Raw genomic sequence first — 53954 nt, forward strand, 5'->3', positions numbered from 1 at the left:
GAGCTTATATCCACGCTGGAAACAAAATCGCTGCTATCACAGCTCTTTCTGCTAGAGTAGATGGTGCTGATGAGGCTGCTAAAGCTGTTTCTATGCAGGTTGCTGCTATGAACCCAATTGCTCTTGATGAAACTGCTGTTTCTCAGGAAACTATCGATAAAGAATTAGAAATCGAAAGAGAACTTTTAACTAAAGAAGGAAAACCTGCTAACATCATCGAGAACATCTTGAAAGGTAAAATGCAGAAATTCTACAAAGAGAACACTTTGGTACACCAGGCTTTCATCAAAGACGGAAACCAATCTGTTGCTGACTACGTAAAATCTGTAAACGGAGATCTTAAAGTTACAGGATTTATCAGAGTAAGCTTAGCTTAATCAAATAATTATCCAATATATAAAAATCCCGGCGAATATTTTTCCCGGGATTTTTTGCGTTCAACAATCACCCATTTCATAATTCACATATATATAAATATCAAGATTTTTGAATATTAATTTTATGTGAATAAACTTTAGGGATATCACAATGTAAGTGTTTCATAATTATCTTCTCAATTTTTATATAAAAGTTTGATTATTAATGCTTAAATTTGCTCCCCTTTATAAGAACGCATGAAAAAAATTCTATCAATTGTTTTTACAGTTTTTTATTTATTCGTTAATGCTCAATTAGATACAGACCATTGGTTTGCACCGATGGCCGCAAGATCAGGAACCAATGGGCTTGAAAGTTATCTATATCTATCTACTAATGAAACGACACCATTTTCGGTGCAGATTTATAACAATAATACTTTATTTACAACGGTACAGGTTTCTAAAGGAAATCCTGCTCAGGTAAGCATTCCGAGTGATTTCATGCTGGCTACGATACAGTCCGATCTGTTTACACCCAACACTATGGGGCTATATGTAAAAGGTCCGAAAAAGTTTTTTGCCAATTACAGATTTTCAGTTACCAATCATGCCGAAATCATTACTTCTAAAGGGTTAGCCGGGCTTGGAACCACTTTTTATGCAGCAATGGCACCTATTACTGGCACTGCACTTTATGTGAATTCAATGATCGGAATTACAGCTACTGAAGATAATACCTCCGTTGTTGTTTCAGACTATAATCCGAACGTTATTTTCTCTGACGGGACCTCCTCTCCTACTAAAACATTTACCCTAAATAAGGGACAATCATACATCATAGATGCGATAAGTACAGATAGCTTTAATAATCTTGACGGATTAGTCGGTGCTAAGATCGTAGCAACAAAACCTATTTCGGTAACTAATGGAAACTTCAATGGAATTTATACCAATCTGAATCTTACCAACAATGATATCCTGATGGATCAGGCTGTTCCCGTAGAAAGATTAGGGAAAGACTTCGTCGTAGTAAAAGGAAAAGGATCTGTTTCTTCAGAAATGGAGCGGGCGCTTATTATTGCAACAGAAGACAATACTCCTATTACCATTAATGGTGTAGCTACAGGAACCACTCTCAATGCGGGAGAATATTATATGGTGCCGAGTTCCAGCTATATCAATCAAGGAAACGGGCATTATAATATGAGCATTTCTTCCACTAAAAATATTTATGTTTATCAGTTATTAGCTGGAGTTTCCGGAGGAAATGAATATCCGACAGGTGGATTTAATTTTATTCCGCCTTTAAGTTGTTTCATGCCTAATAAAATTGATGAAATAGGATATATCAATACCATCGGATCCCAGACATTCAATACAAAACTGAATATCATTACTCAAACCGGAGCAGCGGTCACATTAAACGGAACCCCTATTTCGGCAACCGACGGACCTTATCCCGTAACGGGGAATCCGAATTGGGTTAGTTATTCTGTTGCGAATGTTTCCGGAAATATCACGGTAAATTCTACTAAATCCGTTACAGCAGGGATTGCAGCAGGAAGCGGTGCAGTAGGTTATGGAGGCTATTTTGCAGGATTCTCTTCTGTTCCGGCTATTTCCAAAACCGGAGACTGTTACACAGGAGTATTGCTTCAGGTAGATAATACATATGATGCCTATCAATGGTATTTAAATGGGAACCCAATTCCGGGAGCAACTTCATATTCTATCAATCCAGAATTATATGGAACTGGAACTTATACTTGTTTAATTACCAAAAACAATTGTGAATCCAAGCTTACCAATCCTTATAATTATACATTATGTCCTCCTATTACAACCACTACTTTTAATATTGGTTCATGTAATACCAAAGTGATTTCTCCGGTTTTCACTGCATCAGCACAAACCATTGTTCCCTCTCATACTAGCATTATCGCACCTCCTTCTTCAGGAACAGCCACTGTAAATCCAACAACAGGACAAATTACCTATACTCCGAATACAGGACTTACTGCAGATACTACAGATTCTTTTGTATACTATGTGGAAGGAAATGGTAATCCTGCTGATTTTGAATATTTTAAAATCATTGTCAATATTGATGTTTTACAGGTAAACAATGCCTCTTTAACATCTTGTACTGATGCTAACGGTAATGGAACATTTAACTTGACCAACGCAGTTGTTACTTCTGATACCGGAACTACTGTAACTTATTTTACCAATTCCAATCTAACCGGACAGATTACTGCTCCGGCTACTTATACTGGTCCGGCAGGAACCGTATATGCGAATGTAACCTCGTCGCTCGGGTGTTCTAAAATAGCTCAGATAACATTAACGACCAATCCGGCACCTAACATTAACATCAATAATTTTAATGCTAATCTTTGTGATGATAATTTTGATGGAATTATTAACGTTAATTTTGCAAGCATTACTCCACAGATCGTAAATAACTCTACGAGCTTTAACGTAAGATATTATCTTGTGCAAGCAGATGCCAATGCAGGAAATAATAATACATTACCTGTTAACTGGACTTATACAGCCAATACTACGGTTTATGTAAGAGTAGATCCGGCTGTTCCTAATGAATGTCCTACTGTTTTTGGCCAGATCAATTTCAAAATCGGAAACAAAATTACTTTATTGAGCAGCAATGTAAGTGTAAATGTCTGTGATAATGATATTAACGGTTCAGAAAATATCAACCTTAATGATTATAAAGGTCTTTTCACTGCCGATCCTAATGTAACATTAACTTTTTATACCACATTGGCCAATGCACAGACCACAACCAATGCAATCCCCGCTACACAAATTTTACAGACAACCAACACTTATTATGTAAGATTTGTGAGTCCTACGGAATGTCCAAATACCGGAGTTTTAACATTAACTTTAAAATCTCCTAAAAAATCTGATATTCTGCATGATCAGGTGGTATGTCCGGGTGAAAAAGTAACACTTGACCCTGGAGCAGGGTTTACTTCATATTTATGGAGTACAGGAGCTACAACACAAACCATATTAGTGGGAGCAGGAAGTTATTATGTAGATTTAGGATTCAACGGATGTGTGTACCGTCAGCATGTGAATGTAACTGTTGCCCAAAGTCCTACCATTACCAGTATTGAAACATCGGGCGCCAATGCTACCATTCATGTTTCCGGAGGAACTCCTCCTCATCAATATTCTTTGAATGGAATTGATTATCAACCTTCTAACCTCTTTATAGGTCTTCCAAGAGGAATTCATAAAGTATATGTCTTGGGAGCTGATGGGTGCATACCTGTTACTAAAGAATTTTTGATTTTAAATCTTATCAATGCCATCACCCCTAATGGCGACGGCATCAATGATGTTTTAAATTATTCTGATTTAAGAATTAAACAGAATGTCAGTATAGAGGTCGTTGACCGATACGGAGCTCCCGTTTACAGGTCTTCTGATAAAAACTATACATGGGATGGAAAGTCAGGAGGAAGAAGTCTTCCTACTGGAACTTACTGGTATCTTTTGAAGTGGACAGAGCCTGACACCAAATTACCAGTTTCATATTCCGGCTGGCTTTTAATTAAGAATAGAGAGTGATTTTTTAATTTTCTTTATAATTTATTAAGAATATTTCAAATATTATTTTAATTTTGTAGAAATCCTAATTCCACACTTATGAAAAGATTTCTACTTAGTTTAGTATTAGTTTTTTTAACAATTAATACGCTCTTTGCTCAAAGGGATACAGAACATTGGATAGCGCCGTACTATACGACCGCAGGTTCATATACCAATACCATCTATCTGTCTACAGATTCTACTGTTCCGTTTGATGTAAAGATTTATACCAACAACAATCCAACCCCTCTTACTACGCTTACTATTAGTAAAGGAGACCCGAAGACTTATACAGTTACCGCTACTGATATTGCAGGAACTGCAACTGCAGATGCATTCCAAGTAATCGGTAAAGGTTTATATCTTAAAGCAGATAAGCCTTTTTACTGCAGCTTAAGAATGGCTAATGGCTCTCACGGTGAGATTGTAACAAGTAAAGGAAAAGCTGGTATTGGTAAGACTTTTCACGTTGCAGCAAGCCCTAACTCTCCAGGAACAGGTTATAATTTTACAGCAGGGGTTCTGGCAACAGAAGATAATACTACTGTAACCGTATCATGGGCAACTCCGGGAATAGTATTCGTTGGAGGAACTCCTACAGGAAACACCCACACCTTTGTATTAAATAAAGGTAAATCATTTCTTTTAACAGGAAGTACTGCTACAGCAGCTAACTCTACAGGGTTTATCGGAGCAAAAATTGTATCGGACAAACCCATAACCTTAACAAACGGAAGCGTTAATGGTAACTTTGGAGCCGGAGGTTCTTCAGGTTCGGATGCCATTCTGGATCAGGCGGTTCCGGTTGACCGACTTGGAAATACTTTTGCTATGGTAAAAACCAAGTCGACCGATCCAAGTGAAAACATGGAAGGAGGTCTTATTATTGCAACCGAAGACAACACTCAGATATTTGTAAATGGTTCTACTACCCCTTTAGCTACAATCAATGCCGGACAATGGTACAGAATCAACGAAACCAATTATGTTGAGCAGACGGCAGGAAGCGGCCACTTCAACATGTTTATTTCTACTTCAAAGAATGTATACTTATACCAATTAGTAGGTGTAGGAACTGAAAATAACACTGGAGGATTCAACTATATTCCACCATTGAACTGTTTCTTACCTAGAAAAATTGATGAGATAGGAAAGATTAATGAAATGCCTGGTTCTACCGGAGCCATTAATTTAAAATTAAATGTCGTTACCGAAACCGGTGCTACCGTTTTGGTAAATGGTATCCCTCCGACAGCAGCTCAGGGACCTTATCCATTAACAGGTAATACCCTATGGCAAACCTATGAAATTCCAATACCAGCAGCACCGATCGCCAATCTTACCATTACTTCTACAAAAGCAGTAACAGCGGGGATCAACGGAGGATATAGTACTGCCGGTTACGGAGGTTATTTTGCAGGTTTCTCTTCCATTCCTGTAATTGCTAAGAAAACAGGAGAATGTGTTCCTGGAATTATATTAGAAGTAGACGATGGTTATGATACATATCAATGGCAATTGAATGGCGCTGCTATTCCTGGTGCTACATCTTCTACCTATTCTCCTACACAAGCCGGTAACTATACGGTGAAGGTGACTATGGGATCATGTCAGGCTGCAGTAACACCAATTTACAAAGTGTATACTTGTTTAAAAAAGACAACTACTGCATTGAACATTTGTGCTACTAAAGTTATCACACCGACATTCTCATCTTCTACACAAACTCCGGTAGCAAGTACTGTAACAATACTTACACCACCAGCACATGGTACTGCAACTTTAAATCCGGTAACAGGTGCTATTACTTACGTTCCTAATGCCAACTATTTAGGTTCTGATCAAATCGTTTATCAGTTCTGTGGTAATGCTGCCGAGTTTATTGACTGCGAACAGGTCACTTTAAATCTTACAGTAGTTCCTTTTGTGGTAAAAGATGCGGTAATAAAAGCTTGTCAATATGACAATGATCCTGCTGCTCTGTTTGATCTTACATCAGCAAATATTATTACCCCTGTACCAGGAGTAACTATTATCAAAAAATATTACCCTAGCATGATTGACCTGAACGCAGGAAGCAATCAGATTATGGATCCGGAACATTATGCTTCAGCAGGTGGTTTCGTATATGTAAAAGTAACAACCAATGAAGGATGTTCTGCTATATCAAAAATTGAATTGATAGCACTTCCTATCAAAAAGTCTCCTCTTCTTGTTGATCAGTATATCTGTATTGAAGACAGAACAACTCTGAATGCAGGACCTGGCTATAACTCATATGAATGGAACACAGGGGCTACAACACCTTCTATCCAGGGAGTTGGAGTTGGAGAATATTGGGTTATTCTTGAAAACAACGGATGTTCTATTAAACAATTTGTACGTGTAAGAAAATCTCAGGATCCTGTGATCACAGAAATCCAGATTACAAATAACTCAGCAACTGTTATCGTAAGTGGAGGCAAAGCTCCATACAAATATGCCGTAGACGGAACAACCAATTGGCAAGATTCCAATATATTCAATAATCTTTCCAGAGGTCAGCATACATTCTATGTAAAAGATGCTTACGATTGTACCCCTATCTCAGTTGAAATCACTGTACCAAATCTTATTAACGCCATCACTCCAAACGGAGACAATGTAAATGATTATATTGATTACAGCGAACTATCTTATAAGAATGATCTTAGCTTTATGATCTATGACAGATACGGGAATAAGGTATTTACCGGTGACAAATTCAACAATTATAAATGGGATGGAAGACATTCTAACAAAAAGATTTTAACTGGAACGTATTGGTACCATATTAACTGGACTGAGCCAAATGCAGAAAAGACCCCAATCAAGTACACTGGTTGGATACTGGTTAAGAACAGAGAATAAACTTTTTTAAAAAAATTACAAACCACGATAATAAAAATCGTGGTTTTTTGTTTTATTAATACTTTTCAATGTTTTTTTTGAGAATTATTTTTAACGTTATATTAAATATTCTAGTATTTTTGCATAAATCCTAAATTCCACGCTTATGAAAAAATTTCTACTCTCTTTTGTATTAATTTTATTATCATGCAGCACATTATTCGCCCAAAGAGATACAGATCACTGGTTTGCACCATATTTTGCATCTACCACAGGCTATAATCATGCGTTGTATTTTTCTACAGATTCCACGACACCTTTTGAGGTGAAGATTTACAGCAACAATACTCAAATCGGAGCTGTAACGATTAGTAAAGGAGCGCCACAATCATTCACTTTGGGAGGAGCCTTTATTCAAACTACCGCCGCTTCAAGTGCAGCAGTTCCTGCCAATATAGGAGTTTACACTAAAGGGGATAAACCTTATTTCTGTAGTTTGAGGATCGCTCAAAGTGCGCATGGTGAGATTGTGACAAGTAAAGGAAAGGCCGGAATCGGAACTAAGTTCTACGCTGCCGCTACTCCTTTGATGTATAGTTCAACTGCCAATAACTTCACTACCGGAATTATGGCAACTGAAGATAATACGACTGTTACGGTTTCAGGATATGATCCGAACGTACAGTTCATCAATGTATCTACTCCAACTCCATTAACTCTTACTGTAAATTTAAATAAAGGGCAGTCCTATATTTTAGCAGGTTTAGCAAACATTGTGGCCAACCAGACAGGGTTCATAGGGGCTAAGATTGAATCTAATAAACCGATTTCCGTTACCAATGGTAATGCTAACGGATTTTATGCGACGGGTACTAATGATGGTTCCGACCTTATCATGGACCAATCCGTACCTACCGATCGTCTTGGGAATGAGTTTGCTATGGTAAAGAGTATTTCCACCAGTACAGCTAATATGGAAGGAGGAATTATTGTAGCAACAGATAATAATACTGAAATTTATATTAATAATGGTACCACTCCTGTTGCAACCATCAATGAAGGAGATTATTACAGAATTTTAGCAAATGCTTATGCTACACAAACAGGGGGACATTCCAACATGTATATCCGTACGACTAAGAATGTATATTTATATCAATTAATTGGCGCAGGATCTGCTAATAACACAGGAGGCTATAACTATATACCACCATTGAACTGTTTCTTACCAAGAAAAATTGATGAAATCGGTAAGATCAATGAAATGCCTACCATTACATCAGCTATAACATTAAAACTTAATATTTTAACAGAAGCAGGTGCTGCTGTAACCGTGAATGGTGTAACGCCTACTGCTGCACAGGGACCTTTCCCACTTACCGGAAACAACCAATGGGTAACTTATGCTATCCAGGGAATTACCGGGAATGTTGCCGTTACATCCACTAAAGCTGTAACAGCAGGTGTAAATGGAGGATATAGTACAGCCGGTTATGGTGGTTATTTTGCAGGTTTCTCATCTATCCCATTAATTTCTAAGCAAACAGGAGATTGCATTCCTGGTATCGTATTAGAAGTGGATGATAGTTATGATACATACCAATGGTTCTTGAATGGTAACCCTATTCCTGGAGCTACAAGTAACTCTTATACTCCTACTCAGGCAGGTAATTATACGGCAAGAATTACAGTAGGAAGCTGTCCTCCAGCCATAACACCTGTATATAAAGTGTTCACTTGCTTATTTGAAAGTACAAAATCACTTACAGTTTGTGAAGGCTACCAGACAATTGTTCCTGAGTTTAGCAGCTCTACTCAAACTTATGTTCCGGGAACTGTAACTATTGTAACGCCTCCAACCAATGGTACAGCAACATTAGATCCGGTAACCGGAGCGATCAACTATACTCCAAACTTTGGATATTTTGGTCCGGATTCAATGGTGTATAAATTCTGCGGCAATGCCCCTGAATTTATCGACTGTGAAAAAGTCACTTTAAATTTAACAGTTTCTAAAAGTCCTGTTGTTAATAATGCAAATTTAAGATCTTGTTTTATTGAATCTAATCCTGCAACAGCGTTATTTAATCTTACGGTAGCTACAGTAACTTCAGAAACCGGAGTTACCAAAGAATATTATCCGTCTCCTACCGATGCGGTAAATGGAACAAACCAGATAACAAACCCTAATAATTATATTGCTCCTACAGGTGTTGCGTATGTAAAAGTTATCAACGCTAACGGATGTTATAAAGTAGCAGAAATTACCCTTACCGTTTTGCCTCCTGTGAAATCTGCTGTATTGGAGGATAAAATCATCTGTATGGAAGATAAAACGACATTAGATGCAGGACCAGGATTTGTATCTTACTTATGGAGTACTGGAGCAACCACACAGTCTATTAACAACGTAGGTGTTGGAACTTATTGGGTTAAATTAAAAACAGGAGAGTGTTTCACTACTCAGACTGTAAAAGTTTATCCTGCAGAACAACCTGTTATTTCAAACATTGATATTTCAAATACTACTGTAACGGTAACTGTGGTTGGAGGAACTGCTCCTTATAAATATTCAATTGATAATATCAACTGGCAAGACTCCAATGTGTTTACAGATGTAGCGAGAGGTGATGTCAAAGTATATGTAAAAGATGCTTATGACTGTGAGCCAATAGATGTGGCAATTACAATTCCTAACTTGATCAACGTAATCACTCCAAACGAAGACGGAATTAATGATTTTGTGGATTATTCCGCATTAGCAACTAAGAATAATTTAGTATTCAATATCTTCGACAGATACGGAAGCAAAATTTACCAGGCTGATAAATCCAACGGCTATAAGTGGAACGGAACTTCAAACGGAACCAAGAGAGTACAAACAGGTAACTATTGGTTTGAAATCGGATGGAATGAACCGAACAGCAAACAAACGCCAATTAAATTCACTGGTTGGATATTAGTGAAAAACAGAGAATAATCCTCTTATTAATATTTTATAAAAAACCACGATTTCCCAATCGTGGTTTTTTTATTATTTTTTCAAGCAATTAATACTTTTTATTATTAAATTTGTGATAAAAGCCAGTCCTAAATGAAGAAAATTCTATCTTTTCTATTTATACTTTTTATTTTCACCTCCACTTTTGCACAATTGGACCGTGAGCACTGGTTTGCCCCGATGGTAGACAGAACCAATAACCCCAATCCTTATCAGAGACTTTATTTATCGACTAACAGGACAACTCCTTTTGCAGTAAGCATTTATAATAATAACACCCTGATTGGAAACATAATCATCAGTAAGAATAATCCCCAGAAATTTGATGTATTAAGAGACTATATCATTACCACACAACAAGCGGATTTATTTACCCCAACATCCAAGGGACTTTATCTGAAGGCGGAATTCCCATTTTATGCCAATTTAAGATTTTCGGTATTCAACCACGCAGAAATTATTACCTCGAAAGGGATTCCATCCACCGGAAAAAATTTCTATGCTGCTCATGCCCCAATTACAGTTAGCAACGGCATCCTCAATTTTATGTCAAGTATTTTGGCAACAGAAGACAATACCACGATAACCGTTTCAGGATATAAACCTACCGTTCAGTTTTCTAATGGAACAACCGGGGCAACCAACCCAACAATGACCTTTACTTTAAATAAAGGCCAATCTTATATTATTGATGGAATAGGAAATATCACAGGAAATTTTGACGGTTTTATCGGAGCTAAAATCACGGCAAATAAACCCGTTAATATCACCAACGGAAATTTCAATGGCCAATATGCGGGAAATTTTGCTACAAGCTCTGATATCCTGATGGATCAGGCTGTTCCCGTTGAAAGGTTGGGAACTGAATTTGCTCTGGTAAAAGGAAATGGCAATATAGGCTCCAATATGGAAGGAGCATTAGTAATTGCCACAGAAGATAATACTCAGATTTTTGTCAATAATGAAATCCCACCCATTGCTACTTTAAATACAGGCCAATATTTTGTAGTTCCTGATACCAAATTTATTCTGCAGGGAACTACAGGACATTATAATCTGTACATGAAGACCTCTAAAAATGCATATGTGTACCAGATGCTTGCAGGGGCTGCAACAACAGGAAATGAAGTGGCCACTGGAGGATTCAATTTTATACCTGCCCTTAACTGTTATTTACCTAAACAAATCAATGAACTCGGATTTATTGATGAAAATTTCGTTCATTCTAATAACAACCCTTCCGGGATCTTAAATATTCCTACAAAACTCAATCTTATTACTGAAAAAGGAGCTATTGTTACCGTAAATGGTGCTGTTCCTCCAGCAGCTACTGGACCTTTCAATATGACCGGAACCAACAATTGGGTGACCTATGGAATTCCAAACGTATCCGGAAACATCACCGTTGTTTCAAGTAAGGCTATTACCGCGGGAATCAATGCAGGAAGTGACGCGGTGGGATATGGAGGTTTTTTTGCCGGCTTCCCCACTCAGCCGGTTATCCTGAAATCAGGTGGAGATTGTGTTCCCGGAATCATACTTACAGTAGATCCCGTGATTTATGATACCTATCAATGGTATGTCAATGGTAACCTAATCCCAGGAGCTACAGGAGCATCATACTCTCCTACTCAGTCAGGTTATTATACTTGTTCAGTAACAATGGGAAGCTGTGCTCCTTTGGTAACGGAACAGTTCAAAGTTTTAAATTGTACAAAACTAAGCACGGCAACTTATAATGTCTGTACTTCACAAACTATTACTCCGACTTTCAGTAGTTCTACTCAGACTCCGGTTCCTTCAACTGTAGCAATTACCACACAACCTACCTTAGGAACCGCTGTTGTAAATCCTACAACCGGAGTAATCACCTATACCGTTACCAATCCCGGAACTACAGGAACAGATACTTTCGTGTATTCGTTCTGTGGAAATAATCCTGATTTCCCGGATTGTGAAACAGTAACAGTAACAATCAATATTCAGTCTATTCCTGTCCAGAATACAACAATCAATGCCTGTAATATTAATGGTCAGGGAACTTTCAATCTGACTACAGCAACTGTTACTACCAGTTCACCTGTTACGATTACTTACTACCCCACCTTAGCAGATGCTCAAACGGAAAATCCGGGTGCATTGATCACTACTCCTACAACATATACTGCTCCGAACGGGACGATTGTTTACGCAGTGGTAAAAAATTCCCTCGGCTGTAAAAGTATTGCCCAGATTACACTTAACTTATATAACCTGGCAATAGTAGTGGATAATTATAATGGTGTTTTCTGTGATGATAATTTAGATGGCACAGTTAATATAGTTTTATCAAGCATTACTCCTATTGTTCTCAACAACCCAACCTATTTTACCAATGTAAGATATTATGCCAACCTAACGGATGCTAATGCAGGAAATGCCAATACACTTCCTAATAACTGGAGCTATACTGCTCCAACAACAATTTATATCCGGGTAGATTCTCCCGACGGATGTGCTGCTGTAATTAAGCCTTTAAATTTTAGCATTGGTGCTAAGATTCCTCTCATTACGAGTTCGGTAACTCAAACTATCTGTGACAATGATCTTGATGGTATCCTTCTAGTTGATTTACTGCAATTCATGAACCAATTTACTACGGATCCTAACGTAACGTTTAGCTTTCATGCCAGTTTAGCTGATGCACAGAATGATATCAACCCTTTAACTAATCCTGTAAGTATTAATACCGCTCAGACTATTTTTGTGAGATTTGAAAAACCGGGGGTCTGTCCGGAAGTAGGCACACTTGGTATTAATATTAAAACACCCAAGAAATCGGATATTCTTACAGACAAGATTATCTGTGCTAAGACCACAACCACTTTAGATGCAGGACCAGGATTCCAAAGTTATTTATGGAGCACGGGAGCTACAACGCCTTCCATTACCAATGTGAGCATTGGAAATTATTGGGTAGACCTTACATTCAACGGTTGCGTTTACAGACAAAATGTAAATGTAACTGAATCTCCTCTTCCTGAGATTATTTCTATCGACATCAATGATTCTACTGTTACTATTGGGGTAAGCGGTGGAACTCCACCATATCAATACTCCTTAGACGGGGTTACATGGCAAAGCTCAGCAGTTTTTTATAATGTTCCAAGAGGAAACCATACTGCTTATGTAAGAGATTCCCAAAACTGTGCTGTTATTGAAAAACGCTTTGTTCTTATCAATTTGATCAATACTATTACGCCTAATGATGACGGACATAATGATGACATTGATTACTCTTCCCTAATGGAAAACACTAACCTGGAATTCCGAATCTTTGACAGATATGGAGCCGAAATTTTCAGAGGTGCTCCATCAAACAGATATACATGGGACGGAAGAGTTGGCGGAAGACATGTTTACACGGCAACTTATTGGTATTTTATAAGCTGGACTGAGTTCGGGACTAATACTACTGTAAAATATACCAGCTGGCTATTGGTGAAAAACAGAAATAATTAGATGATGGGTATACAGATCCATGGAATTATAACATTCATTAACAATTCCGGAAAAAGTTTAATATAACTTTAACCACTTCCAAATATTGTAAATAAGCATAAATTGGGGTATTCTGTGTAATTTTGCCCTATTATATGAAGAAACTTATTACTCTTTTGCTATTGGTTTTTTTGGCAAAGATCAATGCACAATTATACTCCGGCGAAGTATTTCTAAGGGATAATTCCATTTTATACCTAAACCAGGTATATGTAACCAATCTTAATACTCAGAAAACTGTTTTAACGGATTATAACGGGAGCTTTAATATTCAGGCTAATCCGGGGGACATTATCCGCTTTACCTCTATCGTCACCGAAAGGAAAGATATCAAGCTTTCTCCTCAAATGTTCGGAACCCGAAATTTAATTGAATTAAAAATTGCCTATCAGGAAATTCAGGAAATTGTGCTCAGCAGATTTAAACCTACCGGTAACTTGAGATATGATGTTAATTCCTTGAAAAAAGAAGATAAAGGTTTAGCCATTAAAAAAGCAATTGGCTTACCTGAACCTAAAGGCGACGGAACCCCACCTGAGCTTCCTGTTGCAGGCTTAAGAGACGGCGGACTTACCATAAGTATTGAAAGCATCTACGATATTTTATCCGGGGAACGAAAGAAGAAACAGCGTTATGTTGCTTACGAAAGAATGAATAGTTCCATTGCTCAAATTAAAAATTATTTGGGAAAAGATTATTTTCTGAGATTTAAAATTCCGGAAAACCTGATTGATAACTTCCTTCAGTTTGTGTATACCTCAGAAAATATACAACCATATATTCTTTCCGGAAATTTTGAAGCTGTGAAAATTCCGATTGAAAAATATTTGCCAATTTACCAGAAACGACTTAAAAACTCTCATCTTCAGGAAGTTATAAATCAATAATATAAATATAGTGTTTAAAAAAAAGATGTTGTAATTTTTTGCAGTATAATTTCTTTAAAAAAAGTGAAAAATATGTTTTATTTTTATCTCACCTGTGAGTGTTTAAAATAAAAATAAAATAATCTCGTTTAGAGATAAACACTAATAACAAAAAACACAAGTTAGAGAAAAAAACGCTACTTTTTAACTTAGATATTAGTGAATGAAAAAATTAGTTTTACTCTTTAGTGCCGTCTTATTCTTTAATGTTTCTGCCCAGAAAAAGGATAAGGATTACAGTAATATTTTAAAAAGCAAAAACATCTACGAGATCAATGCTTTTTTAAGAGATGCTCATCCCGATGATCCTCGCAGATCTGTGCTTAAGCCAAGAGTGATGGAAATGATGAAAGAATACATTAAAACGGCTCACCCGGCAGATCAAAAGGTAAAACAGATGCAGGAAATGCTGGCTTTGTTAAAAAGAAGACCTTCAACCAAAATCTCTTTTGATGAGATGAATGCCATTATCAAACAAAAGCAGATTGCCAAGTATAAAGCTGAGTTAGCAGCCAAACAATCTACTGTACAGTATACTCCAAGTAATGCACAAAATGTTTTTGTAGCCAATACAGCTGCCACTTCCAATGTTGCCGCTATTCCTGATGCTGAAGCTGAAGAGTTCAATATGCTAATGAGTGTTTCTCCTGTGGAGCACAAAAATAAAACAGTTAAAATTCTAAACTCTTTATTTGATAACGATCCGAACAGTAAAGAATGTATCGTTCTTATTGAGAATAAGTCTGATTGCAATATTATTGTAAGAATGGAAGGAGTAGGAAATACAAAATACAGGCTGGCTGTTCCCGCCCATAATGATAATTCCATTGTAGTGGAAAAAGGAGATTATCTTTTCACAAGCCTTGTTTGCGGTGCTCAGTACGCTTCTCAGAAGACTATCCAAAAACCTCTTATGGTGGCTCTGGGATCTTCCGGGAAATAATTCCCTTCTTGTTGTCGTACGAATAAAAGCAGGAGATTATAGGTAATTTTTTCCTATTTTTGCAGCGTTTTATATCTTACTCATGGGGAAAAATAAATTAGCGAGATTCGCAGAAAATAAATTACTGCCAAACGTTATCCAGCCTACAAGAGAAGAGGCGTTAAGCGGCTTTGAACTTAAAGGAAAATGGAGATCGGAATTCTTTAAAAACGACAATCCTATCGTTCTTGAATTGGGATGTGGAAAAGGAGAATATTCTGTAGGACTTGCTAAAACATTTCCTGAAAAAAACTTTATCGGGATCGATATAAAGGGAGCAAGATTTTGGTTCGGAGCAAAGGAAGCGGTGGAAAATAACATGAACAATGTTGCATTCTTAAGAACACAGATCGAATTGGTTGACTGCTTTTTTGACGAAAATGAAGTGGATGAAATCTGGATTACTTTCCCTGACCCTCAAATCAAATACAAGCGTACCAAACACAGACTGACACACCCTGACTTTTTAAACCGATATAAAAAATTCCTTAAGCCAGGAGGAATCATTCATCTAAAAACAGACTCTGAATTCCTTCATGGATATACGTTGGGTTATCTGCAAGGTGCCGGTTATGAAATTATTACAGCACATCATGATATTTACGGTGCTCCGGAATATGATCCGAATACACCGCATTTAAGAGATATAAAGACCTATTACGAAGAGTTATTCTCTGCAAAAGGGAAAACCATCACTTATATTAAATTTCGAATCAAATAAATAAAAAAACAACAAAAACAATGATGATAAAAGTCCTCTCAACTTCTAAAAACTTTACTAGTTAACAAATAAATTAAGTGAAAGCTTCACTTAAAACAGCATACGGGTTGTAAAATTTTACAACCTGTTTTTTGCATATATTATAAAAACACAAATAAAAATGATTCTTTATTTATTAAAAAACATTATTCATGAAAAAAAGTTCCCTTATTATTTCATTAGTATTCATATTAAATTCATGCAATACCAACACCAATATTTCAAAAAACTCCAAAAACATTCTTGAAAGCAAAGATATTCAAGAAATCGAAAGATTCCTGAAAACCTCCCATCCGGAAGATCCCAGAAGAACGGTTTTAAAACCTAAATTAATCGCGTTGAAAAACCTGGAGTGGACAAAAGGTAAAAAAGATGCCAAGCCAATGGAGGCAAGGCCTGTTATTTCGGAGATTCCCATCAATACTATGAGAAATTCAAATTCAGCAGAAGCGGAAGAATTTAAACATCTTATCACTGCCACATCAAAAGAGCATAAGGAAAAAACAGTAAAACTTCTGAATGCCATGTTTAATGAAGACATCAGCAGCAAAGAAGTGATTATTTTATTTAAAAATCATTCTGATTGTAATTTAGTAGTGAGAATTCATGGAAAAGACTTTTACAATATGGCGGTTCCTGCCAAAGGTGAAAATTTCATGGTGATTAATAAAGGAGCATATGTTTTAACCAGCAATGTTTGTGATGTTTTATACTCTTCGAAAAAAGATATTAAAAAAAGTATTATCTTAACAATTAGCAATCCTGCTCCAATAGGAAACAAAACTATTCTGGGAAAAAAATAAAAAGATCGTATTCCCGTTTAACAAAGTATGAATATGAAAAAGCTACTTCCTTTTTCCTTAGCTATTATTGCATTACTAATGGATAGTTGTGGAAGCATAAACTATAATAAAAAGTATCCGGAGAGAAAGCCCTCTCCCCCATCGGCGAATACAGGGAGCAGAAATACTTCCGCATCACAGGTGGAAAGAGAATATCAGGCTTTAATAAAGACCTATAAGCCGGAAACAGCGGAAGTCCTGACAGATCTGTTGAATGATTCTTCAGACAGCCCAAAAACATCGATTACGGTTGAAAATAATTCCCGTTGTAATATGGTTCTAACTATAAGTGGTACTAATTATTTCAAAAAAATCCCCATTGGGGCCAATAAAATCGGAAGTGCCATGGTTTTGAAAAACCAAAACTACAACTTCTCCGGGATGGTTTGTAATTCGGTGTATCAAAAAACAAAATTCATTACAAGCTCTTATCACATAACACTTTCTAATTAAAAAACTCAGAGAAAAATTTCATAGTCAATACATTTATCAAAGATGTGTGATATAACGAATATTTTGTTACTTTTGAATAACAATCATTAATTACAAAATTAAATACTATGAAAAATTTAAAGAAAGTCTCAAGAAATGAGCTAAGAACAATTAAAGGAGGATATAGAAGCTGCCTAGACGGCTGCAATTTAGAAACCGGAGAAATATGCTGCGGTGGTGTTTGCAGAATCGGGGTAGTATATCAGGATCCGGGTAATCCGGATATTACTTTTGTAAAATGTCCCTAAAATAAGTAAAAACAAAAAACCGCTAAATAAATTTAGCGGTTTTTTTATTTAAAAGAAAATCATTGATTATTCAGCATCGAAATCAGCATCTGTATCAGCAGATACTTTTTCTCCTTCTTCTTTAGATTTTTCTTTATCAGCTTTTCTTTGAGACTGTCCTTCTTTGATAGATTCAGCAACAACGCTTAAAATCATATCGATAGACTTAGAAGCATCATCGTTTCCTGGGATAACGAAGTCTACTTTTCTAGGATCAGAGTTCGTATCAACGATACCAAAAACTGGAATACCTAATTTCTTAGCTTCAGTTACTGCGATGTGTTCTCTTAAGATATCAACTACAAATACAGCAGATGGAAGCCTAACCATGTCAGCGATAGAACCTAAGTTCTTCTCAAGGTTAGCTCTTTGTCTGTCTACCTGAAGTCTTTCTTTTTTAGATAAAGTCTCGAACGTACCATCTTTTTTCATTTTATCGATGGAGTTCATTTTTTTAACAGCCTTTCTGATCGTAACGAAGTTCGTTAACATACCACCTGGCCATCTTTCTGTAATATAAGGCATATTAAGTTCAGAAGCGTGTTTTGCCACTACTTCTTTCGCCTGCTTCTTAGTAGCTACGAAAAGAACTTTTTTACCTGCAGAAGTTAATTTTTCTAAAGCGTTACAAGCTTCATCCAATTTAACTGCTGTTTTATGTAAGTCTACAATGTGAATACCGTTTTTCTCCATAAAAATGTATGGAGCCATATTTGGATTCCACTTTCTCGTCATGTGACCGAAGTGTACACCAGCCTCTAAAAGGTCTTTTACATTTGCTTTTGCCATGTTTTCTGTTTTTGTTAGTTTACTTTCCGTCTTTTAAACAATCAACAACTTCTTTAGATGGGAGAAGCGTTTGGATGCTAAACGTAACGGGCAATTTTTTGCTTTAGGCTCTAGGCATTAAGCTGAAAGCTTCAAGCGGGTTAAAAATTTTAATAAGTTTTTCAAATAGCTTATCGCATATTGCTTTAAGCTTACCGCTATTCTTAACGTTTAGAGAACTGGAATCTCTTTCTTGCTTTCTTCTGACCTGGTTTCTTTCTTTCAACCATTCTAGCGTCTCTTGTAAGTAAACCAGCAGGCTTCAATGCTAATCTGAACTCAGCGTTGATTTCGCATAAAGCTCTTGAAATACCTAATCTGATAGCTTCTGCCTGACCTGTATTTCCACCACCGAATACGTTTACGGTAACGTCATACTGACCAACAGTTTCAGAAAGGATAAACGGTTGGTTCAATTTGTAAACCATAACGTCTGTAGAGAAATATTCCTTAGCATCTTTACCGTTTACTGTAATGTTACCAGTTCCTGGCTTTACATAAACTCTTGCTACAGAAGTTTTTCTTCTTCCGATTTTGTGAACTATAGACATATTAATTATTTAAATTCGTTAACATTAATTGTTTTAGGCTGTTGAGCTTCATGCTTGTGCTCAGTTCCTTCATATAAATAAAGGTTTTTAAGCAATGCAGATCCTAATCTGTTTTTTGGAAGCATTCCTTTTACAGATTTTTCCAATACTTTTAAAGAATCTTTCTTTTGAAGTTCAGCAGCAGTCATAGACTTTTGACCTCCAGGATATCCTGTATGCCAGATGTAAGTCTTGTCAGCCCACTTGTTTCCGGAAAGAGTAACTTTCCCAGCGTTCAAAACGATAACGTTATCACCACAATCTACGTGAGGTGTAAAGTTCGTCTTGTGCTTACCTCTCAAAATCTTTGCAACCGTAGAAGCCAGTCTTCCCAACGGTTGTCCTTCAGCGTCTACCACAACCCATTCTTTATTAGCAGTAGCTTTGTTCGCTGAAACAGTTTTGTAACTTAATGTATTCACACGTTTTAGTTAAAGATTAAACATAATTTTCCCCTAAAAGGGTGTGCAAAGGTATAAATAATTTTTGGAATAGGAAAACATATTTTATTTTATCTCTTGAATCCAGGCTATCTTGCTTGTTTTTAATAGTCTTCATCTATATAACCGCCCTCACGACCCCATTTTATTCATATGATAATGTAATGATAAAATTTAAATTAATTTAATCTCAAAAATCCCATTTTTTTCATGAAATAATTATATTTGCTTCAAATCTTTATAAAACTATGAGCCACGGAAAAATACGAGAAGATAAGACATGTCTTAACTGCGGACATGTCGTAGAGGAAAGATTCTGCCCTCATTGCGGTCAGGAAAACGTAGAGCCTAAACAGCCGTTCCACTATCTTTTCACTCATTTCATTGAAGATTTTACGCATTACGACGGACAGTTCTGGAAAACCATCAAATACTTATTATTCCGTCCGGGAAAATTAACCAAAGAATATCTTGCAGGAAAAAGACAGCTGTATGTGGCTCCCGTAAAATTATATATTTTCATAAGTTTCATCACTTTTTTCCTTCCTTCCCTGTTTTCAGGCTCCGAAGAGGAAATGAATAATGACAGCAAAAAAACACATGCTTCCCAGGAAATTGAAAAAGAAAAGAAGAAAGAACAGATTGCCCAGTTTACAGACAGTTTAACGCAGGGACTTAAGGAAGCGCAATTAAAAGCAAAGAAACCCAAAACCAGCAAAGACCTGAAACTCACACAGGTCAATGGAAATGATATTGAAACCGATGTAATAGACGAAACAGCAGATGGAAAAATAGGCGTCCTCGGAGCGAAAACCATGAAGCAATTTGATTCCATTTCTCATAAAAACAACAACAAGGCCGTTTATAGCTATTTCAGACCATTTGCTAAAAAAATATTCTACTTACAGGAAAAAGGACTCAGTCAGGATGAAATCTTTGACCGGTTCACCAATACTTTTTTACATACCCTTCCAAAGGCTTTATTCATATACCTTCCTGTATTCGCCTTTTTCTTATGGCTGTTCCACAACAAGAAAAGATGGTGGTATTTTGATCATGGCATCTTTACCCTGCATTACTTCTCATTCCTTCTATTAGGAACATTGATCTTTATTTTACTATCGGAACTGATGGCCTTATTACCTGATTTTGGAATGTTTACTCTACTTTCTATATTTATATATTTCGTAGCAACAATATATATGTGCATCTATTTCTTTATTGCCCATCATAGCGTATACGAAACAAGAAAAAGAACAAGTATTTTCAAAGGCTCGATTCTTTTCCTTATCAATACTTTTGGAGTATTGATTATGTTCCTGATATTGCTCTATGTAAGCTTTATGACAATGCATTAATCACGAAGCGTTTTATTCGCTCTGAAACTCGCAATTAAATAATATGCCACAAAAACCGTTGAAAATTTCAGAACGGAAGGAATCGCTAATTCAAGATTGAAAATCAACGTTCCAATGAGAACTAAAATTCCCATGGCTACAAATGACAATCCTAATTTTTGAGGTAATGTGAAATTGGGAGTATCTAAATAATAAGCCATTCCCCAGGCAAAACCAAAAGCGATCGCGTAATAAATATCAAGTCCGATATTTTTTGAACTGTAAAAAAAATAATTAATCAAAAAACTAACAACTGTTCCCAACGCAAAATAGAGCAATGCCTTTTTCATACCTTATATATTGTGATGCAAAAGTAGAAATTTTAATTTGAGAATTTGAAATCTGAACCAACTCAAACAACTCAACTCTTCAACCCTCCAACTCAAAAAAGACAAACATTGATTTAATTCAATCCATGTAAATATTTAAAAACCATTGATTTAAATACAAACCAAAGGTTACTATTTTATTGTTATATTTGGGAATTCAGAAATTTTCTAGATTTTTTATGGAAACCCAAAAATATACTCCTAAAAACAAAGTAAGAATTGTAACAGCGGCATCGTTATTTGACGGTCATGATGCTGCCATCAATATCATGCGTCGTGTAATCCAGGGAACAGGATGCGAAGTGATCCATCTTGGGCACGATAAATCAGCAGAGGAAGTTGTAAACACAGCTATTCAGGAAGACGCCAATGCCATTGCCTTAACTTCATATCAAGGTGGACACAATGAATATTTCAAATACATTTATGATCTTCTGAGAGAAAAAAACTCCCCACAGATTAAAATCTTTGGTGGCGGAGGTGGTGTAATCCTGCCTGAAGAGATCAAAGACCTGATGTCTTATGGTATCGACAGAATTTATTCTCCGGATGATGGAAGAGAATTAGGTCTTCAGGGAATGATTGATGACCTAGTTCAAAGATCAGATTTTGCAACAGGACAAGATGTTACTGCAAAAGATCTGGATTCAATTCAATTTGAAAACCCTACAAGCATTGCTCAAATCATTTCAGCTGTAGAAAACTTCTCAGACGAAAAGCCTGAGTTGGTAAAAGCTATTGATGAAAAATCGAAAGATTTGAATATCCCGATCATCGGTATCACCGGTACGGGTGGAGCGGGAAAATCTTCATTAACCGATGAATTGGTAAGACGTTTTTTACGTTCTAACACTGATAAAAAAATTGCCATTATTTCTATTGACCCTTCCAAAAAGAAAACAGGAGGTGCATTATTAGGAGACAGAATCCGTATGAACGCGATCAATGATCCAAGGGTTTATATGCGTTCGATGGCTACAAGAGAAAATAATGTCTCTGTATCCCCTTTCATTCATTCCGCGCTGAATGTTTTGAAACTGGCTCACCCGGATGTGATCATTCTTGAAACTTCAGGGATCGGGCAATCCGGTTCAGAGGTTTCTGATTTTGCGGATGTTTCCATGTATGTGATGACTCCTGAATATGGAGCTTCCACTCAGCTGGAAAAAATCGACATGCTTGATTATGCAGACTTGGTTGCTTTAAACAAATCTGATAAACGTGGCGCTTTAGATGCCCTACAGGCTGTAAGAAAACAATTCCAGAGAAATCATCTTTTATGGGAAAGTCAATTGGAGGACATGCCGGTGTATGCAACAAAAGCTTCTCAGTTCAATGATCACGGAACTACTGAACTTTACAACAGATTGGTTTCAAAAGTTAACGAGAAGTTCCCGGAATTACATCTGCAAAACTTTGTTGAACAGGAAATCAATGAGGAAGTAACTATCATTCCTCCCAAAAGAGTTCGTTACCTGTCAGAAATTGTTGAAAACAACAAACAGTATGATGCAAACGTTGAAAAACAGGCCGAATTAGCAAGAAAAATGTATCATATTCAGGGAGTAAAAAATATTATTTCGGGAGAAATTCTGGAGGCTGAATATCAAAAAGCAGAAAAAGAGCTTCAACAGGAAAATATCGACTTCCTTACCAACTGGGAGGATACTAAAAAAGCATTCCATTCTGAGTTTTATTCTTATTTCGTTCGTGGAAAAGAAATCAAAGTGGAAACCTCAACGGAATCTTTATCTCATTTAAGAATTCCTAAAATTGCTTTACCTAAATATAATGATTGGGGAGACCTGATTAAATGGAAAGGCCAGGAAAACCTACCGGGAAGCTTCCCATATACAGCTGGAATTTATCCTTTCAAAAGAACAGGGGAAGATCCGACAAGGATGTTTGCCGGAGAAGGAGGCCCTGAAAGAACCAACAGAAGGTTCCACTATGTTTCTGCCGAGATGCCTGCAAAACGTTTATCCACGGCGTTCGACTCTGTAACATTATACGGACAGGATCCTGCTTTACCACCAGATATTTATGGAAAAATTGGGAATGCGGGTGTTTCTATTGCCACTTTAGATGATGCTAAAAAATTGTATTCAGGATTTGATCTGGTAAACGCTCTGACTTCCGTTTCCATGACAATTAACGGACCAGCTCCGATGTTATTGGCCTTCTTCATGAATGCAGCCATTGATCAAAACGTTGAAAAATATATTGCCGAAAATAATCTTGAGGCTAAGGTTGAAGCTAAGCTTAAGGAAAAGTTTGACGATAAGGGACTGGAAAGACCAAGATATAACGGAGAACTTCCACCTTCCAATAATGGTTTAGGACTGAAATTATTGGGAATTACAGGAGATGAAATCATTCCTGCGGATGTCTATGCTGAAATTAAAGCTAAAACCATTGCAACAGTTCGCGGTACCGTTCAGGCAGATATTTTAAAAGAAGACCAGGCTCAGAATACCTGTATCTTCTCTACTGAATTTGCCCTTCGTTTGATGGGTGACGTTCAGGAATATTTCATCAAGGAAAAAGTAAGAAACTTCTACTCTGTTTCTATTTCCGGATATCATATTGCTGAAGCCGGAGCCAATCCTGTTTCTCAGTTGGCATTCACTTTGGCAAACGGTTTCACCTATGTGGAATATTACCTAAGCAGAGGAATGGATATCAATGATTTTGCTCCTAACTTATCATTCTTTTTCTCCAATGGTATCGACCCTGAATATTCAGTAATTGGACGTGTGGCAAGAAGAATCTGGGCAAAAGCAATGAAGCATAAATACGGAGCAGACGAAAGAAGCCAGATGTTGAAATACCACATCCAGACTTCCGGACGTTCTCTTCATGCTCAGGAAATTGATTTCAATGATATCAGAACCACGCTTCAGGCATTGTATGCCATTTATGACAACTGTAACTCGCTTCACACCAATGCTTATGATGAAGCGATCACTACACCTACAGAAGAATCTGTAAGAAGAGCAATGGCGATCCAGCTGATCATCAACAAAGAATTAGGATTGGCTAAAAATGAAAATCCGCTTCAAGGTTCTTTTATCATTGAAGAATTAACGGATCTTGTGGAAGAAGCAGTGTATGCGGAATTCGACAGAATTACAGAAAGAGGCGGTGTTCTTGGAGCGATGGAAACCATGTATCAACGTTCTAAAATCCAGGAAGAATCCATGCATTATGAATGGTTGAAGCACACTGGAGAATACCCGATTATTGGGGTGAATACATTCTTAGGAAAAGATGGTTCACCAACTGTACTTCCAGGAGAAGTTATCCGTTCTACGGAGGAAGAAAAACAGGCCCAGATCGATACCCTCCACAACTTCCAAAAAGCGAATGAAGGAAAATCTGAACAGGCTCTAAAAAAACTTCAGCATGCAGCCATTAACCAGCAAAACTTATTTGAAGTAATGATGGATGCCGTGAAATATTGTTCTTTAGGACAAATTACCAATGCTTTATTTGAAGTAGGCGGTAAGTACCGAAGAAATATGTAATCTATACTAAAACATTATAAATTAACCTCAAAGAAATTCCTTTGAGGTTTTTATTTTAAATATTTATGTTTGTCACATGAAACCAAAAGCGATATTTAACTGGAGTAGCGGAAAAGATTCGGCACTGGCTCTTTATAAAATAATGCAAGAAAACAATCTTGAGATCACTTCCCTGCTTACGAGTATCAATAAAGAATATCAGCGAATTTCCATGCATGGTGTTCACGTTTCGCTTTTGGAGCAGCAAGCAGCAAGTTTGGGAATTCCTTTGATTAAAATGGCGCTTCCAAAAGAACCATCCATGGAAGAATATCGTAAAATCATGGGTAATACAATGACTTCAATACAATCTCAGGGAATCACTCATTCCGTTTTTGGAGATATTTTTCTGGAAGATTTGCGTGCTTACCGTGAAGAACAATTACAATCCATTGGAATGAAAGCTGTTTTCCCGCTTTGGAAGCAAGATACAACAGGGCTCATCCATGAATTTTTAGACCTTGGATTTAAAACCATTGTTACCTGCGTGAATGAAACATATCTTGATAAAAGCTTCGCGGGAAGAATCATTGATAAAGATTTCATTACCGATTTACCTTCAACTGTTGATCCTTGCGGAGAAAACGGAGAATTTCACACCTTTACTTTTGATGGTCCTATTTTTAAGAAACCTGTTCAGTTTGAAATAGGAGAAATTGTAAAGAAAACATACCCAAAACCAAAAACAGACAATAATACAGAGGAGGAAGAATATGTTTTCTGGTTTTGCGACCTAATTTCAAAATAGACTTTCACAAAAGATGAAAACCAATATTTAGCTTTTGTAAAACAGCATTAATTTTTTTCTTTATATTATGAAACCTCTTAAGTAAAATTAAGAGGTTTTTTATATTTTTGATATAACAAATGAATCTGATTAAAAATTTCCAGCTCCCAATGGCAAACAAAACACTCTCTTTTTTTCTTCTATTTTTTCTCTTCGTTGGAGTATTATCATGTAAAAATGAAGTTAAACCTAATCCTGTTGACAAAAAAGCAATCATAGACTCTACTATCACCGCTTTTGAAAAAAAACTGCTAGAACAGCAGATCGATTCTGTTTTCAAAAAGTATGACTTCAATGGGAGTGTTACTGTTTTTAAAGACTCTGTTGAATTATACCGGAAATCAAACGGCTATTCCGATTTTAATAAAAAGACTAAAATTGATGAGAATACCATTTTTGCCATCGGTTCTGTAAGCAAACAATTTACAGCCGTTCTTATTCTTCTTCAGATGGAACAGGGAAAATTGAAACCGGATGATAAAGTTTCAACCTATATCAAAGAATTTCAGACCAAAGAATATGAAAACATTACCATCCATCAGCTTCTCAATCATACTTCCGGGCTCAATACTCTTGGCGGAAAGCTTATGTTTAAAAGTGGATCAGAATTTTTTTACTCCAATGACGGATTTAATACTTTAGGTAAAATCGTAGAAAAAACTTCTGGGAAGAGCTATGATGAAAATGTAATGGAACTTTTCAAAAAAGCAGGCATGGATCATTCATATACAGGTACTACTTTTGAAGGAGCCGATTTTGCAGGCGCCTATATCGGGAACGCAAAAAAGTTTGAAAAAATACAGAATATGCCTAAAAGATTAGGTAATAAAGAGATTGGAATTCCCGCAGGAGGCATTCTTTCAGGGATTCAGGATCTATATAGATGGAATCATGCTCTTTACGGCGGAAAAATACTAAAGCCGGAAACCTTTCAAAAATTTGTTTCTAAAAGTGCTGAAAGACGCCACCCGATATTTGGTAAAATGGGATACGGCTACGGAATCATGATGAATATGGGACAGCCAACTGCTTATTTTCACAGCGGATATGTAAAAGGTTCGCCTTCCCTGAATATCTATTATCCTGAAGAAAAAACCTCAGTGATCATCTTATCCAATATTGCGGATGAAGAAAAAGGAAATGCCTTCAAGCCGTATGTGGAAATAAAGAAAATTACGGATGCTGTCGAAAACACGGTAATCAGTTTGAGAAAAGATTTGAAGGTTGATAAAAAACAATCTTTGTAACTTTATCTCATGACAAAATTATATTTCATTGCCATCTATCCTCCGCAATCTATTATTGACGAAGTAAAAGTTTTTAAAACAGATTTAGCGGTGAATTATAATAATTCCAAAGCGTTAAAAAACGAAGCGCACATCACATTATTTCCTCCTTTTTCAAGGGAGATCGAACTGGAGAATGATATTCTTGTAGCTTTCCAGAAAATCGATACTCATATTCCTCCATTTGAAATCACTCTTGATGGTTTTGGCGGATTTCCCAATAAAAATCCTGTACTGTATATCAAACCTGAAACCAGTGAACCGCTGAAAGATCTTTACAACAGAGTGAAGCAGCAGTTCAAATTTGGAACATATTCTTTCAATCCACATATGACGATAGGTTACAGAGACCTGACCTTTGAAAATTATGTAAAGGCGATGGAAAATTACCAAAGCAAAGAGTATAAAACTAAATTTTTAGTTGATAGAATATTACTGCTCCGCCATGAAGGAAAGTGGATGCCGATTGCTGAGAAAAAATTAACGGGGCACTCATTTACCCCATAAAAGAAAATCGGCTTAAAGCCGATTTTCTTTTTACATTATTCTTTAACAATTTTATGAGAAATAATGAGTTCTTTATTTTCCGTTACACCTACTGTATAAGTTCCCGGTGCTAAATGATGAATATCTATAAATAACGTTGATGAATCTTTCACATCAAATTTTATAGGGATTAGCTTTCCTGATCCGTCATACAGGTTCACTTTCACATTCTTTGCAAAATCCTGTTTTCCTTTGATGTAAAACTCCCCGTCACTCGGATTCGGGTAAATACTGAATCTTCTTTCTTCTGCTTTGATCTCGGAAGTCCCAAGACTGGATTTATTCAATGTCCAGGTTACATTGGTAAAATGGACTGTACTGTGATTATTTACCAACAATAAGGGATTATTATCCGTTACTGAAAAAAGCAGTGTATTATTTCCAGTATTCAACTGAGCCGGGGTAATTGTGATTGAATTTCCAGTTCCTGCAAGAGTGGTCCCATTGAGAGTCCAGGTGTTCACTAAAGTATTTGGAATTGGTAATATTTCATTCACTGTAAAGGTAACATTAGCATTAGCATTCACAGTACTGCTGTTGGCCGGAGTAAAAGAATCCACAGGAGATACCAACGCATGTATTTTTTCAATAATAGCTTCCTTACATACGGAGCAGAACTGTTGATTAAGATACCTCATCTCACAACTCTGATGCGGGCGGAACCATGTTGGGCTTTCTGCATGCGGATAAATTCCCACATTATTGGCTCCTAACCAATTCTTCCATTTGATAGTCGCCGGATTTGAATTCTGGGTTTTATTAGCTGATTCTCCAGACCCGGAGAACCAATATTCGTCCGCAAGTTTCCCGAAAGAGTGTCCCAATTCATGGACCACAATTTCATTAGAAGACGCATTTAAAGAGGCAAAAGCATATGTTCCTCCACATCCTCCATACTCTGTGGAATTTCCAAGAATATAGGTAATATCATAATCGGGGACATTAGCTGCAAGCACTTGTGCCACTGTATTAGTTGTATTGCTATAAATACATCTGTGAACTCCGAAATCAAAACTTGACCCTAAATAATTATTCGGATTGGTAACCGGAATTACAGGTTCTGCAACATCCGTAGCAGTTCCTGGATGTTTTACGCCCGTTTCATTAGAGATCACCTTGATGGCATATGCATTAAAGTAATTTTTATATTCCGTATAAGGGCTTTTGGTAAAGAGATAATTGACAGTATTTTGTGCGGACGTGACAAAATTTGGTAATTGTGCGGCTGTAAATCCATCTCCTAACACCGCAATATTAATCCTCTTATCATTCGTCCCGTTTTGTAAAAGAGCTACCGTCTCAAAAGTTTGAGAGAAGCAAAGGCTGCTGATCAGTAAACAAAATATAGTTTTTCTCATGATTATAGTTTTTGTGTGAATAGTAATTGGGTTCCTTCTTTGGTTAATTTTTCAATTTTTACCACTGCAACATTTCCGTGCGAATATCTGATACTGAATTCGGCATTTTGGAGAACAACTTTATTTCTGCTGATTCCATCTTCATAAATCTCCATTTCAGGATTCAAAGGATTTTTCACCAATTGCTTTCCGATTTCTTTCCCTCCTGAATCATTCAAAGAAATAATATAATCTCCTATACTCGCTGAACCTCTGTCAAAAGTGGATTCAAGCTTGAGTTTTCCGGGTGACATTTTTTTACCCTGAAACGTTATTTTTTCCATTCCGGAATTATCTTTTTCCACCTTAAAAAAAAGATACACAATCTGGTTATCTTTTTCAAGCCGGTTTTCGGTTCCCATTCCACGGCTTCCACTTAAATGATTAAATGGCAGCAAATTACCTAACACAAAAACAGGAAGAATAAAAAAGCTTAATAAATTTTTCATGTTATTTTTTTCTTGAAGTTAAGAAGTTTTTTCTAAAAATAAGATTCATTTTATCATTTTTTTCACTCTCAAATGAATCGGGAAAGTCATATCTTTGAACCAATGATTTCAGAGAAGATAATATTAGGAATAGATCCGGGAACCACAGTAATGGGTTTTGGTATTATTTCCATTAAAAAAGGGAAAATGGAGATGGTTTCCATTCATGAGCTTTTGCTAAAAAAATATCCTAATCATGAAACCAAACTTAAATATATTTTTGATAAAACCCTGGCTTTAATTGATGAGTTCCATCCTGATGAAGTAGCACTGGAAGCTCCGTTTTATGGAAAAAATGTACAAAGTATGTTGAAATTAGGACGGGCACAAGGAGTTGCAATGGCGGCAAGCTTATATAGAAATATTCCTATCACCGAATATTCTCCGAAAAAAATAAAAATGGCGATCACAGGAAATGGGAACGCAAGTAAAGAACAAGTTGCTGGAATGCTTCAGAATCTTTTGAACCTAAAGGAATTTCCTACAAAATATTTGGATGCATCCGATGGTTTAGCCGTGGCTGTATGTCACCATTTCAATTCAGGAGTAATTGCCGGGTCTAAATCTTTTTCCGGTTGGGAAAGCTTCTTAAAACAAAATCCGGATCGAATAAAATAACGGATCCGGACTTCTCTAATTATTTAGTTTTATATTCTGAAGGGACAACGGAAAAATCAGCGGTAAGCTTACCGTTTTTATCATAATAGATATATTTCAGCGTTACATCGTTGTCTCTGAACTCCTGCATATCAGCAGATGTTTTAATAGCGTTGATAGCCTCCTGCTTAGCTTCTTTTTTAAAATCATTGATCTGTTCTTCAGACACATTCTCTTTTACATCTCCCAATAAGGTATAATTATATTTAAAAATTTTATCAGGTTCTGAAGAAACACTGTCTAAGCGGATCATATCATTAAGAGTCTGCGGTGTAAGTTTATTCATACTTGCAGCTGCTTCTTTAAGTTCCATATCTATTGTTTTTTCTTTTTTACAAGAAAAGAAAAATAACAAAGCAGCAACCATGGAAAGTCTTATTATATTTCTCATAACTCAAATATTTTATTATTGGATATTTAAAGATAAGATTATTTAAATAAATGATAAGAAACTGAATTACAACAGCATATAAACTCCATAAATTTACGATTTAGGGTTATTGAATAAAAATTATATCAAATGTATGAATCAAAACATTAACAGGAAAACTGTACTGATTGGTCGTCTCAAATTACAAATCATAAAAATATTGGAAAATTGAAATTCCATTTTTAAATCAAAATTAAAATCATTGATTATCAATTATTTAAACAAATACGCCCACTTACTTGGCAAAACATAATACTATCTTTAACAATGGTACGATTTTTAGTACTACTTTTGTATAAATTTTCAGGTATGAAAAGTAATCAACAAACTATAAATCAGGTAAATCATTCTATGAATTGGTTTCAGAAGTTTCTGCTGGTTTGCTCCGGAGGAAACATCCATATTTTAAGGAAAACACCGAGTGAATGGAACAAGTTTGCGGGAATCGGAGGAATTGTTCTTTTTACGGCTGTTTTTGCTACACTTTCCGCAGGCTATGCGATGTATACCGTATTCGATAATATTTGGGCATCAGTCGGTTTCGGGATTTTATGGGGATTAATGATTTTTAATCTTGACCGTTATATTGTTTCTTCAATAAAAAAAACCGGGACCTGGTGGAATCAGGTTTTAATGGCGATTCCAAGGTTGGTGCTGGCAACTTTTTTGGGAATTATCATTTCCAAGCCTCTTGAGCTTAAAATATTTGAGAAGGAGGTGAATAAACAGCTGAATACTATTATCCAGAGAAATAAAAAACAGCTTCAGGGAGAAATGAATGGCAGGATCCTGCAGCAAAGCGGGCCATTTGAAACCGAGAAAAAGCAAATTTCAGATAAAATAGCTCAATATCAAAAATCGTATGATTCCGCCTCTGTAGAACTTGAAAAAGAAATTTTAGGAAAAAAATCGGGACTAACGAGTGGAAAAGAAGGTTTCGGACCGAATGCCAAGCGTAAGCAGGAGCTTAAGGAGCAAAGAAGACAGGATTTGGAGAATTTCCAAAAACAGTCAGCTCCAAGGTTAGAATATTTAGATAAAGAGATTTCCAAGGTGTATACCAATCTTGAAACGGAAAGAAAATCAACAGAAACTTTCGAAGATAAATTTAATGGATTTGCAGCCAGATTACAGGCTTTGGATGAATTGGGGAAAAATTCTGCCATTATAGGATTAGCGGCGGCTTTTATTATGGGCTTATTTATTTGTCTTGAAATTTCCCCGGTTTTGGTCAAACTTATTTCGTCCATAGGACCTTATGATTATCTTCTAGAAAAAACAGAAAATGATTTCCGTCTTTATTCAAAAGAAAAAATTGAAAAAGGTAATGCCTTAACTGACTTCCGAATTGAAGATTTTAAAAACAATCTCAAAAATTAAAAAACATATCATAACATAATCAACCTTTCAGTTAATTCTGAAAGGTTTTTTTATTTTATAACTTAAATATTTTTTAACTTAGTAGTACCTAAACTAACTATCATGAAAAAAATATTCTTAGCCTATACACTGCTGATCTGCAGTGTATTTGCATCAGCTTTACATGCACAAGCCTCTGAGCCATTCCTTGGACAAATTGCCTTTGTACCTTACAATAAAGCTCCAAATGGTTGGGCAGATTGTAATGGACAACTATTACCTATTGCACAGAATCAAGCTCTTTTTGCACTTTTAGGAACAACGTATGGCGGAAACGGAACCACCAATTTTGCTTTACCGGATATGCGAGGAAGAGTAATTATTTCTCAAGGGCAGGGACCAGGATTATCTCCTTATGTAATTGGGGAAATAGGCGGCTCAGAAAGTGTTACTCTCACAACACAACAAATGCCTGCACACACCCATACCGTTACCGCAGTAACAGCTGAGGGAAACCAGAATTCACCTACGAATAATCTTCCTGCCGATACTAAAGGACTGGATAAAGAATATTCTGATGCAGCAACAAATACTACGATGAAAAGTACTATGATTTCTCCTACAGGAGGAAGCCAGCCACATGAAAACAGACCTCCGTTTGTTACATTGCGATGTATTATTGCTTTACAAGGTATTTTCCCATCCTTTAATTAATAGCTATGAAACCATTATACTTATTATGCATGGTTTTTGGAAGTGTTGTTTTTGCACAAACCATAACATTTAAAGGGTGTTACAATATATTCGATAACCAGACCTATACTTTTAATAAGACCGGAGTAGATAGTTATGGAAAGAATATTTACATCACAACACCTATAGACGGGCAGAGCTGTAGCGGGCTCGGAACCTGCGAATTTAAGCTCCAATGGAATAATACCCTCACAAGATGGGAGTTTCTGGCTGACGAAGGATATGGTACTTTTACGGCCCCTTCTCTGGTTTATTACAATTCCACCGGAAATAATACCGCTCCTAATCCACCAAGTAATACTGTTGGAACATGGGTAGAAAACACGGCTTTCACCCAACAAGGAGGAGGTTGTGGAGGAAATCTCACGGCCGCCAATTCCACAATGACGGGAGATGTACATACGACAACTCTTGCTATATCTGAAGCTATAAAAAGAAAGATTCGTATTTTCCCTAATCCTGTTTCTGATTTCGTCACTATTTCAGGCATAGATAACGGCAGACTGATTCAGATTTACAATATTTCCGGACAGTTAGTTTTATCTGAAATTTTTGAAGAAAAAATACATGTTTCCCAACTTTCTTCAGGAATGTATGTTTTAAAAATTATCACGAAAGATTCGAATACCTATGAATTTAAATTTGTGAAAAAATAAAATCTAATATTTAAAACAGCTTTCGGTTCCGAAAGCTGTTTTATTGTAAGGAATATTTTTTGCATTTATTTGGTATGCCATCATCTGTCATACATCATTATTTGTATTTCCCTGAAACTGAAATATTGCGTATTATATATCAGTCAGGAGCAGTGTATGACTATCTGAATGTACCTCAGAAAATTCTGGACAATTTCCGTGCAGCCCAATCTAAGGGTAAATTCTTAAATAAAGTCATTAAACCCGGATTCAAGTTCCGAAAGGTTGAATAAAAAAAGCCCACAGAATTCTGTGAGCTTTCTTGTATTTTTATTATATGTTATTATTTAATAATAATTTTTGAAGTTTTATTAGTCTTACCGTTAGAAACCTGAATCATATAAACTCCGCTTTCAAGAGTCTGATTTACTCTATATGTTCCATTTCCTTCATTAGTTACAGAAGGAGTTCCTATTAATCTTCCAGACATATCAGAAATTGAAACTTTAAGATCTTTTCCGTTCTTAGCTTTGATAAATATTTTTTCTCCGCTTGTAGCTGGGTTCGGATAGATGACTAAATCATCATTATCTGCTTTAACATCATTAGTTCCTAAAGAAGTTACAAATTTAACCGTATAATCTTCAGCCTGGCCGTATTCCAATTGCCCACAAGGTGTAATATTTATATTATCATCATCTACAATTACTCTCATCCTTAAAGGAGTATTAAGTACTGTATTGGCAGGAGCCGTAAATGTAGTATTGAAAGTACCAATTAATGTAATAGGATCTGCAACAATATTATCCGCTGAACCAACAAGTTCAGAAGCTTCAAAAGTTCCATTGTTATTAAAATCAATCCATGCTCTTACTTCATTCCCTGAATCCGACACATTAACCTTAAGATTATGAGTACCTGTTATTGAAAGTTCAGTAGATGTAGCTCTAAGACAACTCGTTCCCGTAAAATCTTCATAAAAATTGGCATTATTCTGCCAATAACCTGTTGAAGCATTGTTTATATTTCCAAGCTTCACTAAAGTAGGTCCCACAAAATAGTTATTCGGACTATTTACACCACTAGGATTACAACTAGCAGGAATAGGAGTTCCTATTGGAGTTGTAGCAGAAGGGGCTGTAGCACCTAATGAAGTACTAAGTCCTCCTTTCATTAAGAAAAAGTATAAAGCGGCTCTCTCATTCTGACCATTCGTAAATTTGAATGCGATCGGATTAGAATAATTCATCATATTATACTGCACGCCCTGATAGTTAACTCCGGTACAGTAGTTCATATCATTATTGGTAGGAGTAGGATAGTCACTTAATAAACTTCTTGATCTCTCCGTATCACAAACTCCGTCATCATCTCTATTACAGTTATTATTGGGTTGTGTAGGGCAATATGTTGTAGAGGTAGTTCCCGCAGGTGGACTTGAATTAGCATTTCCGAAAGTATGAAGAAGCCCCATTGCGTGACCGAATTCATGAGCTAGAGTAACATCATCCTGAAGTGTTACAACAAAGGACTTCATGAATGATTCGAACGATGAATCCGGGTTTTGAGGAAGACCTGCCCATCCCATAATACCATATTGAGCACCTCCGTCAATCTTATTTACAATATAAATATTAAAATAAGAATTTTCAGGCCAGTGAGGTGCAATAGTTTTTACCTGGCTAGTGGTAACTCCATTCGCAGATGCCTGCTTTACTCCATAAGTATCATATCCTGAAATCGTTCCGCCATTATACCTTACAATACCAGTAGTTGGATTACAACTCGGATCTCTTTTTGCCAATACTAATTTAATTGGCATTGTTGCTGCCGTACCAAAATCAGCAGGCACCCCCTGGGACCATTGATATGTTCCTGCATACATTTGATTGCAACGATCTAACCACGCCTGGATTTGGGCATCTGTTTTATTATAAGCTGAGCCCACTGCTGAACCAGTAGGAACTATTACGTGTACTACTACAGGAATTTCATAAATCCCGGCAACCGTTTTATTAAAACCTATATTACCCGTAGAATTTTCTCCTTGTCTTAAAATTTTGTTACGAATTTTATATATGATATCTTCAATATCATTGTTTGTTCTTTGATACTGCTGTTGCACATTATCAAATCCACAAATCCACTCTCTTTGCTGTGCATATCCTATTATACTCAGCAAACAGAAACCAATAAAAATCAATCTTTTCATTTAAACTTATTTTTAACCTGCAAATCTAATTCTTTTTATGCTTAAAATTAGAAATAAATCATTTTTTTAAGAAATTTTATGTATATTAAAAAAAACTTTAAATAGATTGAAATAAAAAAGCCCACAGAATTCTGTGGGCTTTAGATATATTTTTCTGTTTATTATAAAGAATAATTCGGGGCTTCCTGTGTAATGATTACATCATGTGGGTGAGATTCTTTTAATCCGCTTCCCGTAATTCTTACCATTTTGGTATCTTTCTGTAGAGTTTCGATATCTTTTGCCCCACAATATCCCATTCCGGCTCTTAAACCACCTGTTAATTGGAAGATCACATCTTCTAGCTTTCCTTTATGTGGTACTCTACCTTCGATGCCTTCCGGAACGAATTTTTTAGCCTCACTCTGGAAATATCTCTCTTTACCTCCTCTCTTCATCGCAGAAAGACTTCCCATTCCCTGGTAAGATTTGAATTTTCTTCCTTGGAAGATAATCTCTTCACCTGGCGCCTCATCTGTTCCTGCTAAAAGAGAACCCAGCATTACTGCACCTGCTCCGCTGGCAATTGCTTTTACAATATCTCCTGAAAGCTTAATCCCACCATCTGCAATCACCGCTACATTTTTAGATTGAGCGTATTCATATACATTATAAATGGCTGATAGCTGAGGAACTCCTACTCCGGCAACAACCCTTGTAGTACAGATCGATCCAGGACCAACTCCTACTTTAAGAACATTTGCTCCTGCTTTGATCAGGTCTTTTGCCGCTTCTGCCGTTACAATATTTCCTCCAACGATATCTAAATCAGGATAAGCTTTTCTGATCTCAGCAATTTTATCCAGTACTCCTTTAGAATGCCCGTGAGCTGAATCGATACCGATGATATCTACACCTGCCTTAACTAATGCTGCTATTCTATCTAAAGTATCTTCTCCTACACCAACTCCGGCTCCAACGATAAGTCTTCCGTTCTGATCTTTGTTAGCATTTGGATATTCTAATTGATTGTCAATATCTTTAATTGTAATCAGGCCAACCAGTTTGTTTTCTTTATCAACGATAGGAAGTTTTTCAACTCTGTTTTTAAGAAGGATTTCTTTTGCTTTTTCAAGGTTGGTATCTTTATCCGAAGTGATCAAATTTTCCTTCGTCATGATCTCCTCCACTTTCATATCAAGGTTTTCCTGATATTTTACATCTCTGTTGGTAATAATTCCGATTAAAACATTATCTGGATCTACTACCGGAAGACCGGAAATTTTATATTTTGCCATCATCTCTTTAGCTTGTCCTAAAGTATGATCTTTGGAAAGGGTAACAGGATCAGAAATCATTCCGTTTTCTGAGCGTTTTACGCGGTTTACCTGTGCAGCCTGTTCCGCAATCGGCATATTTTTGTGAATGAAACCTAAACCTCCGACTCTTGCCAGGGCAATTGCCAAATCTGCTTCAGTAACTGTGTCCATTGCAGCAGAAACTATCGGAACATTCAGCGTGATTTTGTCGGTAAGTCTTGATTTTAATGAAACCTGGTTAGGTAAAACTTCTGAGTAAGAAGGGACTAGAAGAACGTCATCGAAAGTGATGGCTGTCTCTACAATTTTGTTATGAATAGACATCTTTACTTTCTTTGCAAAATTAGGCTATTTTGATGAGATATGAAAATTCTTTTTAATAGTTTACATAAAATTTAATAATCAATAACTTAAATCGAAAAACCGTTCCTGAATCAGAAACGGTTCTTGTACAAAATAATTTAGTATATGAAGTTACTGTCGTTATGGTTATTGAATCAGCTTCCCATTTTCATCGAGGTTTTCAATGTGGGTCTGATTATTTTTATCTACATATATTTTTAATCTTACACGTCCTTTCGTATCTTTTATAAAAAGTCCTACATCACCGTTTGCTGTCTTACCTGCAAAAAAACGTTCATTAGTGAGCTTTCCTTGTTCTCTTAATTTAGCGTAAGCTTTTTTGGATGCTACGGGATCGTTAAGCTTTTTTAGAGAGTCCTCAAACCTGATCATAGCTTCCAGCGGGAAATCATCAGGTCTGTCCCAAAGCTTTAATCCATAAGTCCTGTTCTTTTCCTTTCCTGTACTTTCCATATATTGCAACTGCATGATCTGATCTGTATTTCTTTGATCAACGGAATATACCATTCCCGATCCGCTTTCATCAGCATCATATATAAGTCCTCCACATTCGTCTCCTAATGAATTAAAGAAAATCAATCCGGCTTCTCTTTCCCTGGGCTTAAATTCTTTATGGTTGGCCAATCCGGGGTGCTGCCGTTTTTTATTGCTGATTACCATTTTCAGGGTTCCGTCTTTTTCAATAACATTGATGCGTTCAACATCAATTTCTTCAAAACGCTGCCGTGAAGTCTGGTTTTTAAATGCCAGGATAAAAAACAAGATACATACAACCGTAAGAGAAATAGCATAAGCTTTAAGGATACGTACCTCTTTGATCAACTTTTCCATATTAAAATAGTATTGGTGTGGGGAAGAATTATTTATCTGAAACAGAATTGATCATTTTTGAGATATCATCTGCTGTAAAATTCCCTTTCACATCTACAAAAACCAGATCTTTATCTGAGTTGACTGTAATAAGCATATTTTTAATGGCATCACCTTTCTGTTTTACTCTTACATTCACGTTGTCTCCATCATGCTTTATGGTTGCCCAGTCTTCATAATTATTATCATTTAAATATTGGGCGTAGTCTTTCAACATGGCTTTGTTGCCGTTTTCAACAGTCAGAACTTTTATTTTAGAGACTTTTCTGACCAGTCGGATCACTTCTTCATCTTCGCCATCTTCCCTTAATGCTTTTTTGATATAAGGCTTCGCTAAAAATAACGGAACATTAATGCTTACGAATTTTGCTCCCTTGAAATCATGCTCAGATTCTGTGAAGAATGCCATATTCGGTCTGTTGGTAACCACGCAAGACTGCAAAAGAAACAGAGCTCCAACAATTAAAAAGATGTTTTTTAAAATTTTCATGGTTATTAATTTTTAATTGATCGGTTTTAAAGTTCCACCGGATACTTTGCTGATATTGGAATCAATTTCAGGGTTTCCTTTATATTTTACCAAACCTCCTGATGAAGCTTTTACTTTTAATCTATCCACCACATGTACTGATAGATTTCCACCGGAAGTAGATTCCGCTTCTACTTTATTAACTCTTAAGTTATCCGCCTTACAAAGCGCTCCACTGCTTACATCGAAGATTGCCGTACCTGCCTGTCCTTCAAAATTCGTATTAGAACCGCTGGAGCATCTTACCGTAACATCTTTAGAGGTAAGATTGGCTTTGATGACTGCTCCGGAAGTGGCATCCACCTGTGTGGAATTGGATATATTGAATTTCCCGTTGATTGCAGCCCCTGAAGAAGCATCCAGAACCATACTGTTTTCGTTTACAGAATTTATCGTAGTAAAAGTTGATCCGGACGAAGCTTTGATCTCATTCATTTTAGGAGAAGAAACATTTACGCTTAAATTTTTGAATTTTAAGTTTTTTACGCCCTTATTATCTACATATACTTTCAAAATTCCGTTTTCAACTTTGGTAATAACGTATTGTAACTTATCTGCATCAGCAATTACTTTTACGTTGGACGGGCTTTCCTGTTTGAAAACTACATTTACTCCCGTACTTACCTGAATTCCCGAGAATTCTCCTACATTTCTGGATTCACCGTTCAAATAAGAAGAAGTATTATCTGAAGTCAGATTGCTTCTTGTATTGCTGATCTTGGTTTTGGTTTCACTGGAATTGATAATCTTATTGATGTCATCCATGGAAAGTTTTCCATCCAGTTTCACCAGAATATTTTCTCCTCCGCCTGCATTTATGCTTAACAGCAGATCATCCACCATTCCGTCTATGGCTTTTGAAGACAAAAATTTTATTTTCGCTCCGGAGTTGTTTACCGTCATGATCTCACTGTAATTCAGATTTTTCAGATACGAAGAAATATCTTTGCTTAACTGCGAAAGGTTACTCTGAACTTTCATTCCGTCTTCGGTATGGGAATCTTCCGGATTTTCTGTGATCAAAACTTTTAATCCATCAATTTTGGATAAGAACGGTTTGATCTGGTCCAGCTGCGCGTCATCAATATCCAGGCTGCTGAGCATTCCGAACATTGGTTTGGCAATTTTAATAGAGGTCACGCCTTCTACTTCCTGATATTTATCAAAAAGCTTATCAAATTTGTCTTCCTGCCCATACATATTAAAAAAATGAGAGAAAGCAAGTGCGAATATTATCAATATTTTTTTCATGAGTCAATTTTAATTTTTTCAGTTTGATTATTAGTGCCTGATCAGGAGCATTGTCTTTTTAAAGTTTAATAATCGTCGTTCATTACTTTAGGCTGTGCCAATGTTTCACTAACGTTGTTGGCTAATATCTGAAATGAATATTTAGTTACATTAATAGCTTCTTCTATATTATCAATTCTTTTTCCGTTGACAATTACGTAAGAATCTTTATATGCTGTGGAATCTTTTGAAGCTTTGGTATAGGAAGAATTATCCACAAATCTTGGCTTAGCTTCCTTTTTCAGCCTTCCTCTTTTAGGAAGAATTTCATCCAAAACATCTTTCTCTGCCACAGCATCCTCGAAAACGGAATCTTTTTTTGCTCCGGAAATAGAATCCGTATGATTTACAGCTACCTGGTTCTGAAGCTCATGATTTTCATTAATGAAATCATTTTTCTGTTTTAAAACCTCATCCTGAACCAATTTTGCCTGACTGTTAACATCTGTTTCCTGATTTTGATTAAAAAGGAAACCTATACTAAAAATCAATATTAAACCTGCTGCCATCCAGAACCATTTCGGGAACGAAGGTTTTTTCTTTTCGAGAGGGATTATTGTTGCGCCTTCATTTTTGCCTTCAGCTTTTTGAAGAAAATCTTCAAAATCCCAATCCATTTTTTCTTCCTTTAAACTCTGGAAGACTTCGTCGTATTTATTTTGAAATTGATCTTTGTTCATAGCTCATCAGTTGTGAAATTTGTTCTTTTACTTTTTGTCTTGCCCGCATAAGATTTACTCTTACTGCGTTTTCTTCCATTTCCAGAAGTTCAGAAATTTCCGAGACCTCATATTCTTCTACATCTTTTAAATGGATTACCATTTTTTGTTTCTCCGGAAGCTGGTTGATAAACCCGATAATCTGCTCTTTAAGATTATTCACTTCCATGCTGTAAAGCTCAGACCGATGGTGCTGCATATCTGCAAAGCCTAATTTTACATCATGGTGCTTCAGCCTGTTCAGACATTCGTTCCGGACCGCCTTCAACGCATAGGATTTTAAATTCCCGAATTGTTCCAGCTCATCCCTTTTCTGCCAGAATTTGATCATGAGATCCTGCACAACATCTTCTGCTTCATCACTGCTCATGACAAACCTTTTCGCAAAACGATACATCTCATTTTTGAGAATAAACACCGTATTCTTAAAGGTTTCTTGGGTCATAAGTTTTGTTTCTATAAGTAAGACAATTAAAAAATGAAATCTATTACATCCGGAAATAAAAAAACTTCAAAAATATTTTTTGAAGTTCATGTATAGTCATTTTAATATGTGTCGAAAATATGTTTTAATATCGCTTTATCTTCATCTGTCAACGCCACATTTCTTCTTGCCATAGCTCTTTCTGCCACTTCGTAGGCTTTATCCAGCTTAAATCTTTCGTCATCTTTAAATCCGCCCCATGAAAAGTTCTCCACAAGATTAGGCGGAAAACCTTCTTTGAAAATATTGGATGCCACTCCCACTACGGTTCCTGTATTCAATTGGGTATTGATTGCCGTTTTTGAATGATCTCCCATAATAAGTCCGGCAAACTGCAATCCTGTATCTTCAAAAGATTTTGTTCTGTAATTCCAGAATCTCACATTTCCATAATTATTTTTCATGTTGGATGAGTTGGTATCCGCTCCGAAATTACACCATTCACCAATCACAGAATTTCCGACAAATCCATCATGTCCTTTGCTTGAATAGCCAAAAATGATAATATTATTAACTTCCCCACCTACCTTACATTGAGGACCAATGGTTGTAGCCCCATAAATTTTAGCTCCCAGATTGAATTTGGAACTTTCACCCAGTGTAATAGGGCCGCGAAGATGGCAACCTTCCATCACTTCCGCATTTTTCCCGATATAAATCTTCCCGGTTTTGGTATTGAGCGTAGAGAATTCTATATAAGCTCCTTCTTCAATAAAAAGATCCTTTTTATCACCTATAAATCCATTGGTGGAAGAAAGTTCTTGTGATGTTCTTCCTTTGGTAAGCAATTCGAAGTCAAAATCGATAGCTTTATAATTGTAAGTAAATAAATCCTTGGGGGTTTTAAAGAAAACGAGCTCTTCTTTAATATCCGTCATTCTTTCAATCTGATTCAGGGAAAATCCTTTCATATTGATTTTTGCAGCGATTAATTCATCTTCATATACTAACGCTTCTCCTTGTTTCAAATCTTTGATCTGTTGAATCACGTTTTCTGTGGGAAGAAAATTAGATACTAAAAAAAGACTTTCTTTTTCTTCTGGCTTTCTGAATTTTTGTTGTAGATAATTTTCCGTGAAGTAAGAAATTTCTGTTTCACCTAAGATTTTCTGCCATCTTTCGGAAAAAGTAAGAATCCCGCATCGCATTTCTGCAACGGGACGGGTAAAAGTAAGCGGAAGAAAATCTTCCCAATATTGCGCATCTGAAAATACTATCTGCATTTTATAGAAATTAGAGGTTAGAAGCCAGAGGCCAGAAGTTATTTTTCAAATTCCTCTTCCAGTTTCCAGCTGAAAGCAAAAATACAAATACTGAAACTAACTTTTAATATCTAATTTCCAAATTCTATATCAAATCAACAAAAAAGTCTTCCGGAAAACCGAAAGACTCTTAAATATCGTTATAACAAAAAATTACTTAGCGAATTTTTTGTATTTGTTCATGAACTTATCTACTCTACCAGCAGTGTCAACTAACTTCACTTTACCTGTGTAGAAAGGGTGAGAAGTTGAAGAGATTTCCATTTTGATTAGAGGGTACTCTTGTCCTTCGTATACGATAGTATCTTTTGTTTCTGCAGTAGATTTGCAAAGAAACACCTCGTCGTTACTCATATCTTTGAAAACAACAAGTCTATAATTTTCTGGGTGAATTCCGTTTTTCATAATACAATTTTTAAAAAAATTAAAGTTTTGCTTTCGAAATAGTAATGGATATTTCTCTGCTAATTTTAGGGTGCAAAAATACAATATTTTTTCTAATTTCCAAATAGACCTGCCAATAAATTTTAATTGATAAGAAATTTAAAGTATTTTCGTTAAATTTGAAATCTGTTTAAACTTTAATTTCGATGAAATTCAAATTATTACTGGCTTTTTCCTTTTGGATGCTTCTTGTAACATTATCATGTAATAGAGATGATATTACGTTTGATTCTCCTTCTCAGTCATTAAGTTTTTCAAAAGACACCGTTTTCTGTGACACAGTGTATCACCAGATCCGTTCTGAAACATATGCTGTAAAAGTATATAATAATGAAGATAAGGATGTCATGATTCCAAGAATTCATCTTGAAAAGGGAGCAGCCTCTCTTTATAAAATCAATGTAGATGGCAAGCCGGGATATGATTTCCAGAATGTTCCGCTAAGAAAAAAAGATAGTCTTTATATTTTCGTCGAAATTGCACCAGAAGCTTCAGGACCGGAAGCTATCGCAGAAGATAAAATCATCTTCACAAGCCCTGCAGGTCAGCAGCATGTTACTTTATTCTCTGTGGTACAGGATGCCGAGTTTTTCATAGAAACGCCTACTAATCCTAATGTCATTACCAATCATACGACATGGACCAACAATAAAGCTAAGATCATCTACGGAAATTTAACCATCAATCCGAATGTAACATTGGATATACAACCAGGTACGAAAGTCTATTTTCATAAAAACAGTGGCATGAAAGTGTCTTCCGGAGCTTCTCTGAATATCAACGGGGCTCTAAATAATGAAGTAGTGCTTCGTGGAGACAGAAATGATCCTAAATATGACACCATTCCTAAAAACTGGAATTCTATTAAAATGGAAGCCAATTCTACATTGAACATGAATTATGCAAGGCTTTTTGGTGGAACAAGAGGATTTGACATGAAGCAGACTAACGCTACCATTACAAATTCATTTATCCATACATTCTTTGAATTCGGTATTTATGCAGTAAATTCTACTGTAAACGCCAGTAATCTGGTAATGAATAACTGTGGTGAATCCTGTATAGGTATCTTTAAAGGTGGAAATCACAGCTATGTGCATTCTACAATTGCCAATTATTCGGAAACTATGAACTCATTTAACCGATTAAGCTTATTTGCTACTAATGAATGGAAAAATGAATCAGGACAAACTGAATTGGGCGCGCTTCATCTAAATATGCAAAACAGTATATTTTATTCCGACAGGGATAATGCCGTGAATTTTGAACCGACGCCATCACAATTGTTCAATTTTACGATCCAAAACTGTTTGCTAAAATATTCAAACACATCGGATGCCGGTTTTCAGTTTGATGTTGCTGATGTGATCCAAAGTTTTAAGAATGAAGATCCACAGTTCGTCAACTACTTTGCAGCCCATTTAAATTTAAGGGTAAAAGCCACTTCACCAGCCAGAAATAAGGGGAATGTTACTGTTGCAGGAACTGTTCCTTTTGATATCGTGAATGTATCCAGAACCTCTAATCCTACTCTTGGCGCTTATCAATAATGGAAATTACCAATTTGCAAACGCAGGTGGACGAATGGATTAAAACCATTGGAGTCCGGTATTTTAATGAGCTTACCAATATGGCCATGCTTACGGAAGAAGTAGGCGAAGTAGCCAGAATTATTGCCAGAAGATATGGAGAGCAAAGTGAAAAAGAAAGCGATAAGAGCAAAGATTTAGGAGAAGAACTTGCAGACGTTTTGTTTGTAACTTTATGCTTAGCCAACCAAACCGGAGTCAATCTGCAGGAAGCTTTCGACAGAAAAATGAAAGTAAAAACTGACCGCGATAAAGAGCGTCATCAGAACAATGAGAAATTGAAATAATAAAAATTAACATTTATATTCTTTTTTACGTTTCAATTATCCTTCTACAGATAAAGATACTTTACAAACAAGAATAACATGGTGCAGCAATCAGGATGATGTAATGTACTGTAAACAATGAAGTTCAATATAAAATGAAGCTAGAAAAATCACACCTATCAGCCAATAAAACCATACAGATCAGCGGTTCGAAAAGTATTTCGAATCGTTTGTTGATTTTGGAAAGTTTATTCAACACGATAAAAATTGGCAACCTGTCTAATTCTCAGGATACTCAATTATTAAAAAAAGCATTGTCTGAAAATACAGAGATCGTAGATATTCATCATGCCGGAACAGCAATGCGTTTCCTTACTTCCTATTATTCGATCCAGGACGGAAAAACAACCATTCTTACGGGTTCCAAAAGAATGAAAGAAAGACCTATCAAAAATTTGGTCTCTGCTTTACAAAATCTTGGTGTAGACATCGAATATATGGAAAATGAAGGCTTTCCCCCATTAAAAATCAAAGGGAGAAAAATTACCAAGACTACAGTGGATGTCCCCGCTAATATTTCGAGCCAGTTTATTACTTCTCTCCTATTGATCGCCGGAAAACTAGAAAACGGATTAGAAATCAATTTGGTAGGAGAAGTAACTTCAAGGTCCTATATTGAAATGACATTGGACATTCTGACGAAGTTCGGAATTAAAAATAGCTTCACAGGAAATACCATCAAAGTAGAACCTTTTGATGAGCATTCATCTTTGATGAATTATGAAGTGGAGAGCGATTGGAGTTCTGCTTCCTACTATTATTCGATTTGTGCCTTAGGAAGAGAAACCTTACACCTGAAAAGCTTTTATCAAGAATCTACCCAGGGAGATTCTGCCATTGCGAAAATCTATGAAAAGTTTTTTGGAATTAAAACCATTTTCTCAGAAAATGAACATCAAATAACATTGCAGCCGGATCCAAACTTTTCCTACCCTGAAAAGATTGTTCTGGACATGAATGACTGCCCGGATATTGCACAAACTCTTTGTGTAACAGCGTCTGCACTTCATATCCCTTTTGAAATTTCAGGATTAGGAACATTGAGAGTGAAAGAAACCGACAGACTGCTGGCTTTATATAATGAGTTGAAAAAAATAGGTGCTGAAACTGAAATCACTGATTTAACTATTAAATCAGTCAGTTTTGGTGAAGCGGAAGAAAATATTTCTATCCAAACCTATCAGGATCATAGAATGGCGATGAGTTTCGCACCATTTTGTCTGATCAAAGAATTGACTATTGAAGATGAAGATGTAGTGGAAAAATCGTATCCGATGTTTTGGGAAGATCTCAATACTATTTTAGTAAAAAACTAATTATGAATACACCTCAAGTTATAATCATCACAGGAACATCTTCAGGAATAGGTTTTGTTTTAGCCGAATACTTTGGAAAAAAAGGCCATAAAGTATATGGATTAAGCAGAAAATATACTGAAAGCTCATACTTTACATCCATCCCTACCGATGTTACAGATAATTCAGCAATCCAAAATGCTATTGCTGAAGTTTTAAAAACAGAAACAAGAATTGATGTACTTATCAACAATGCCGGAATGGGAATGGTAGGTGCTGTAGAAGATTCTGCGAAAGAAGATATCCTCAAATTATTCAACCTGAATCTGGTAGGTGCAGTTCAGATGATGAGTGCGGTTCTTCCTAAAATGCGTGAAAATAAATCCGGAAAGATCATTAATATTTCAAGTATTGGGAGTGAGATGGGACTACCTTTCCGTGGATTTTATTCTGCTTCCAAATCAGCTTTAGATAAGGTAACGGAAGCCATGAGATATGAAGTGTATCCTTGGAATATTGATGTATGCTCTCTTCATTTAGGAGATATTAAAACCAATATTGCGGAAAACAGAGTGAGAACAAAGGTATCTGAACCATATAAGAATGTTTTTGAAAAAGTGTATTCTTTGATGAATGCTCATGTAGGAGAGGGAACAGAGCCTTTAGAAGTTGCTGCATATATTGAAGCCCTCCTGAGTAAGAATAAATGGAAAGCTCATTATTATTTTGGTAAATTCGGACAAAAAATAGGGGTTCCATTGAAATGGATACTTCCCCAGGGAACCTATGAAAATTTAATGAAAAAATATAATAAACTGGATTAGTTTCAGTTTTTAAAGGAGTTTGAAGCTATTATTGAAAATATTTTTTGTATTGTTCTGTGTTTTTGTTCAGGCACAGAAGAAACAATATTGGCTTATCGATTCCCAGACCAACGTTAAGAAAAAGGTAAAAGATTCTGCTTCTGCGGTAAAGTTCCTGGATTCTCTCGCTCAAAACAATTATTTTTTCACCGAGCTTAAAGAAGTAAAAGTAAAGGGCGACAGTACGGAAATTTTTTACGATAAAGGAAAAAACTTTAATGAAACCTATGTAAACCTTTCCGACTCTATTGTTCAGAAAACAAAGGAACAGAGAGAATTCTTCACTAAAAATTTAGATTCTACCAAAAAGAGCATCAATAAAAGATATATTGATGACGGATATTCTTTTAGCCGGATCAAGTCAAAATATAAAGGTCAGAAAAACGGATATCCTGTAGTAGAACTTGACATTAATAAGAATGATAAAAGGACTATTGATGGTTTCGTGGTAAAAGGCTATGAAAGGGTTCCGAAAAGATTCATTAAAAATCTTGAAAAGGATTTCAAAGGCAAAACCTATGACGATAAGAATCTTGTAGCCATCAATAAAAATTTCCAAAGTCATCCTTTTATTACCTTGGAAAGGCCGCCACAAACTTTGTTTACAAAAGATTCCACCCGGATCTATCTCTTCATGGAAAAAAGAAAAACCAATACTTTTGATGGGGTAATCGGTTTCGGAAATGATAAAACAGATAAGTTTACGTTGAACGGAACACTGAACGTGAATTTCAGGAATATGTTCAACGGATTCGAAACCATCAATCTATATTGGCAGAGAAACCCGGATAAAGGCCAGACGTTTGACCTGGCAACGGATATTCCTTACCTCTTTAAATCCAACGTAGGTTTGAATATGAAGGTGAATATTTTCAGACAAGACTCTACTTTTGCCAATGTGAAAGCGCTTCCTGCACTTTATTATCATTTGAACAGCCGTAATAAGATTGGTCTTAGAGGAACTTTTGAAAGCTCAAGTATTATTGATACATTATATGTTCAGGGAAAAGATTATAATAAAAAGGGGATCGGAATCTGGTTTGAAATGATAGAACCTACCGATATTGATCTTTTCCTTTACAAAACAAAGATCAACGGAGGATATGATTATCTTACAACGACATATACAAAAGATAATATTAAAGCACCTCAAAACCAGTTTTACTTTTTTGGAGAGCATAATTATCATATCAATGGTAATCATTTTCTCAATATAAAGGCTGAAGGTGCTATGATGGATTCTAAGATCGAGTTTTCCGCCAATGAATTATACCGCTTCGGAGGGTGGAATTCTATGCGGGGATTCAATGAAAGCTCTCTTGCTGCCGATTTCTACTACTACGGAAGTTTAGAATATCGGTATTTGATCGGAAATCAGGCTTTTTTTGATGTCTTTGGACAATACGGACAACTCAACAACAAATCTTTAAACGTAAAGCCCAAGCTTTATAGTGTCGGGCTCGGGTTCAATTTTTTTATTCCCATAGGACTCATGAGCTTCCAGCTTTCCAATGGGAATGAATTCGGAAATCCTTTTAAATTTAATGATATAAAAATCCATTGGGGAATTCTGAGTAGATTCTGATTTTCCCTGAATATAACATATAAAGCCTTACATACAACATGTAAGGTTTTTACTTTTTCCAGACAATATCAGCATTTACTCTTCAATATGATCAAATACGGAATAATTTTTGAATACTATTTAATAAAACTAATTTATATTTTACTATTACATATCAATAACAAACTATTGAGAATCAATAAATAATAATAAAAAAGTATCGTTTTTTATTTCGTAATTTGGCCGTTTTTATTATTTTCACTTTATTAAATTTAAATACCATGAAAAAACACAAGCTTTCCGTAATTTTATCTTTAACTGCCTTAGCATTTGCTACACAGCTGAATGCTCAGGATAGCAACACAGACAATCACACTATTGGAATTACAATTCCTGAAGTGGCATTAGTAGATATAGAACCTGCTGCCAGTAAAAATATTACCATGGGATTCACAGCACCTACTGAAGCAGGTTTACCGATTACCCTTACCGGGACAAATAATACTCTTTGGCTGAACTATTCTTCCATTAAATCCGTTACGGATGCTACCCGCACTGTTTCTGTTAAACTGAATGCAGTAATTCCGGGAGTAGACATCAAGGTCACGGCAGCTGCGGCTACCGGATCCGGAGCGGGGACATTGGGAACTCCATCTGCACAATTAATTTTAAGTGCAGCTGATCAGACAATTATTTCAGGAATTGGAAGTGCTTATACAGGTGATGGTGCTAATAATGGGCACAATCTTACGTACGCATTAGCTCCTGGAAGTGGATCGGGTTCGGTAGCGGCATATGCAGACCTGCAAGCTACTACAACGGCTGTAGCTACGGTAACGTATACTATTTCTGACAATTAAATTTTAAAAAAAGTACCGAAGTTTCATCTTAAAAATATAAGAAGAAGTTGAATCATCAATTTCTTCTTGGCTTTTTGTTGACTTTATTTTAAATCCAAATATGACAGGAATGATCAAGCGTATTTTATTTTTAGTTACCTTATTTTTACACATCGGTTTTTTACATGCAAGCATCGTTATCCTTAATGGACTTACTCACAGCTATAAAGTTGAAGGAGGTAAGACTTATAAAGGAAAGATCAGTATGGAAAATACAGACAGCACTCCTCAAAATGTAAAAATCTATTTACAGGATTTCAGCTATAAAGCGGACGGATCAATCAGTTACAGTGCTCCCAAAACCAATGAAAAGACCAACGCAGACTGGATAAAGCTGACGACCAACCTACTTACTTTACAAGCTAAAGAAAAGACTGAACTATATTATGAAATTACAGTTCCGGATACAATTGCACAGGTAGGGAGTTACTGGAGTGTCATTATTATTGAACCAGTAGAAAATATTCAGCCTGATAAAAAGGAGGGCATTACCATTACTTCCATTATCCGGTATGCTGTTCAGATTATTACAGATTATAATTCGGAAAGTGCAAAACCGGATCTTAAATTTGAAAGTGTAAGAATTGACAAAGAAGACGGCAAGCAGATTTTAAAAATTGCAATTGCGAATAAAGGAAATCTTTATTGCAAACCAACTGCTACCGTGGAAGTATATCACCGTAAAAACGGACAAAAAGCAGGCGTATTCTCAAGCCAGGCGATGGGTTTACTGCCTTCAACATCCAAATTATTTTATATTGATATCAGCAAATTGCCTCCTGATCAATACAACGCTGCTATCATAGCAACAGATGAAGACGAAAATGCTTTCGCCCTCAATGTGGAATTAGAAGTAAAAAATGATTAAAAATTGGGTTATATTATATCTCTTTTTATTCTTTCCGGCACTTATTTTTGCTCAGCAACAAAGTCATGATTTTGACGATAAGAAAGATAGTCTGCTACCGGGAACATCTACTTCTATTTCCTTTACCATAGAAAATCCGGCTTCTGACCCCAAAACATTTATTGCTCAGGTTGAAACTTCAAGCCTGCATATCATTCCCATATCATCCCAGACTGAATTTTCAATCCCTGCAAAAGAAAGAAGTGTGTTTATAGCTCCTTTACGTATTGCTACGGAAACACCACAAGGAAAGTATACGATCACCTTAAGAATAACGGAAAAAGATACTGAAAATATTCTTACCATGTCTTCGGAGATAACAGTATTGGGAAATAGGAAACTCTCTCTTACCTTATTGGATGCTCCGGAATTCATAAAAGCAGGAGAAACCATTACTGCCAATTTTCTTCTTAAAAACAGTGGAAATATTACAGAAACCATTACTCTGGAAAGTAAAACAGCCTCTGTTAAAGGAAATTCCGTAATCCATTTACCTTCCGGTGAAACAAAAATTATTTCCATTAATAAAGCTACAAACCCGGATATGGGAAAAAATGAATTCCAAAATCTTGATTTATCGGCTTACTACAGCAAAGATCGTCAAACGGTTTATGCCAGCGTGAAAATTATTCCGGTAAAACCTATTGAAGAGGATATTTACCATCGTTTTCCCATTTCCGCTTCTCTATCATTCATTGGTATGCAAAACAGGGGTATTTATCATGATGGGTTTCAAGGAGAAATATATGGTAAAGGAAGCTTGAGCGAGGAAAATAAAGATATCCTTGAATTCAGAGCTGTAACAAGGAATCCGGTTGAATTCAACTCATTTACACAGTATGAAGAATATTTTATTAATTATAAACGAGATCATTTTTTTATTCATTTAGGAGACAAAACCTATTCGTCATCATTCTTAACAGAATTTGCACGGTATGGACGTGGCGCAGAAGTTCGCTTTGATTTAAAAAGATTGAGCATTGGCGGATTCTACAATCATCCTAGATTTTTCCGTGATATTAAGGATGAGTTTAATGTATTTTCCCAGTTGAAAATCGGAAAAGAATCTGAAATTACTGCCGGATATTTACATAAAATCCCCCGACAGAATGAGAACAACTATAGTTTTAGTAACGCAATATTAGATTCTCCGGCACATATTCCTTATGCAACAGGAAAGTTTCAATTGAATAAACATTTTACTATTTCGGGAGAATTGGCTTATAGTAAAACTGATCTCACAGAAGGAAATGCTTACATGGTACAAGCTCAGGGAAATTTTGAAAAACTCACCGGAAACATCATGTACATGAGAGCCAGTCCTGAATTTTCAGGATATTTTACCAATACCAATACATTAAATGGAAATCTGCAATATAAACTTACCAAAAAAATAAACGTTTTGGCCAACTATATTGAAGATGCAAGAAACTTTCAAAGAGATACTTTACTGTTATCTGCGCCCTACAGAAAGTTTTTTCAATATGGTATCAGTTACAGGTATGTGAAAAACGGATCTTTGACATTTTATAATGGATTTCAAAAATATGAAGACCGTCTGGAGCCTAAGCAATTTGATTATTACGAGAAGTTTTTTAAAATAAATCTCGATCATCAATTAGGAATATTTCAACTGAGCCTTCAAAGCCAATTTGGAAAAACAGAGAATTATCTGACCGGCTTTACCGGAAATTCCAGTTTTTATACCGCCAATATCAGTTTTGAAAAGTTTAAGACCTCTTTTAATGTATATGGAAGTTATGCCATTACATCACGCTATCAGATGCAGAATCAGAAACAAATCTATTATGGGGCGCGTATCATGAGCATGTTTTCTGAAAAAACATATTTCAGTCTTTTTTATCAGAATAATTATATTCCTGAAGAATATTTTAATGATCGGAATCTGTTTGAGATCCTTTTTCATCAGCAACTTTTTCATGGTCATGAATTTGATATTTCCGGGCGCTACACCTTACAACGCGGTGAACTTGGAAACAAAGATTTTATATTTTCCTTGCGTTATACAATGCGTCTTAATGTTCCCGTAAAAAAAATTGCTGAGTATACTACACTATCAGGAAATATAAGTAATCTTGGCGTTAAAAAGACTTCCGGAATCAGGTTAGTTTTGGGAAATCACTTATCAGTTACTGATAAAAATGGTGATTTTATATTTAAAAATATCACACCCGGAGAATATTTTCTTGAAATAGACAGGTCAACAATAGAGATCAATGACATTCCTGATGTTACAATACCTGCTGCAGTAAACCTTATTAATAAAGAGAATGTTTTTAATTTCGGATTAACAACAGCAGCCAGCATCCAGGGAAATATTCAACTTATAGAGCCTAAAGATAATCAACTAAGTTTTGCTCAATTTTCCAAAAAGGATAAAAAGAAAAAAGACAATATTATTATACAAGTGTCTAATGGAGAACAAACTTACCGGAAAATATGCTTTATAGGCGAGAACTTTGATTTCACATACCTATGCCCGGGAAATTGGACGGTGAAAATATACAGAAATGGATTAGACAAACGCTATAAAATATCTGTGGATACTTTTCAGGTTGTATTAAAGCCATCTGAAGCTAAAAGCATAGTTATTAATATAATCAAACAACAAACAGAAGTTAAATATCAACAGGAACCTATAAAAGTGGGCTATAATGAAATAAAAAAATGAAAATGAAAAACATCTGCCAAATATCATTTATAATTTGTTCCTTTTTTTTCTGTGAAGTTTTTTCACAAACTTCAGGAAACAAAAATGCTTCCATAGCATTACCTGTTGTAACCTTATTGGATGTTGAACCTGCAGGGAATATTACTCTCAATTTTACAGCTCCCACGGAAGCCGGAAGAGCGATTGTGAATCCCACAGGTAATACAACCAAATGGATAAATTATACATCAGCCATTGCCCCGGGAGGTGTTAGCAGACGAATAACCGCCTCAGTAAATCAGACTATACCTGGTGTGGATATTAAAATACAGGCAGCTACAGCTTCCGGAGCAGGAGGCGGTACATTAGGAACTCCTTTAGGTCAAATAACAATTACCACAACACCCGTAACCATCATCAATGGAATTGGAGGAGCTTATACGGGAACTGGAGCGAATAACGGACACAGACTTACAATAATAATTGCTCCCAATACATATTCCAATTTATCTGCTGTTAACAATACTTCTATTGCCATCACTTACACAATCACAGAATGAGAATTAAAATGAAACTTAATAGCCATTCCCACTTAAAAAATATTTTCATAGCGAAATGTCTATGCATTACATCCTTGATCATTGCTGATAATCATTTAACCGGACAAACAATAACAGTTGGAGGAAGTAATTGGATAGTAAGTGTACCTTCTATTACTGAAGCAGGAAGTAATTATGCAGGAACTTATGAAAGTACTAGTAATATAATTACCTTATCCGGTTCATTACCCGGATCCTTTCTAAATCTTCTTTCAGGGGGAGCAGCCAGGGTTAGTATGCATTACGATGTTATTTCTTGGAATAATTCTCTTCATCTTTATGCCAAAAGAAGTGGTGGAACTACAAATATCAGTGGAATTTGCCTCGGCTGTACTGCAACAATCAATGGTGGAACTACTTACATAGAAATACCACAGGCTGTAGATACAACATTCTTTACGATAAACTTTACCGGAGTTTTAGGGCTTGGTAACAGTGTGTCTTATTCTGGCATTAATGTACAGTTACAGATAAGTGGTGTTTCTGTGACCATTCCTGCTACAACATACAATGCACAAATAGTTTTTACAATAGGTCCTAATTAGTCTCTTAATTCAATCCGGGAAGAAAGTCAAAAGATATTTAATTCGATTTCATACTT

General features: G+C 36.0%; 47 protein-coding genes (1 of these 47 cut by a window edge). 31 read left to right on the plus strand and 16 right to left on the minus strand.

Annotation, left to right across the window (positions count from 1 at the left end):
* From tsf to EGI05_RS13150, 11 genes are all read left to right on the plus strand, one after another.
* Positions 1-377, plus strand: partial view of a translation elongation factor Ts gene (gene tsf, locus EGI05_RS13100; RefSeq protein WP_123263498.1) — the end only. Its footprint begins 451 nt before the window's first position; 377 of the gene's 828 nt are visible here — the last part of the coding sequence; its start codon lies beyond the left edge, outside the window; it ends in the stop codon at positions 375-377.
* Positions 378-614: 237 nt separating this feature from the next.
* Positions 615-3962: a T9SS type B sorting domain-containing protein gene (locus tag EGI05_RS13105; RefSeq protein ID WP_123263499.1), complete on the plus strand. Its 3348-nt coding sequence runs from the start codon at positions 615-617 to the stop codon at positions 3960-3962.
* Positions 3963-4040: 78 nt separating this feature from the next.
* The gene (locus EGI05_RS13110; protein WP_123263500.1) at positions 4041-6872 is read left to right on the plus strand and encodes a T9SS type B sorting domain-containing protein; all 2832 of its coding nucleotides are present in this window, start codon (positions 4041-4043) and stop codon (positions 6870-6872) included.
* Positions 6873-7017: 145 nt separating this feature from the next.
* Positions 7018-9831 carry a T9SS type B sorting domain-containing protein gene (locus tag EGI05_RS13115; protein WP_123263501.1) on the plus strand — a complete coding sequence of 938 codons (2814 nt, stop codon included), beginning with the start codon at positions 7018-7020 and terminating at the stop codon, positions 9829-9831.
* A 114-nt stretch (positions 9832-9945) separates the two neighbouring features.
* Positions 9946-13353 (plus strand): T9SS type B sorting domain-containing protein, encoded by a 3408-nt coding sequence (locus tag EGI05_RS13120; RefSeq protein WP_123263502.1) that lies wholly within the window; start codon positions 9946-9948, stop codon positions 13351-13353.
* 134 nt (positions 13354-13487) lie between these two features.
* Positions 13488-14279 (plus strand): hypothetical protein, encoded by a 792-nt coding sequence (locus EGI05_RS13125; RefSeq protein WP_123263503.1) that lies wholly within the window; start codon positions 13488-13490, stop codon positions 14277-14279.
* A gap of 202 nt (positions 14280-14481) precedes the next feature.
* Positions 14482-15261, plus strand: a complete 780-nt coding sequence (locus EGI05_RS13130) for a DUF6759 domain-containing protein (protein ID WP_123263504.1) — start codon at positions 14482-14484, stop codon at positions 15259-15261.
* Positions 15262-15343: 82 nt separating this feature from the next.
* Positions 15344-16021 (plus strand): tRNA (guanosine(46)-N7)-methyltransferase TrmB, encoded by a 678-nt coding sequence (trmB, locus tag EGI05_RS13135; protein ID WP_123263505.1) that lies wholly within the window; start codon positions 15344-15346, stop codon positions 16019-16021.
* 191 nt (positions 16022-16212) lie between these two features.
* Positions 16213-16863, plus strand: a complete 651-nt coding sequence (locus EGI05_RS13140; RefSeq protein ID WP_123263506.1) for a DUF6759 domain-containing protein — start codon at positions 16213-16215, stop codon at positions 16861-16863.
* Between the two features lie 33 nt (positions 16864-16896).
* Entirely contained in the window at positions 16897-17355 is a 459-nt protein-coding gene (locus EGI05_RS13145; protein ID WP_123263548.1) for a DUF6759 domain-containing protein, read from the plus strand.
* Between the two features lie 107 nt (positions 17356-17462).
* Complete coding sequence (locus tag EGI05_RS13150; RefSeq protein WP_123263507.1) at positions 17463-17642, plus strand: bacteriocin-like protein; 180 nt, start codon at positions 17463-17465, stop codon at positions 17640-17642.
* 66 nt (positions 17643-17708) lie between these two features.
* Here EGI05_RS13150 and rpsB read toward each other — a convergent pair whose 3' ends face one another.
* The 3 genes from rpsB to rplM all read right to left on the minus strand — a co-directional run bounded on the left by rpsB (position 17709) and on the right by rplM (position 19521).
* Positions 17709-18470, minus strand: a complete 762-nt coding sequence (gene rpsB / locus EGI05_RS13155; protein ID WP_123263508.1) for a 30S ribosomal protein S2 — start codon at positions 18468-18470, stop codon at positions 17709-17711.
* A gap of 203 nt (positions 18471-18673) precedes the next feature.
* Complete coding sequence (gene rpsI, locus EGI05_RS13160; RefSeq protein WP_076443917.1) at positions 18674-19060, minus strand: 30S ribosomal protein S9; 387 nt, start codon at positions 19058-19060, stop codon at positions 18674-18676.
* Between the two features lie 5 nt (positions 19061-19065).
* On the minus strand, positions 19066-19521 hold the full coding sequence (gene rplM / locus EGI05_RS13165; protein WP_121459797.1) for a 50S ribosomal protein L13: 456 nt from the start codon (positions 19519-19521) through the stop codon (positions 19066-19068).
* 266 nt (positions 19522-19787) lie between these two features.
* Here rplM and EGI05_RS13170 point away from each other — a divergent pair, with 266 nt between their 5' ends.
* A complete protein-coding gene (locus EGI05_RS13170; RefSeq protein WP_123263509.1) occupies positions 19788-20897 on the plus strand; it encodes a DUF3667 domain-containing protein in 1110 nt (369 codons plus the stop codon).
* Here EGI05_RS13170 and EGI05_RS13175 read toward each other — a convergent pair.
* Positions 20894-21226 (minus strand): hypothetical protein, encoded by a 333-nt coding sequence (locus tag EGI05_RS13175; protein WP_123263510.1) that lies wholly within the window; start codon positions 21224-21226, stop codon positions 20894-20896. The two genes, EGI05_RS13170 and EGI05_RS13175, sit on opposite strands and share 4 nt — an antisense overlap.
* Before the next feature lie 218 nt (positions 21227-21444).
* Here EGI05_RS13175 and EGI05_RS13180 point away from each other — a divergent pair, with 218 nt between their 5' ends.
* The 4 genes from EGI05_RS13180 (at position 21445) to EGI05_RS13195 (ending at position 27411) form a co-directional block, all read left to right on the plus strand.
* Complete coding sequence (locus tag EGI05_RS13180; protein WP_123263511.1) at positions 21445-24792, plus strand: methylmalonyl-CoA mutase family protein; 3348 nt, start codon at positions 21445-21447, stop codon at positions 24790-24792.
* A 76-nt stretch (positions 24793-24868) separates the two neighbouring features.
* Positions 24869-25579 carry a Dph6-related ATP pyrophosphatase gene (locus EGI05_RS13185; protein WP_123263512.1) on the plus strand — a complete coding sequence of 237 codons (711 nt, stop codon included), beginning with the start codon at positions 24869-24871 and terminating at the stop codon, positions 25577-25579.
* A gap of 149 nt (positions 25580-25728) precedes the next feature.
* The gene (locus EGI05_RS13190) at positions 25729-26865 is read left to right on the plus strand and encodes a serine hydrolase domain-containing protein (protein WP_123263549.1); all 1137 of its coding nucleotides are present in this window, start codon (positions 25729-25731) and stop codon (positions 26863-26865) included.
* Positions 26866-26874: 9 nt separating this feature from the next.
* Complete coding sequence (locus tag EGI05_RS13195; protein ID WP_123263513.1) at positions 26875-27411, plus strand: 2'-5' RNA ligase family protein; 537 nt, start codon at positions 26875-26877, stop codon at positions 27409-27411.
* Positions 27412-27446: 35 nt separating this feature from the next.
* On the opposite strand, the gene EGI05_RS13200 is transcribed toward EGI05_RS13195, so the two are convergent.
* Positions 27447-28808: a T9SS type A sorting domain-containing protein gene (locus tag EGI05_RS13200; protein WP_123263514.1), complete on the minus strand. Its 1362-nt coding sequence runs from the start codon at positions 28806-28808 to the stop codon at positions 27447-27449.
* A gap of 2 nt (positions 28809-28810) precedes the next feature.
* Positions 28811-29296 carry a hypothetical protein gene (locus tag EGI05_RS13205; RefSeq protein ID WP_123263515.1) on the minus strand — a complete coding sequence of 162 codons (486 nt, stop codon included), beginning with the start codon at positions 29294-29296 and terminating at the stop codon, positions 28811-28813.
* 102 nt (positions 29297-29398) lie between these two features.
* Here EGI05_RS13205 and ruvC point away from each other — a divergent pair, with 102 nt between their 5' ends.
* Positions 29399-29953, plus strand: a complete 555-nt coding sequence (ruvC, locus tag EGI05_RS13210) for a crossover junction endodeoxyribonuclease RuvC (RefSeq protein WP_123263516.1) — start codon at positions 29399-29401, stop codon at positions 29951-29953.
* 19 nt (positions 29954-29972) lie between these two features.
* On the opposite strand, the gene EGI05_RS13215 is transcribed toward ruvC, so the two are convergent.
* Complete coding sequence (locus tag EGI05_RS13215; RefSeq protein ID WP_134197487.1) at positions 29973-30383, minus strand: hypothetical protein; 411 nt, start codon at positions 30381-30383, stop codon at positions 29973-29975.
* Between the two features lie 348 nt (positions 30384-30731).
* On the opposite strand from EGI05_RS13215, the gene EGI05_RS13220 reads away from it, so the two are divergent.
* From EGI05_RS13220 to EGI05_RS13235, 4 genes are all read left to right on the plus strand, one after another.
* Positions 30732-31802, plus strand: coding sequence for a DUF4407 domain-containing protein (locus EGI05_RS13220; RefSeq protein WP_123263518.1), 1071 nt, complete (start codon positions 30732-30734; stop codon positions 31800-31802).
* A gap of 102 nt (positions 31803-31904) precedes the next feature.
* Positions 31905-32495, plus strand: coding sequence for a phage tail protein (locus tag EGI05_RS13225; protein ID WP_123263519.1), 591 nt, complete (start codon positions 31905-31907; stop codon positions 32493-32495).
* Positions 32496-32500: 5 nt separating this feature from the next.
* Entirely contained in the window at positions 32501-33190 is a 690-nt protein-coding gene (locus EGI05_RS13230) for a T9SS type A sorting domain-containing protein (protein WP_123263520.1), read from the plus strand.
* Between the two features lie 74 nt (positions 33191-33264).
* Entirely contained in the window at positions 33265-33462 is a 198-nt protein-coding gene (locus tag EGI05_RS13235; protein ID WP_123263521.1) for a KTSC domain-containing protein, read from the plus strand.
* 50 nt (positions 33463-33512) lie between these two features.
* Here EGI05_RS13235 and EGI05_RS13240 read toward each other — a convergent pair whose 3' ends face one another.
* The 9 genes from EGI05_RS13240 to EGI05_RS13280 form a co-directional block, all read right to left on the minus strand.
* A complete protein-coding gene (locus tag EGI05_RS13240) occupies positions 33513-35381 on the minus strand; it encodes a GEVED domain-containing protein (protein WP_123263522.1) in 1869 nt (622 codons plus the stop codon).
* Between the two features lie 161 nt (positions 35382-35542).
* On the minus strand, positions 35543-37003 hold the full coding sequence (gene guaB, locus EGI05_RS13245; RefSeq protein WP_123263523.1) for an IMP dehydrogenase: 1461 nt from the start codon (positions 37001-37003) through the stop codon (positions 35543-35545).
* Positions 37004-37168: 165 nt separating this feature from the next.
* On the minus strand, positions 37169-37873 hold the full coding sequence (locus tag EGI05_RS13250) for a hypothetical protein (protein WP_123263524.1): 705 nt from the start codon (positions 37871-37873) through the stop codon (positions 37169-37171).
* Between the two features lie 28 nt (positions 37874-37901).
* Entirely contained in the window at positions 37902-38402 is a 501-nt protein-coding gene (locus EGI05_RS13255; RefSeq protein WP_123263525.1) for a DUF4252 domain-containing protein, read from the minus strand.
* Between the two features lie 12 nt (positions 38403-38414).
* Complete coding sequence (locus EGI05_RS13260) at positions 38415-39692, minus strand: DUF4252 domain-containing protein (protein WP_123263526.1); 1278 nt, start codon at positions 39690-39692, stop codon at positions 38415-38417.
* Positions 39693-39757: 65 nt separating this feature from the next.
* Complete coding sequence (locus EGI05_RS13265) at positions 39758-40411, minus strand: hypothetical protein (protein ID WP_123263527.1); 654 nt, start codon at positions 40409-40411, stop codon at positions 39758-39760.
* Positions 40386-40895: an RNA polymerase sigma factor gene (locus EGI05_RS13270; protein WP_123263528.1), complete on the minus strand. Its 510-nt coding sequence runs from the start codon at positions 40893-40895 to the stop codon at positions 40386-40388. The genes EGI05_RS13265 and EGI05_RS13270 overlap by 26 nt, the downstream gene beginning before the upstream one ends.
* A gap of 101 nt (positions 40896-40996) precedes the next feature.
* A complete protein-coding gene (locus tag EGI05_RS13275) occupies positions 40997-42157 on the minus strand; it encodes a GlmU family protein (RefSeq protein WP_123263529.1) in 1161 nt (386 codons plus the stop codon).
* 192 nt (positions 42158-42349) lie between these two features.
* A complete protein-coding gene (locus EGI05_RS13280; protein ID WP_121459774.1) occupies positions 42350-42601 on the minus strand; it encodes a type B 50S ribosomal protein L31 in 252 nt (83 codons plus the stop codon).
* A 185-nt stretch (positions 42602-42786) separates the two neighbouring features.
* On the opposite strand from EGI05_RS13280, the gene EGI05_RS13285 reads away from it, so the two are divergent.
* The 10 genes from EGI05_RS13285 (at position 42787) to EGI05_RS13330 (ending at position 53898) form a co-directional block, all read left to right on the plus strand.
* A complete protein-coding gene (locus tag EGI05_RS13285) occupies positions 42787-44190 on the plus strand; it encodes a hypothetical protein (RefSeq protein WP_123263530.1) in 1404 nt (467 codons plus the stop codon).
* Complete coding sequence (locus tag EGI05_RS13290; RefSeq protein ID WP_123263531.1) at positions 44190-44516, plus strand: nucleotide pyrophosphohydrolase; 327 nt, start codon at positions 44190-44192, stop codon at positions 44514-44516. Before EGI05_RS13285 ends, EGI05_RS13290 begins: the two co-directional genes overlap by 1 nt.
* A gap of 134 nt (positions 44517-44650) precedes the next feature.
* Entirely contained in the window at positions 44651-45871 is a 1221-nt protein-coding gene (locus EGI05_RS13295) for a 3-phosphoshikimate 1-carboxyvinyltransferase (protein WP_123263532.1), read from the plus strand.
* 2 nt (positions 45872-45873) lie between these two features.
* Positions 45874-46674, plus strand: coding sequence for an SDR family oxidoreductase (locus tag EGI05_RS13300; protein WP_123263533.1), 801 nt, complete (start codon positions 45874-45876; stop codon positions 46672-46674).
* A gap of 49 nt (positions 46675-46723) precedes the next feature.
* Positions 46724-48298: a BamA/TamA family outer membrane protein gene (locus tag EGI05_RS13305; RefSeq protein ID WP_228428610.1), complete on the plus strand. Its 1575-nt coding sequence runs from the start codon at positions 46724-46726 to the stop codon at positions 48296-48298.
* A 260-nt stretch (positions 48299-48558) separates the two neighbouring features.
* Entirely contained in the window at positions 48559-49137 is a 579-nt protein-coding gene (locus EGI05_RS13310) for a hypothetical protein (protein ID WP_123263535.1), read from the plus strand.
* 109 nt (positions 49138-49246) lie between these two features.
* Positions 49247-50044, plus strand: a complete 798-nt coding sequence (locus tag EGI05_RS13315; RefSeq protein WP_123263550.1) for a WxL protein host-binding domain-containing protein — start codon at positions 49247-49249, stop codon at positions 50042-50044.
* Positions 50037-52775 (plus strand): COG1470 family protein, encoded by a 2739-nt coding sequence (locus tag EGI05_RS13320; protein ID WP_123263536.1) that lies wholly within the window; start codon positions 50037-50039, stop codon positions 52773-52775. The genes EGI05_RS13315 and EGI05_RS13320 overlap by 8 nt, the downstream gene beginning before the upstream one ends.
* Before the next feature lie 2 nt (positions 52776-52777).
* On the plus strand, positions 52778-53314 hold the full coding sequence (locus EGI05_RS13325) for a hypothetical protein (RefSeq protein ID WP_228428611.1): 537 nt from the start codon (positions 52778-52780) through the stop codon (positions 53312-53314).
* Between the two features lie 8 nt (positions 53315-53322).
* Positions 53323-53898, plus strand: a complete 576-nt coding sequence (locus EGI05_RS13330; protein ID WP_148042568.1) for a hypothetical protein — start codon at positions 53323-53325, stop codon at positions 53896-53898.
* Positions 53899-53954 lie beyond the last annotated feature (56 nt).

Source organism: Chryseobacterium daecheongense (assembly GCF_003729955.1).
GTDB lineage: Bacteria > Bacteroidota > Bacteroidia > Flavobacteriales > Weeksellaceae > Chryseobacterium > Chryseobacterium daecheongense.

Bases quoted from the DNA above. Each gene is read 5' to 3' on its own strand.
- EGI05_RS13105 (WP_123263499.1), top strand. From the start codon at position 615: ATGAAAAAAATTCTATCAATTGTTTTTACAGTTTTTTATTTATTCGTT.
- EGI05_RS13110 (WP_123263500.1), top strand. From the start codon at position 4,041: ATGAAAAGATTTCTACTTAGTTTAGTATTAGTTTTTTTAACAATTAAT.
- EGI05_RS13115 (WP_123263501.1), top strand. From the start codon at position 7,018: ATGAAAAAATTTCTACTCTCTTTTGTATTAATTTTATTATCATGCAGC.
- EGI05_RS13120 (WP_123263502.1), top strand. From the start codon at position 9,946: ATGAAGAAAATTCTATCTTTTCTATTTATACTTTTTATTTTCACCTCC.
- EGI05_RS13125 (WP_123263503.1), top strand. From the start codon at position 13,488: ATGAAGAAACTTATTACTCTTTTGCTATTGGTTTTTTTGGCAAAGATC.
- EGI05_RS13130 (WP_123263504.1), top strand. From the start codon at position 14,482: ATGAAAAAATTAGTTTTACTCTTTAGTGCCGTCTTATTCTTTAATGTT.
- trmB (WP_123263505.1), top strand. From the start codon at position 15,344: ATGGGGAAAAATAAATTAGCGAGATTCGCAGAAAATAAATTACTGCCA.
- EGI05_RS13140 (WP_123263506.1), top strand. From the start codon at position 16,213: ATGAAAAAAAGTTCCCTTATTATTTCATTAGTATTCATATTAAATTCA.
- EGI05_RS13145 (WP_123263548.1), top strand. From the start codon at position 16,897: ATGAAAAAGCTACTTCCTTTTTCCTTAGCTATTATTGCATTACTAATG.
- EGI05_RS13150 (WP_123263507.1), top strand. From the start codon at position 17,463: ATGAAAAATTTAAAGAAAGTCTCAAGAAATGAGCTAAGAACAATTAAA.
- rpsB (WP_123263508.1), bottom strand. From the start codon at position 18,470: ATGGCAAAAGCAAATGTAAAAGACCTTTTAGAGGCTGGTGTACACTTC.
- rpsI (WP_076443917.1), bottom strand. From the start codon at position 19,060: ATGTCTATAGTTCACAAAATCGGAAGAAGAAAAACTTCTGTAGCAAGA.
- EGI05_RS13170 (WP_123263509.1), top strand. From the start codon at position 19,788: ATGAGCCACGGAAAAATACGAGAAGATAAGACATGTCTTAACTGCGGA.
- EGI05_RS13175 (WP_123263510.1), bottom strand. From the start codon at position 21,226: ATGAAAAAGGCATTGCTCTATTTTGCGTTGGGAACAGTTGTTAGTTTT.
- EGI05_RS13180 (WP_123263511.1), top strand. From the start codon at position 21,445: ATGGAAACCCAAAAATATACTCCTAAAAACAAAGTAAGAATTGTAACA.
- EGI05_RS13185 (WP_123263512.1), top strand. From the start codon at position 24,869: ATGAAACCAAAAGCGATATTTAACTGGAGTAGCGGAAAAGATTCGGCA.
- EGI05_RS13190 (WP_123263549.1), top strand. From the start codon at position 25,729: ATGGCAAACAAAACACTCTCTTTTTTTCTTCTATTTTTTCTCTTCGTT.
- EGI05_RS13195 (WP_123263513.1), top strand. From the start codon at position 26,875: ATGACAAAATTATATTTCATTGCCATCTATCCTCCGCAATCTATTATT.
- EGI05_RS13200 (WP_123263514.1), bottom strand. From the start codon at position 28,808: ATGAGAAAAACTATATTTTGTTTACTGATCAGCAGCCTTTGCTTCTCT.
- EGI05_RS13205 (WP_123263515.1), bottom strand. From the start codon at position 29,296: ATGAAAAATTTATTAAGCTTTTTTATTCTTCCTGTTTTTGTGTTAGGT.
- ruvC (WP_123263516.1), top strand. From the start codon at position 29,399: ATGATTTCAGAGAAGATAATATTAGGAATAGATCCGGGAACCACAGTA.
- EGI05_RS13215 (WP_134197487.1), bottom strand. From the start codon at position 30,383: ATGAGAAATATAATAAGACTTTCCATGGTTGCTGCTTTGTTATTTTTC.
- EGI05_RS13220 (WP_123263518.1), top strand. From the start codon at position 30,732: ATGAAAAGTAATCAACAAACTATAAATCAGGTAAATCATTCTATGAAT.
- EGI05_RS13225 (WP_123263519.1), top strand. From the start codon at position 31,905: ATGAAAAAAATATTCTTAGCCTATACACTGCTGATCTGCAGTGTATTT.
- EGI05_RS13230 (WP_123263520.1), top strand. From the start codon at position 32,501: ATGAAACCATTATACTTATTATGCATGGTTTTTGGAAGTGTTGTTTTT.
- EGI05_RS13235 (WP_123263521.1), top strand. From the start codon at position 33,265: ATGCCATCATCTGTCATACATCATTATTTGTATTTCCCTGAAACTGAA.
- EGI05_RS13240 (WP_123263522.1), bottom strand. From the start codon at position 35,381: ATGAAAAGATTGATTTTTATTGGTTTCTGTTTGCTGAGTATAATAGGA.
- guaB (WP_123263523.1), bottom strand. From the start codon at position 37,003: ATGTCTATTCATAACAAAATTGTAGAGACAGCCATCACTTTCGATGAC.
- EGI05_RS13250 (WP_123263524.1), bottom strand. From the start codon at position 37,873: ATGGAAAAGTTGATCAAAGAGGTACGTATCCTTAAAGCTTATGCTATT.
- EGI05_RS13255 (WP_123263525.1), bottom strand. From the start codon at position 38,402: ATGAAAATTTTAAAAAACATCTTTTTAATTGTTGGAGCTCTGTTTCTT.
- EGI05_RS13260 (WP_123263526.1), bottom strand. From the start codon at position 39,692: ATGAAAAAAATATTGATAATATTCGCACTTGCTTTCTCTCATTTTTTT.
- EGI05_RS13265 (WP_123263527.1), bottom strand. From the start codon at position 40,411: ATGAACAAAGATCAATTTCAAAATAAATACGACGAAGTCTTCCAGAGT.
- EGI05_RS13270 (WP_123263528.1), bottom strand. From the start codon at position 40,895: ATGACCCAAGAAACCTTTAAGAATACGGTGTTTATTCTCAAAAATGAG.
- EGI05_RS13275 (WP_123263529.1), bottom strand. From the start codon at position 42,157: ATGCAGATAGTATTTTCAGATGCGCAATATTGGGAAGATTTTCTTCCG.
- EGI05_RS13280 (WP_121459774.1), bottom strand. From the start codon at position 42,601: ATGAAAAACGGAATTCACCCAGAAAATTATAGACTTGTTGTTTTCAAA.
- EGI05_RS13285 (WP_123263530.1), top strand. From the start codon at position 42,787: ATGAAATTCAAATTATTACTGGCTTTTTCCTTTTGGATGCTTCTTGTA.
- EGI05_RS13290 (WP_123263531.1), top strand. From the start codon at position 44,190: ATGGAAATTACCAATTTGCAAACGCAGGTGGACGAATGGATTAAAACC.
- EGI05_RS13295 (WP_123263532.1), top strand. From the start codon at position 44,651: ATGAAGCTAGAAAAATCACACCTATCAGCCAATAAAACCATACAGATC.
- EGI05_RS13300 (WP_123263533.1), top strand. From the start codon at position 45,874: ATGAATACACCTCAAGTTATAATCATCACAGGAACATCTTCAGGAATA.
- EGI05_RS13310 (WP_123263535.1), top strand. From the start codon at position 48,559: ATGAAAAAACACAAGCTTTCCGTAATTTTATCTTTAACTGCCTTAGCA.
- EGI05_RS13315 (WP_123263550.1), top strand. From the start codon at position 49,247: ATGATCAAGCGTATTTTATTTTTAGTTACCTTATTTTTACACATCGGT.
- EGI05_RS13320 (WP_123263536.1), top strand. From the start codon at position 50,037: ATGATTAAAAATTGGGTTATATTATATCTCTTTTTATTCTTTCCGGCA.
- EGI05_RS13325 (WP_228428611.1), top strand. From the start codon at position 52,778: ATGAAAAACATCTGCCAAATATCATTTATAATTTGTTCCTTTTTTTTC.
- EGI05_RS13330 (WP_148042568.1), top strand. From the start codon at position 53,323: ATGAAACTTAATAGCCATTCCCACTTAAAAAATATTTTCATAGCGAAA.